Genomic DNA, 55354 nt, shown 5'->3' with positions numbered 1-55354 from the left:
TTCGTGCTCACCCAGGCGGGGGCTGAGGTAGCGGTTGCCGCCTCAGCCCTACAGGCTCTCGGCCAGCTCAATCAGTCTGTACCCGACCTGTTGCTGTGCGATATCGGCATGCCCGAGATGAATGGCTATGAACTGATTCAGCAGATTCGCCAACGGCGCCACGACCAGGGGGGCAATATTCCTGCAATCGCCCTGACAGCCTATGCGGGAGAGGTCAATCAGCAGCACGCCCTGGCCGCTGGTTTTCAGCTGCATCTGGCCAAACCCATTGACCCAGACCTACTGGTGAGCACGATCGCTACGCTAGTGAAGCCTCAATCGCAAGAAGGCTAGGGTGCGTTTTAGCGGTCTAGAGCTAGACCCGGACATCTCTGTCATTCATCAGGTGCAAATTCAGGAGGCATCAGAACGTTCCCAAGGTGGCTTTAGAACCAAAACCTCAGCTGCGCGGCGAGGGAAACGGCTTCCCTTTCTGTTCATGGTTGGCGAGCGCCATGAGGTGGTCGTGTTTGACCATTAATGGAGCAGAAGGTGGTTAATGGCCCTAACGCTGGACGACAAGATGACGCTCGAATGTGGGGTAAAAGTAGCTGGGGAAGCTCGGGTGCCCTACCTCACCAAGGGCACAGCTGATGCCAACCTCAAGATTACAGTGGAGTGTTCGTTCCTCAGGAAAGCTGAGGCCTCAGCGCTTGAGGGTAGCTCCTGTCAAACCGTATAGTTGCCCGCGCCACAAAGCAGCATCACAACCTCTCTTGGCAGCTCTTTCGTGAGTACAGGCGTGGGGTTAAGCCAGATTGGCTAATTGCAAGCGCAGGCAACTATGCATCGAGAAGGCAACTATGCCCAAATCGCAGCTTCGCTACATTGAGACCAGGTAGGAAAGAGTCGATCGCCTTTGCCCAGCACATAGTTACCGTTGCTAGTCCACACCGCACCTCATCCATAGTTACGAAGCACAATAGCCATGGACTAGAGATAAGCGATTGAAGCGGCTGTGGAGCCTTTAAGTTTTGAATCATCACCAGGGTTGATTCATTATTCAGCGACCCATGAAAGACCTGCGAGTGGGAGCGATCGCTCCAAGTTTGCTTATGTCCATCAACAGTTGTTCGCGTAGGAGAAGGACCAGGCTATCTTAGGAGAATTGCGATCGCTTCCACCAACGCTTCTGGCTCCACGGGTTTTGTGATGTGCGCTTGGAAACCTACCTGACGTGCCTTTTGCTGGTCAAAGTCTCTAGCATAGGCAGTCAGGGCAATCGCCGGAACTTGTCCACCCTGGCTTGGAGGGCGAGAGCGAATCTGCTGCATCAGCATATAGCCATCCATGTCTGCCATACCAATATCACTGACAATCACATCGGGAGTGAACCGATCAAGCGCTTGCAATGCCTCTAAGCCAGACGTGACAGCTGTTACCCTGGCTCCACGTTGCTCCAACAAAAAAGCCTGCAATTCACGCGTATCATCATCGTCATCTACAACCAGGATTCGCAGGTCGCTTAAAGGAGTTTCCTGGTTTCCTACTTCAGCATGAGTCGGCTCAAACACAGCCGGAACCATTTTTTGAATGGTAGGTAACCGTACTGTAAATGTTGCGCCTTGATTGTTACCCAGGCTTTCTGCCTTAACGGTTCCTCCATGCATTTCTACGATTTGCCGTACGATCGCTAGCCCTAACCCCAAGCCACCAAACTTTCGGGTTGTAGTGCTATCTGCTTGCCGAAAGTATTCAAATACATGAGGCAAGAACTGCGGATCGATGCCTTTTCCGGTATCAATGACTCGAATTTGAGCCAGTTGATTCAATTGCCGCAGTTCAACCTCGACCTGCCCACCATTGGGAGTGAACTTGACGGCGTTGGTGAGCAGGTTCCACACCACTTGCTGCAAGCGGGCAGCATCGCCAGAAACAGGAGCAACCGCTGTATCAAGGTCGAGCAAAATTTGAATTTGCTTGGCTTCTGCTGCCAAACGCACGGTTTCCACTGCCGCAGAGATGACAAACGTTAGACTGACGGAAGCCGCTGTGAGTGTCAGCTTGCCCTGCATGATGCGGGAAATGTCTAAGAGATCTTCGATTAGTTGGGTCTGCAATTTGGCATTGCGCTCGATCGTGGCTAATGCTTCGGCTTGACGATCCGGGTTCAGTTTGCCATTTTGCAGCAGATGAGTCCAGCCAAGGATGGGGTTGAGGGGCGACCGTAGCTCATGAGACAACACTGCCAAAAACTCATCTTTGATTCGATTAGCCCGTTCAGCTTCTTTCCGTGCAGCTTGTTCTCGTGCTAAGAGCTGTTCGCGCTCGGCTTCAGCTTGTTTGCGATCGCTAATATCCACGTAGGCGCCGATTACCCCGCGAACGTTACCTGCCCCGTCCCGCAGCGGTACGGCTCGTCCATACATGTAATTCACGACGCCATCCTCAAACACGAGTTCGGCTTCCTGTACGACCTCCTGGCCTGTTCTCCCTGCCTTTTGCAAGGAAAGCTCTTCTGCTGGAACGTCTTGTCCCTTTATTTGCAGCTTGAATTTGAAGGGATAGATGCCGTTAGCAGGGGTAGCAGTCGTTGCATCACCCGGTTCTGCCCGCATCAAATTATAAGCCGCTCGATTTACCGTTACTTGGTGACAGTCAGGATCATGGGCTAGCCAAATTGCAGCTGGAACAACTTCCATCAGTGCTTCCAGTTCTTCGGCACGAGCCCGGGCAAGCGCTTCACTTTCGCGTAACGCCAGTTCTGCCTGTTTGCGATCGGTGATGTCTGTGGAAACTCCAATCAATCCAATGATATTGCCCTGTTCATCACGATACGGCGCTTTAGCTGAAAGAAATATTCGGTTTCCTTCTGGCACAACGACCAGTTCCTCAAAAATAATGACCTGCCCGCTTTCCATCACGCGACAATCGTTTTCTGCTATTTGCTCAGCCTCTTTTGGTCTGAGGTAATCTACTTCTGTTTTGCCGATCAGCTCTGCTTCCGATTTGCCGAGTAAGCGAGCCGTGGCTGGATTGACCATCTGTAAGCGTCTCTGACGATCCTTGATGTAAATCAGGGTGGGAGTTACTTCGTTCACGGTGTTCAGGATGGCAAGGCTTTCCTGTAAGGCTGCCTCCGTCTGTTTGCGATCGGTGATATCAAACACAACCCCCAGTGCTCGAATGGGCTGCCCGGTTTCGTCATAGGTGAAACTTCCCAGGGAAGCGACCCAGGCAATTTGCCCATTGTCAGCTCGAATGACTCGGTATTCTGCTCGATAAAGCTGCTGTTCTAGCCTTGACTGTTGCCATCTTTGCAGAACTAAGTCTCGATCATCGGGATGAACTCGACTACTCCACATCTCATAACTGACTTCCCCAGCCGCAACGGGTTCATACCCTAACACTTTGAAATATTGTTCTGACCAAAGCAGTTCTCCAGTCCTGATATCTAAATCCCAGCTTCCCATTTGGGCAGCTTCCATTGCCAATCTCAACCGTTCTTCACTTTCGCGCAAAGCTTCTTCAGTTTGCCTGCGATCAGTGATGTCAAAGCTGGTTCCCACGTAGCCTAGCAGGTCTCCAGAATCACTCAGTCGAGGCACAGCATAGCAGTCAAGCCAGCGATATTGTCCGTCTGCTCGTCTGATTCGAACCTTTCTTTGAAAGAGCTGGCGCTCCTGAAACGCCTTCACGTAAGCAGAAACATACTCGTCTGCGTCATCGGGATGCAGATCAACCTGCCATCCAAACCCCTGGATCTCTTCTAACGTTTTGCCGAAAAAGTCTAAGTAAGCTTGATTGACGAACTCGCAGCCTCCATCAGCGCCGTTCAGCCAAATCAGACAGGGGGCACAATCCGCCAGAACCCGAAAGCGTTCTTCACTTTCGCGTAAAGCGGCTTCAGCCCGTTTGCGATCGCTAACATTCTGCGCCGCACCCACATAGTAAACGGGACGACGTTCAGCATCAAAAAACGTTTGGCCACGACCCGAGATCCAGCGTTCGACTCCGTCTTCAATACCAATCACACGAAATTCAGCCTCAAAGATGCCATCACCATTGGGGTCAATGGCTTTTGCCGCCTGTTGTTCAACATACTCGCGGTCTTCGGGATGGAGCCCAGCATTATGGACAGCTAAATTTACCTCGGCATCTGGTGCTAGCCCCCACATCGCTTTCAAATTGGCATCCCAGATGAGTTCACCCGTTACCGGGTTCCATTCATATGGTGAAAATCGAGTGACTTCGATCGCGCTTCGCAATTGCTGTTCGCTCTTGCGTAATTCTTCTTCAGTTCGTTTGCGATCGGTGATGTCGAAGACAACCCCCCTACTAAAGATAGGTTTTCCAGCCGCGTCGTAGCTGGCGCTTCCTCTTCCCATTAACCAGCGCACGGTGCCATCAGACCAAAGCGCTCGGTACTCAATCTCATGATTTTCTAGTTGCCCATCCTCTAGTACAGGACGCATTTCCTGAAGGCGCTGACGATCGTCTGGATGTACGGCATTTAAGAAAACCTGATAAGACATTTCAGTATCAGCGGGCAACCCAAACAGCGCTTTACATTGATCGGTCCAGACCAACCTGTCAAGCGCTATGTCCCAATGCCATAAGCCTAGATTGGCTCCCTCTGTAGCTAATCGCAATTGCTCCTCACTCTGCCGCAGTGCTGCCTCAGCTTGTTTGCGTTTAGTGATGTCTTGAAAATAGATAGCAACTCCTTCTAGTGAAGGGTAAGCTCTCACCTCTAGCCACCGTTGCACAGGTTCACCAAACTCTTCCCAAGATGCAGGAACCTGTTCCTCTAAAGCTCGGTGCAGTTGCCGATAGGTAAATCCTCCCTTCTCGCTAGGGAATACCTCCTCCCAAACATTTTTGCCAATTAGCTCTTCGAGAGACTTTTGCAGCATTTGTAGAGCCGCAGGGTTGGCATAGGTATAACGCCAATGGCGATCGAACGCCACAAACGCATCTGTCATGTGTTCCAGTAAATGAGCCGTTTGACGCTGGGCAGCTTCTGCCTCAGCCCGAAGCTGCTGTTCTTGTCGCAGGGCAACTTGGCGGGATTGATTCAACCTGCTAATCAGTAAGGCAATGATGATAAACACTCCCAAGCGGAGCAGATCTCCGGGATCGACAATACCCAGGGCACTGTGTGGTGGAATGAAGTAATTAATGGCTAGTGCAGACAGTACGGTTGCCACTAAACCTGGTTTCAGTCCGCCATACCAGGCACTGACCATCACTGCCACGTAAAACAAAGCCAGGGGAGTGGGTTTTATCCAGGAGCCAAGCCACAGACTGATTACCGATGTTAGAGTCACATTGAGCAACACCAAACCATAAGAGAGCAATGGTGAATCCCTGGTCATCATTCTCTGCACGCTTAGCCCAATGCTCCTGCCGATCATTACGTTGCTCCGCTAAATTGGCAATTGAACCGCGCTAAAGAATTCAGCCGAGTCGGTTGCCACGGTTTGCAAGGTTCATGAGAGGTTCCAACCCAAGGCAATTGTACAGTGCTAAATTAAACGACATTGAGACAAATTCGTGTCGTGGAACAGAACCTTCTCTACGGCAGGACTACAGAGAGTTTGCTCAGCCGTTCCTCGTCTAACCATTGGCATTACCAAACTGGCTTAAGGCGGAAAAAGCAAACCAAATCTAGCTTTGCTTCTTTGACGACACTAATGTGTCTCCACGACAAATGAAGAGTCACTGTACAAAAGATGAGCCAATGCTAGGGCCCCTTGTTAAAGGGGGCAAGCGCGGCGGTAAGCTGTTGAGCGTAAATAGAATTTCACCTTAGCCCCTGGCCCAGCGCTGGGGGTTTTGCTGTCTATGCCCGCTGTCTCAGGTTCATCGCTACCAGCACGGCAGCGCCCATCAACCAACTCAGGGCAAAGCCCAGCATGGTATACATTGGCCAATCAGATGGCCATACCCCAGAATCCACAGCAGCACCGACTCAATCCACCTAAGGTGCCCAAACCCGAGCTTCGCAATAATGGGCAAGTGGCACCATCACAAATCGTCACCATGATTCAGTCCTACGGCTTGAGCGGGCTAGATAGCTAATCGCGCCAAAACAAAACCCCCACAGACCAGCGGTTGTCTGTGGGGGTTTATTGCATCTAGATATGGCACGCGCCCGCTGTGGGCCTATGGTGCCCCTGCTGGTGAGGTGCGATCGCACTCTACCCTGCAATCGGCCATGTGGCTTAGTCGGTGGAGCTGACGCGCTTGCAGGCGTACTCTGCCCCGGTAGCGTTTACAGCTTTGCAATGAACGTTCTCCCACTTGGTCACGGTCAGCACGTCGCCCGATGAGGGCTCTAGGGGAACGGTGCCACGCCCCAGTCGCTCGACCAGCTCCGAAGCAGACAGATCCATGCTCGCGGCTAGGGCTTTGAAACCCTCCCACCCCTCGTCGGTGGCCATCAGCTGGCGACGCTTTTTTGCTTCCCAATACATCGTTTCTCGGGGCTGCAAGTTCGATTTTTGGCGGATTTCTGCACCTCCGACCAGCCTAGATCAGGTGGCAGCATAAAGTTAACTGCTACCGTCACCACACACTGCTGAGCGTGGCTTTGGCCGTGGTACCACCGCACCCAGAAAAATTACCGCAATGCAAGACAACACCGCCGACCTAGCCCGCGCACTGAAGCAGATTGAAGTCGCTACCATGGCGATCGCCGCAGCCAACCCGCCCAACTGGAAGCGCCCGCTCGATGCCTATAAGAATGGCTGGGTAGCTGCGATCGGGGCGATCGAGGTAGCCCACGACGACCACGGGCCCACCGTCATCTGGTGGATGGGGCACCATTACACCCGTCGCAGTGGCAGTAACCCCAAGTTTGGGGCGGCGATTTGGTTCAGCCGCAGCGCGGGAAAGGGTGAGGATGGCGAAGCCGCGTATTTGAGGTTGATTACCTTTGCTGATGGCCCTGCCCTCACAGCAGAGCCGTTGCCTGACTACGTGGTGAAGGCGCTCGATCGCAGTAACCAGAAGCGGTAACAATGGCCGGCCACACTTACCCCAGGGCATCAATGCAAAAACCCCTGCCATGTTTCAAGGTCATGGCAGGGGATTACCCAAAGTGATAGGTAATTACATGGTACTTGCAACCGTTCAAAATCCAACCCGGCCCACCGCTAACCGCAGCTCTGGCCGTCGCACTCGCACCCGCTGGTATCGCGTCATCACTGCCCACAAAGCAGGAGGTCAAACCTTGATCAATGGCTTCAACCTGGAGGTGGCCAGCGGTGGCTACTACGGCTGGGGTGAGCAGGCCGCGATCGCTGCCCATGTAGCCGAGCACTGCCCCGGCCATGAGGTGGTAGATACCTGGCCGGTCGCCCGACCGATCGCAGCATAGACCGCTTACTATTACAGCTAATGAGCACACAGCCCTGGCCCCGCGCCGGGGCATTTTGTTGATTGCGATTGCTGTGGGTGCTGCTGCACTGGTTGAGGCAGCGTATAGGCGGTTTGGGGTGTAGCTACGGCAGCTGACACTTATGCTTGTCAGCTGCCGTAGCTAAGGGGGCAGGTGGTGCTGCAGATTGGCATGAGCTGTTGCTCAGCTCATGCCAATCTGCAACGGCGTTTTGAGTAGTTGCTCGTTGACTGGATAGCTCGGACACTTTACCCGCACTAATCCCGAGGGTCTTCATCCCCCTCAACCATCCAATGAATCATGGCCCATTGCAGTAGCACCAGCAATGCCGCCATACCAACCAGCACAGACGCCGCGATTACGGCCCCTATAACTACCGCCATTACTGCCCTTCTTGCGCTTCGTAAATACTTGCTAGTCTTCCCGCCGTCAAAGCCCGCTGGAACATGGTTACTAATGCCCCATCCACCAGGTTGGGGTAGGTGCGATCGAGCCCGGGCTCAGAGTAGTGGCGTGGTGAGGCAACGGGTGAGCTAGTCAATCGCTACGGCATCATTCAGCCGTCGCCTCTGGCAGGCGTGGGGTGGAGTTTTAGGCTCCGCCAAAATAAATCCCACCAGCCTGTGCAGCCAGTGGGAAAATATCAGGATGAATCTACAAATATGCTGAGCCTAGGTTGCCCAATTGGCCAATGGCCTCGCGGGTTTATGTCGAACAGATTAAGGCTTGTTAACCCTAACTGTCATATGCCCAACGACGGACTACGAAAAAGGCTGAAACCCCCATTCTTTCGTTGACTGGTTGCGGAGACAGCAGATAGGCTAGCTGCGCGCGCAGGCAACTATTCAAAACCGTTTTTGAGAATTTGCCCCAAAAAATTGCCAGAGGGCAGGGGGAAAAAGGGTAAAGGGCTACCTCGCGCCGCCGCACACCACCCGAAAACCACCAAAGTTGCCGAAGTTGTCGGGCGCGCCCCTGTTACGGCCCGCCGACCGGCAGTCCCCAGGACTGTAGTTCCAGGAACCGCCCCGCAGCACGCGGTTCTCTTCAGCAGCATCATCATGGGCTAACCAGGCACTGCCGTCTGCAGGGGCTCCTTCATAGCCCTCATGCCACCAGTCTTGGCACCATTCAAAAACGTTGCCGTGCATGTCGTACAAGCCAAAGGTGTTGGCCACCTTAAAGCTACCCACATCCGTCGTCTCTTCCCGATACTCACCGTGGGGGCCATCGCCATAGGCTCCCGAGTAGATGTCACCTTGGTATTCCCGATCGGTGCCTCGGTAGTTAGCTAGGTCAGTAGTGATCGAGTCGCCAAAGTGGAACGGGGTGGTAGTGCCCGCTCGACAGGCATATTCCCATTCAGCCTCGCTGGGCAGGCGGTAGGGGCGGCCTGTGTGGGCCAAGAGGCGGGCACAAAACTCCACTGCGTCGTACCAAGTCACGCACTCTACAGGACGGTTGACGCCTTTGAACCGTGAGGGATCAGCCTTTAGCTCTCGCTCGACCTGGGGCAGGGCAGCCACCGCTTGCCATTGGGCCTGAGTCACCGGGTAGCGGCCCATAAAGAAGGACGGCACTGTAACCTCATGCGGGCCTTCACTTTCCTCTCGCTCTGGCTCGTCGTCTGGGGAGCCCATCAAAAAGGTGCCGCCGGGCACTAGCACCATGTGCAGGGGCAGGGCATCGCCCACCGCCAGCAGGGGCTCTACAAAGCCCTGGGCGGTGCGGGGGGTGCGACGAAGGGTAAGCGCCATAGGAAAAAGGTGGGGTGGGTCAGCTAGGTCTTCGGTTGCCCTACCAAAATAGCTGACCCGGTTTATTTTTGGATGCCTTGGGGCATCACCGGAGTAGGTCTGGACTCTTCTGAGGCACGCCTGACAGATTCACACCTGCCAATTCTGACCGGCTACAACGACGATAGCAGAGCCCTAGGGCCCGAACAAACAACTCGAAACCCGAGGTCATAGTAGTCGTAGCTAGGCTGATTGATGTAGCGGTACGCGGAGCGGCAGTACCTCGGACTGAGGAGCCAAGATCCGCCGCGTCTGACTCGTAGCTCTGAGTTTCCGCCTTCTGTCCAGGCACTGCCGTCGGTGGGCGCACCCTCATAGCTGTCATGCCAATGGTCTTGGCACCACTCAAATATATTGCCGTGCATGTCGCAGAGGCCAAAGGCATTCGCCCCCTCAAACTGATTTACTGAGGTAGTCTCTTCGCGGTATTCGCCTTTGGGAGCATCGCCATAGGAACCCGACCACTTGCGTTCCTCGTTGTCGGTGCCTCGGTAGTTAGCAAGGTCAGTGGTGATGGTTTCGCCAAAGTGGAAGGGAGTTATAGTACCAGCTCGGCAGGCATATTCCCATTCGGCCTCGGTAGGCAGACGGTATTGACGGTTGGTCAGAATCGTGAGTCTGTCACAAAACTCCATCGCATCGTACCAAGACACCTGCTCCACAGGACGTAGGTCGCTATGGAAGCTTGATGGGTCAAACTTGAGCTCACGCTCGACCTGGGGCAGGGTGGCCACCGCCCGCCATTGAGCTTGGGTAATGGGGTATTTGCCCATGAAGAACTGGGAGAGGGTGACCTCATGCTGGGGGCCTTCGCTCGTCTGGCGTTCTAGTTCGTCCTTTGGGGAGCCCATGAGAAAGGTGCCCGCGGGGATCTGCATCATCCGTAGGGGTAGCACGCCTTCAGCCAGGGCTTCGTCGTAGCACTGGTTGCGGCCCTGGCGTTTGTTCAGGGTGAGTTGGGGTGAGGCCATAGGAGCATCGAGAATTTGAGGGACGAAACCGGATTCTTACTCAACACTAAGAGCGATCGCTAAGACCGGCACAGCATCCCACTTTTTGGCTGCCGGAGACTTTCGAGGCGCTAACGCGCCAGGGGAAGCACGCCATATTTTTATTTTTTGTGGGCAAAAGTGCAAAAGGGTAAAGGGCAAGGGTTAGCTGGTGGGTAGCTGAAGAGCCTTGGGGGCCGAACAACACACCCGAAAACCGATGTAGTTGTCGTCGTCGCCGGGCCCGTAGCCGTCGCGGTAGGCGGAGCGGCAGTTCCACGGAAGGTTGAACCAAGAGCCGCCGCGTAGAACTCTCCTACTAGCATTTCCACCTGCTATCCAGGCACTGCCGTCGATGGGGGCACCCTCATAGTTGTCATGCAAATAGTCTTGGCACCACTCAAAAACATTGCCATGCATATCACTGAGGCCAAAGGCATTGGCAATACCGAAGTGGTATATGGGGGTGGTCTTTTGTTGAGACTTCCCTATTGGCCCATCGGCATAGGTTGATTTGGCATCGTAGTTGGCTAGTTCTGGGCTGATGGTCTTACCAAAGTGGAAGGGGGTTGTGGTACCGGCCCGGCAAGCATACTCCCACTCAGCTTCGGTGGGCAGGCGATATTGACGGCCTGTGTGGGCCGAGAGACGGGCACAAAACTCTACCGCGTCATACCAAGTCACGCACTCTACGGGGCGGTTGTTGCCTTTGAATTGCGAGGGGTCAGTCATTAGCTCTCGCTCGACCTGGGGCATGGCAGCCACAACTCGCCATTGCGCCTGGGTCACTAGGTAGCGGCCCATAAAAAAGGAGGGCACTATAACCTCATGCTGAGGGCCTTCACGCTCTATACGCTCTGGTTCCTTATCTGGGGAGCCCATGAGGAAAGTACCTCGGGGAATAGACACCATTTCGAGAGGGGCGATGCCCGGCAAGGGTTCTTGAAGGCGATAGGCTTGTTGCTCTTGGCGTAAAATTTCCCACTCAGATGAGTTAGAACGGTCGCCGAACAGGCCACCAAACAGGCTGCGTTGCTCCTGCTGTGGGCTAGGGCGACGCTGAATGGTAGCAACGATGAAATTGAAAGGTTCGAGATCCTGAGGGGTTCCACGATCTGGCTGAACCTCTAGAGCGATGACGGTGAATTCGTCGGGTTGGAGAGGGGGCGGGAAGGGGTTGGGGTCATCGTCGAGATCAAAGTGGGCTTCGATAAACTCAAAGGGTTCGAGGGGAGGAAAAGAAACTGAGGATTCCGCTGAGCTTTCTTCTGCCTGTACCTGTTCCAAAACTGCTTGCAGTGTGTCCAACCCTGGCCCGGTTGGTCCCTCTATCCACTGCAGCAAAGCTGATGCGCGCAGTCCTTGGGCTGCACTGCGAGGCGGCATCACACCCATTGGAAGATTGAGCGCAAAGAGTAAGGCTTCAAATTGATGGTCAGGTAAGCTGTTCAGCTCGTTGATTGACTCGAACCGACTTTTTATTGAGCTTGAGTCTTGAGTCCCATTAGTTACCCCGGCCGCAGGCAACTCACTCAAAAACACCTGTTGGGTGACGTTCTTACCCACTTGAATGCGCCCCTTGGCTACCAACTCCGTCTGTAGAGCAGCAGGCAATCGTAAGAATTGTCCAGGGGCGACTACATAGGTTTTCTCCACACGGGCTCGCTTTAGGGCGATATTGCGCAGTTGCACGTCGCTCACCAAAGCGGCATATTCAATCAACTCGGGGTAATCGGCCAGCTGCGGCTTGAGGGTTTCAGTGAGTTGAGCGAGGTGGGCAATTTCAGCATTGTCGAGTAGGTCGGCCCCTACGATAGCTACCCCGATTTCGGCAGACTGAAACCGTTCGACCAGTTTAGAAACAACGGTTTGGCGTTCGGCTTCGCCCAGGCACAGCATGGCCGCCCACTGCTGGGCCTCTAGTTCGCGATCGCTCAGGTAGGACTGATGCTCCGCCAGATAACGGACATAGCTAATCAGCAAATTAGCCACCTCCCGCCTGCGCTCAGCGGTGAAGGTGGGAGATTGCTCAGCCAATGCGTAGGCCCGCACATCGGCATCCATCGTATAAAGTTCGTACCCGACTGGAGAGCACAGGTCTGAGAGCAGCAGGTCCACCTCGGCCATCCAGGGTACCTCCCGCAAAAACTCATTGCGCAGGTAACTCACCAACTCTGGGGTGAGAATTAGGGGCAGGGCTGCATGGCACACCAGGTCGTAATAAGCGGGCTCGAACCGATCTACAAAGCGGTTGACCCGGCGCTCGGCCCGCTCATGGCGTTGCTCTAGGGTTAGCAGCTCGGTCATGGTTGAGTGGGCTGAACCAGCAGCCCCCGCACGACATCAATGGCATTGCTCAGACCATCATTATCCATCTGAAACATGGGCACCAGGTTAGCGATCATTTCCGCCGAGTTACCTGGCCATCGTTCTACGGGAATAGGATTGAGCCAAGCAAAGAGCTGGGTGGTGCGGCGCAGTTGGGTGAGAAACCGTACCGTGGCTCGAATTCGGTCTAGTCGCCGATAGCCTCGGGCCGCCCCGGCATCGCTGACAACCAACACACTGGTGTCGCCATCACAGGTGGCCAATACAGCCTTGAGCTCCACCGATTGGGTTAAGAACACATCGTGATAGATATAGTCTGCCGGAACGTTTTGAAAGTAATACACGGCCACCTGTCCGGCGGGCAAACCACTGGCCTGAAGGGCTGTGTCGGCCACTTCGCGGGTAAATTGATGCAGTGGCATCATCGACCCATTCTGATCAATCAGCAGCACCAGTTGGGCCTGGTTATGATCGCGCTGCCGCAGCACCGGCTCCAGATAAAACCCCCGCTGGGCAGTCTGCTGGACGGTGGCCTCGACGTCTAGCAGATCCGCTGGCCCTGCTTCTACTGTGCGTCTGAGGTAGCGCCAGCTATAGCTCATAAACCGCCGTGATACGGGCCAGTAGCTCTGTAGTTCTACGGGGCGCTCAATCTCTGCTGGGGTAAAGGGGGCACGCACAGGTTGAGCGGCGGCATCCAAGGCTGGGGTAGTGGTTTCGGCAATGGCTTTTGGAGGGGGTTGATCAAATCTTGTCGGCGGTGGCGAAGGTGGCTCAAGGGGTAGCTGCGGGGGTAGGGGTAGGCTTTCCTTCGTTTCGACGGTAGCCGGGCCAGCCATTTGCACAATGGCCAGAGCTTTATCCCAATCAGGGTCAAACTGCTTTTGCTCCGACGGCGAGGTACACCAGAGCGACTTTAGCGATCGCTTTAAGGCGTTCAGGTTGTGGGCAAAGGGCAATGCCTGATCTGAAACTAGGGCTAACCCAGCCAGGTACTCATCCATACCCAGGTTGAAGCCGCTCTTGCGCAACCGCAAGAACGTTTCTAGCACCAACCTTTGACCATCAGTCCTATTCACCCTCATGACGATGCGCTAAACCCGGCCTGTCGCCAATCGCTACGAAGCTTAAAGAGCAGTTCCCGGTAAGGTAGCGGCCCAGTTTCGGGCAAGGCCTCAGCCGGGTAGGGGGCCTGTGATCCAAACTGGGCCAGCACCCGCAGCCAGTCTAAAAATTCGCTGGTACCGGGCAGTTTGGCCAGCCCCTTTTGTTGCCGAATCGCTAAAAAACGGGCGATCGCGGTATCCACCAAATCCTCCGGTGGCGGGCTGGGCTGCCCCTCTACCGTGGTGTCCTCAGCAGGTAGGAAATGAATCTCGACAATTTGCTTCAATTGCTCCGGTTGGTTCGGAAATTCAATGTAGTGATAAACACAGCGCCGCAAAAAGGGGGCAGGCAGATTGCCCTTCTCCTTATTACTGGTAATGATCACAATGGGCGGATGATGAGCCCTCACGGCTCTGCCGGTTTCTCGAATGGTAAATTCGTAAGGCTCTTCTAAGACGGTGAGCAAATCATTAGGAAAGTCCAGGTCTGCCTTGTCAATTTCGTCAATGAGCACCACTGCCGGGTGGTCTTCCAATTCAAAGGCTTTGCCCAATTCTTTGAGATCTAAGTAGTCCTCCGCCTTCCTAGGGTCTACCAGGCGTTCTCCCTCGACAATAGCTCCGTCTAACTTTTGGCTCAGGTTAACGTCGTGGAGCCTTAGCAAGGCATCGTACTCGTACAATCCTTCTTGGTATCGAGTTTTAGAGCGAATGTTCCAGCGATAGAGCGGATAGCCCAATTCATAGGCGATCGCCGAGGCAAGGCGGGTTTTACCACAGCCTGCTTCCCCTTCCAGTAGGAGGGGTCGCTTGAGGAAAATCGCCAGATTTACCGCGTTCACCAGATCCTCCGTCGCCAGGTAGGGCTCTCGACTAGGGGAGTCAGGGTGAGGGTTGGCAGGACGGTTATTGGGGTTACCCGTAAAGAGTTTCATAATTTTGCCATCAATAATCAAAAAAACGATTGAGCATGAGCTTTTTCTAATTCAATCCGAACCTTAAGCGGCAACTCCTCGTCTTTACCCCCAAATATATAATTTACTAAATGGTTACGCTCTGATTTATTGAGCTTTGAGGAATAGTTACCTAGCCAGCGCTGCACATCAGTTTTTGTCCAACATCTTAGGGGAAGCATCAATAGCCTTCCGCAATCAAATATTTCAAAATCACAAAAATATTCAAATTTTCTACAGGTATCTGCTATCAATTCATCTACCATGATCACGCAGAAAACTCTTGGCGAATGGTCTTGCATTGCCTCTGTAACAGCATTGGTTAATGACCCCCAGAACTGATTGAGAAACCACTCCAGAAAAGTGACCTGCCCGCTCAAGCTCAGACTTTTCCAATTGGCTAGTGGGATAAGTATAGTAGTTCCGGAACGTAAGAGTGTCGTTATTTTTTTAATGATTGCTTCAGTGGCTTGAGCCAGTTTTTTGGGTTCATCTCCGGCGGCCTCCTCAATGGTAATCCCCAAATGGCTGCCCAAAATTTTGAGGAAGGCGATTTCGTTAGCTGGCAGGGTGGGTACAAATTGGACAGGATATTCAAAAAACTGACTGGTATTGGATTTGAGAAGATCTCTAACTCTTCTTAGTAGTAGACTTCCCTCCATTTCTAAACAATTCTCCATCATAAATAGAGCTGCCCCTCCTTCATTATCATTCAAGTATCTCAAGACATCCTGAACAATTGTTTGGGGCTCATCAAAGTCAAGGCTACAAAGTCCTTCTTCTAGATTGAGAACGCTACGGTTCTTGTCCAAGGGTGTATCCGAAAGTTGAGCTAGCTCCTGTTCTTTTTGCTTGATGTCAGCATCAAGTTTATCTTCTAGTTCTTCCAGCTTAACTTCCGTCTCTGGATCATTGGTCGACAGTCGCTTCTCGAAACATCTATCGAGCCTTGCCTTGAGGGCCGCAATTTCTTTCTCTAGTCGTTCTCTTTTATCCACAGTTGTTAGCTAAAAACCTTTAAGAACCGATGCTAGTTTTGTGAGATTTAGCAATTTTAATTTAGTGATTCTAGCTCGCTTTTCTTTAGGGCTATATTTTGCTCTAGTTTATTCTCCAGATTCTCAAATTTAACCTCAGCATCAGGATCGTTTGTTAACAGGCGCTTCGAAAAACATCGCTCAAGCTGAGCTTCTAACATTTGAATCTCTTTCTGAAGGCGATCTTTTTTGGATGAACTTGAAATATTGTTAGTGCTTGGCTTGGCAGAATCATTTAGCTTCTGGGCAGCTGAAGCCCCCACCATCACCTGTCCCAGCACCGCCTGTAACTCATTCAGGCCTGGCCCCGTTGGCCCCTCGATCCACTGCAACAGTGCCGAGGAACGTATCCCCTGTGCAGCGCTACTGGGTGGTACAAGACCACCGGGCGGGTTCAAGGTGTTGACTAGTATCTCGAACTCCACAATGGGAAGGTCATTGAGTGTTTTGATTAATTGAAACCGTTCTGATCCAGACATAGCGATCGCTGGCGCAGGCATAATCGTTATTCTTTGGCTAATGGTATCAGTCACCTCGCGATCGCCACTACCCAGCGAAACCGACCAAAACACTGGCTCCAGGTGCTGCTGATCGCGAAAGTTGGCTTTAATCTTGCTGGTTAGTTCCGGCATGTTGGGCCAAAGGGGCTGGGCTTGCAACTCCTCCAACACCGCCCGAGAAAATCGCCCCGTTCCTGCCTGGGTCAAGTTGGTCGCTACGGCATACTCCGCCGCCGCGAAGAGGGCAAACTGCTCAGCCTGGCCTTGGGTGCCACTGGTCACAAACCCCTCCCCTGCCGCCGCCGCCTGGAGGGTGGGGTAAAAGTCTTGAAACATTGGGTTGGCACAGGCATCAATGAGAAAAATCTGCCGAGGAAAAACGGCCCCATGCTTAGCAGTCTGAAACGCCTGAAGCAACGTATCAAAATCCAGATTCCATTTGTTTCTGGTGTTGGTGTCGGCAAATAACAGCCGTCGGGTGGTGGTGTCAAGCTTAGTGATAAACCCGTGCCCCGCCCAAAATACATAGAGTCTTCTCTCCCGCCCGCCCCGATCAACAAAGCGATCCGTAATGGTGCGGCTGATCCGATCCCGAGTGGCCTCCTGCGGGCTTAAGCCTTGGGTCTCTGCTTCGGCTAGTACCTCGCGATTTTGATCCAACGGTGACAGAAAAAGCTGAATATTCGCGGGCTGTACCCCATGGGCTAATAACCAATGGGCAAAACCCAATGCATCTCGGGCAGGGCCATTGAGGTCGTAGGCGGGGCCTGCTTGGTACTGCTCGATGCCCACCACTAGGGCGTGAACATGACTGGGGTCAACAGTAGGTTCGGTCATGGCAAAAACCCTGCGATCGCCTGCCAGGTTTCATCGTTGGCCCAATAGGCCCCGTGAGCTTCAGGAAAGGGCTGTTTATTGTTAACAGGTACATCTACAACCTGACCGGGGAAAACTCCCGGCTGATCGCCCACATAGCTTAAGAAGTCTCGCAAATCGTAGATGTTCAGCCATTGGGTGGGAAAGTGAGCAGGTAGGGGGTGGCCATAGGGGAGGGTTTGCAAAGCTCCAATCTCGTAGAAGAAAGGAGCTTGGGAACCTACCGTAATCAGCCCCGCCACCTTGTGGGTCAAGTCTTCTTCAATCAGCAAATCCACACAGGCTATGCCACCCAAGCTATGGGCTAGGAGCACCACCGGGGGCTTTACTTTTTCACTTAAGACCTGGTCACGAATAAAGCGACGAATGGCAGCGCCCTTGGCCTGATAAATCAAAATATCCCCCGCAAAGGGATAAGCCCCATCCATGATCGCCCCCCGCTGGCGCTGAATTTTGTTGGTGCCAAGTCCCATGGCCACATCAGTAACCAGACCCTTGACCCAATCCCCTACACCCATGGCGGCTTCCCCCGCACTAAGGGTCTGCTGAATGGCATCAACCGCCTGATCACGCAGGGCATCATTCACTAGCAGCCAGGGATAAACATCCTGGTTCTTGCAGAGAATGCGAGAGACCGATACAATGGCGCGGGCGATCGTCGCGTAGTCTTCGCTTAAATTGCTAGGGGCGGTTTCCAATAGTCGTTGGTAGAGCTTGGACTCAGGCCCTGTGATGATGTCACAGGCCTGGTAAAACACCTGACCAATGCCCAGTTTGTCTAGCTGAGCACGGAGGTCATCTGCCTCCGCTAAAGCTTCTACCCGACGCTGTAGCTGTTGGCTAGGGGTCAGTTGACCCGGCACTATTACGTCGTCCTGGATTGGTCTTAACCCTAGCAATCGCATTTCATAAAATGGATCTCGGTACAGAGCCTCCCAAAATCGGATGCTCTCTTCTTCAGGAGAGATACTCTGCCCTCCCTTAGCCTCGCTATAGCTGGGAATCGATGCCCCACCAGCACTGAGCTTGGCCCCCAAGGCGTTGCCCCACAGGCATGGTACCAATGCCGTTTTTGGCATCCACTGCTGAAGAGCCTTCTCCATGTGTTGCAGGGTCTCAGCATAGGCCTCTTGCCTACCCCCAGTACCGTGAATAAAAACTAGACTGGTCATTCCCTTAGCCCCTGCACGACATTCAATTATTGGCCACGCAGGAATAAGCTAATCCAGTTCAAAGTAAAATCTTTAGGTTTTTCGGGCATAAGGGCTTGAAGCACACCAATCTTAAAAGTGATGGTCTAAGGGACGCACATCTGTCAATGTCTGCCTCTAAGCACAGGGTTAATAACCGTATGTCCGCACTGGTATGGGCAGCGGAAGGATGAGAAGAAGGAGTAGCAATGACTAGCTGCCCCGCGCCGCAGAGCAGTATCACAGCTTCTCTTGACAGCTTTTTCGTGAAACGTTCCGAAATTTGTCCTACGCCTTGTAGGACAATTACGATCCGGCTGCATGGGCATAGATCAGCAATCGCGCGCGCAGACAACTACTCAATCCGCCAACCTCCGGCAAGTTAAGGCCATTGACCATTGAGCATTAGGCTTATCAACAACCACCTCAGATACCTCCCAGCAGGTCATCTGCCCGTTCGAAGCAGATATTTAAGAAAATAGGTTGATTTCAAGCGGTTTAACTCCCTCGCATACCGGACACAAATAGCTCTGGAATCCCATTGATGGACTAAATTCGTTTCAGCGAGGCAGTTAGACTTGCTTACTCAAATTCCATAAATTCAACGCGCTCTAAAAGAATTTATCAATGGAGTAATTAAAAGTTGTAGTGAGAAACGACCTTAGAGAAGGTTTGAAGAGTCCTATTTCTCGTAGTCACAGTAGGAAACCCCTCAATCCTCTTACCTTCTGGGAAGCCGCAAGCGTCTATAAAAATGCGGACTTAAGCCCCCTTAAGAAGGGGGCTGGGGGAATCAGCAGGTCATCAAAGTACAGCAAACCGCTTTTCGGACGCCCTCTTACAAGGTCGGCAATCGCACTTCTAGTAAACCAAAAGATTCACTCACTGTACAGCTCGTAAAAACCTCCCACTTCTTCTATGATGCTGTAGCTTCCGTTATTATCAAGATCATACGAGACATAAGAATTCTCGTATCCTTCTACATCAGGAGCATTGTACATCTTAAAGTCATTAGAACCGTAACTTACTATATCCATGTAGTACCCTGGAGATAAACTGTAGGATTCTAGTCCAATGCTAAATTGCATTTCTCTCCCAGAGTCATTTTGAACTCTAAAGGTATACGTTACCGAGTCTTGAACGGCTTCAACCGCATCTCTGATATTTCCACCAGGATCGACAACATCCTCAACAGTATCTTGAATTCGATCCCATATTCCAGCATGAGCAGGAGTAACAGAACTAAAAAACGATAGAGCAGGCAAAATTAGTAGCGAGAAAAAGACTTGTAGCTTCATTTTACTATCCAATACCTAAAGAGCAGTAGGAGATGAACTTTCACGAATCTCGATGGGATTGTGGTTCTTCCCTACTGACAAGCTATCTTTAGCTCTACTACTTAGTCATTGACTTGGGTTAAGAAACTCTTCTTTGGTAAATGCGCCGCTTCAAACGACTGAGGGATTCTGGCTGAATGCCAAGATATGATGCTAAATGATAATTAGAAACTCGATCAATAATTTCAGGTTCATTGTCCAGGAGTTTACAGTAACGCTCTTCAGGAGTATCCATATAAAGGGAAGTTAGTTTATCGCGCATCTTAGATGCAAATGCTTCAGCGTGGAGCCTCAAAAACTTCTGTCCGTCTGGAAGCTTCTCAATAAGCTGCATAGCACGGTGATCAAACAGGATAATTCTAGAACGCTCAATTACCTCACACGAGAATTCGGAAGGCTCTTGATTTAGAAAACTTCTGAAATCGCCAAAGCTTTGGTTTTCAGCATGAAAAGACAAAGTACGTTCTTTTTCGTCTTTGATAAGGAAGACTCTAACGCAACCTTTCAAAGTAAACCCAATAAAATTGCAGATATCCCCTTGCTGAAATAAAAAATCACCCTTCTTCACCTCAACATCTTTCAGAAAAGGATCCAGGAGAGTGGGATCAATACCAAATTCAGGAAAGATCTTCAGAATAAATGTATAAAACGGTTCGTACATCTACCTGTCCATTTAAAACTTTGACGATTTGTGAATAACCTTACGCTAACTTATACTGAGATCAACAAATGATGCTTCTAAACCGTCCTGATTAGGGATTAAAGCAGTCTAACGTCCCAGTTTAACCGCCAGCCGCGCCGGAGCAAAGCGGAGGAGTGGATGGTTGGCTGGCGCACCTTGTTGGACCAGCAATATCACCGCTTACTCCGAACCTGTAATTTCATGCTGAGCCTTACAGCAATTGGCAAGGCATCACCGCAATCCCAATCTATACGAATGACGGCAGCATCTAAACGTCGAGTGGAGTAACGTTTAGGCTTGATTGCGCGTCCGCATGCCCCACCCTCAGCACATGAGCGCCTAGTTGAAGGCCCGTGACGCCGGGTTCGACGGGCTCTTGCAAGGAATCCTCTCGATGCTAGCTGTATGCGCCACCGTGCCTTTTGTATTGTCCGCAACTCCACCTTCATCAGCTGACCCTCAACCGCGGCAAGCGCCAGCACCCCCACCGTTCGTGAAGCGTCGACTTGGAAAGGAACATGATTCAGTTCATAATTAACGCGGAAGGGCGAATCGCCTAGGTCTGGTAGCGGGATTACCTCTTGCTCCTGGACCGGTTCCAAAAGCTGTGATTGGTCCATCTCCAACCGAAGCGTTAGGCAATAGTGCGTGGCTTGAGAGCCGGATGAAGCTCCGATCGAGGTGACATCAGCTTCGTCGAGCGCTCGTCTACCCTTGATTGCTGAGGGACGACGTTCCGTACCACATCGAAGAGCGTGATATCGAGCGGCAGATCTGAGAGGCTAACTCGCACCATCAAAGAAACTCTGATCTTTCTCTACTACCATCAGTAGCAAGTGCCGAACCAGCTGCTCGATGCCACCTATCAGGAAGGGGCTAGCTAGCGGTACCTAATTCAGCACAGTGCCGAGTTGGGCAAGTTTAACTCCAGCGCTCGGAAATAATCCCCAATTGAACCAAGCAGAGGCCCAGGCTAGTTGTCCCGCGCCGCAACCCATCAACGACAAAATGGGCAGTTCAGCGATTTCTGCTCAATGCAAACTCGTTGAGTTTGGCAACTGGCACAAAAGACTTTAGTCCCAATTTAAGCCAGAATTTTGGCTTACTGGCACACGAGCATTTTTACTCAGCCTCTCGACTATCTTTTAGACTCAGCCTGGGACGGGTAACGAGGTGCCATTGGGATGGCCACGTAGGGATCGCGCTGCTGCCATGAGGAATAGGATATCGGTTGTCAGTGGTGAATGGGTTAGACCTTATGCTGATGTTCTACGCCTAAAGCCCAACCCTAATGTCACGATCGCCAGCAGTCAACACCGCAGCGATCGAGGGTCGCCATCATTTGATCGAGGATTTGGGCATCCAGGCTGTTGCGGCCCAAGTGCGCATGTTCCAGAGCCTCGATTTGGGCCTGGTAGAGGTTGCGAGCCTGGGTGAGATGCCGTTTGGCGGCGGCGATGTCGCCCAAGTAGGCGTAGGACAACCCCAGGTTGAGGTGTGAGTCAGCGTGGTCGGGCTGAAGGGCAATCGCCTGCTGGAGGCTGTTAATTTCCCCTCTGCGATCACCACTGCGACCCAGGGAAATGCCCAAATCGTAGTAGCCCAGCACCGTGGGTGCGATCGCCACTGACTGCTGCAACAGCGCAATGCCGTCATCGATCTGGCCCAGGGTGACCAGCATGCTGCCCAGTTCGTAGGCCGAGGGGGCGTGGTCGGCGTCTTGGGCCAAGGCCGCCCGGTAGGCAGCGATCGCCGCCTCAAGGTTGCCTAGCTGAAACTCTGCCCGGCCCAATTGGTAGAGCACGGGTACGGCCATCGGATCGGCGATCGCCGCCTGCTGTAGCTTTTGGCGCGCTCCAATCAGATCGCCAGTTTGCCGCAACTGCATTCCCTGGGTATAGGCGACAGGCAGAGCAGGGGCGGTGGCCCCAGAGAGAAATGTCAGATCGGGCAGCGGTAGAGAGAGCGGCGAAAGCCACAGGGCGATCGCCAGTAGCACCCCAGTTAGACCAACCGTCACCGCCAGAAAGGGCGATCGCAGATTGGGAAATAGACCAGTCGTCGCGGGCGTCGCGTAGGGAAAAGAAGCCTTCATACAATATCTCCTCAGTGTTAGTCAGGGCCTTAATCAAGGCCGGCAAGTACTTCAAGGCGAAACCAGTGCGCCCTTTAAAATCTGAACCCAACGGCCCCGGGGCCAAACCATGCGACCCAGGCGCGAAGGACCTCTGCTCCCACCGTCAAGGGAGCAGAGCCCAGCTGAGTCCGGCAGTCAACGGCAGCCAGCTAGAGCGCAGGCCGATCGGTTTGAATCTGGCCCTTGAGATCAGCCACAGGGGTATAGGCCGTGAAAATCGACTTGGGCACCAGCGCATGGACACCGCGATTGATGTCGACTACCTGGGTAATGTTCAAGTCCATGGCCAGACTGGCTAGGGAATAGGCCTGCAAGCGGCTCAGGCCGGTGGTTTTGGTCAGCAAGTCAAGCATGTCACGGGTGGCGGTTTTCATCGCCTTGTCCACATCGGGGTCAAAGCCCATGGTCATAAAGTGAGTTGGCGTCTCTACAATCGGGCGAATCAGATCCATATCTTTGTGGACCACAAATTCAACGGTCACGCTGCGCATAGCGGTTTCAGAGGCCGTTAGCCCGACCTCGCCGTTGGCTTGGTTGACGTGGCCATCACCCGTGGAAAATAGCGCCCCCGAATTGAACACCGGCACAAACAGCGAACTACCCGCCGTCAGCTCTTTGTTATCCATATTGCCGCCCCACAGATCAGGGGGCACACTCGATACCCGACGAATGCCGCCATAGTCGTCAATGCGCTCGGGCCGAGCCGTCCAGGCCCCACCGGCTTCGGTATCGGTGGACTCAAAATCCTTTGGCGGCGCTACCCCCATGATGCCCATGAAGGGTTTAACCGGCAGGGTCACGTTACTAGCAAACTGGGTGGTTTCGTTGGCGATATCCACATAGAGGTGGCTAATGGTGCCGGTGGGAAATTCGCCCGGCAGCAGCCCCAACCCGCTTTCGCCGGGGAAGACAATTTGCCCGGCATAGATCGACGGCACCACTTCTTTGACTTTGATTTCTAAGACATCGCCCGGCTCTGCACCCTCTACATAGACCGGCCCGGTTAAGGAGTGGGGGCCGATCAGGTTGCGCTCTTTGGCTAGAGCATTGGCCGACGCTACCAACTCTTCGATCGAACGGCCCGGACGCGCTTCTTCACCGACGTTGGGAAAGGTGGAAAAGGTGACTGAATCGCCTGATTGCACCCGCAGTACCGGGGGCAACTCGGCGCTAAAGAACCCTAAGTGGGTCGTTTCAGGAGTGGCTAGCAGCACGTAGGCAGAACCGCCGCTGGAACTTGGCACCGGCCCTTGAGCCTGCGATCGCACCCCCCAGGTGCCGACCAACAGCAGTGCTCCCATCGCGGCTAGCATCACCTGCTTCAAGCCAAATCCTGGCTTTCGTCGCCAAAGTTTTCGTCGTAACTCAAGCATCCTTTTACCTACTAATCTCTTGGGAACGACAGAAATTTGCCGCAATGGAAGTCCACGCAAAATGACCTTCCATTGCGTAGACCCGAGGGTAATTAAACTGTGAAAAATTTCACCCCAAATTCAGACCCTCCGACCATAGAGGAGTCCGAGTGCAGACTTAAAAATCGCCACAGTATGGTGAATTTCAGCCTCTTAGGGATAATAAAAGCCCGGAAACAGGTCCTTTGAAATCCTGAAACAAGGTTACGGATACCTCTCCGCGAATTCTGTATTCAGAACCACAAAGCTTTGCCCTGCCTGGTTATGACTGCGATGGGAGCTGATATCGGCTACATCAAGGCTCAATGCTTCAGGGATTCTGGAGCCCGTAAAGTAAGCGATCTCAGCAGTCAAGCTTGGCCATTAGTTCCCGCAGGCTTCAGCCCCATAGGACTTGGTGATGAGCGTGGCACACCAGATGCCCCTAGCCCGCCAGAGCCGATACTGATAGCAGCCTTTGGATGGGGAAGGTAGCTACAAAAATCAGAACGGCACTAGCTGCGATCGAACCCAGCGCCTGCAAATCTCAATCGGCATTAGGTTTGACGTGGCATAGCCCCTCTTCCAGCTTTTCAAAGCGTGCTTGCAAGGCCTCAACTTTTCGAGATCGCCCAAGTCTTCAGACCAGGTCTGGGTCGCTTGCTGATGCGAAATCGCCCGGATACGGAAAGCGGTCCTCCCACAGCTCTGCAACCGCCGTCAGGTGCCGCTCTACCACATCTGACATGGAAGGCCTAACCGCAGGGTCTGCCGCCAACTGTGCTAACCGCTTTAGATATCGCTTGGTGGCAGGTGTAACCAGCAGGTTAACCGGCCTCTTCCGCTCACCGTGGTAAATCGGCTGACCCCGCATCGCCTTTTGCCCCGCCCGCCGGTTGCCCCGCCCCAACGGAGCTAACGAGAGGCCCCGCTCCATCTTCACGGCGACAAACTCTTCAACTATCCCCGACATCGACATCTTGAGTCGGCCGGCCATGACTTGGAGATAGAAATAAGCCCGAGGTGTGAGCGTTAGATTCAAGGGCACCTTGGCCCCCTTCCTGCTCGGCTTCCGTACCCGGCGACCCGCCTGGTCCTGCGGTGAGGGCGAGCCTGTTTGAGAATGCACCATGACACCGTCCCCAATACCTTTCATCAATAATACCTCCTCAATTCTAAACAGCGCACAAGCTAAAGATCGCGCAAGCAAAATACACGTTTTCCATCACATTAATGTCCTGAAAGCATTGACATGCCTGTGATCTGCGCTATTCATAAACTTAGCTTATGCGCACTTCTAGAAGCCTCAGAGGTAATATTCAGCTTCGCACCGCTTGTAATACCGTTTAACCCATTCTCAAATATTTTTCTCAGGGCGTAGTTTGAGTACAGCAAGCAAAAATAATTCAATATGAAGATTCAAATTTGAGATTAATATGACTTAAGGCGCTGTCACAAAAGACTTTAACGGTTATTTAGAAGTTTTTAGAATATTGCGTTTTCTATTAAAAAATAATGGAATTAATGTTTTTTACAAAACTCGTTATTCTTCAATTACTTAGCTTATGCGCACTCTATTTGTCCTACAATGAAGGCATGCAAAATGAGTTATGTTTAGGGTATTATGTCCTGGTAAATCAAGGGTACGCCTGACATAAGCCAAGCTAATCAATTAGCTTGTGCGCATCTATGCACATTAGCTAAAAAAGAAGGATTGACGCATGGAAGATGTATATTACTCCCGTCAAATCAAGACTGTCGGCGCTGCATTTCGCGCCTACAGTGTGATGCTCAGTGGCCAGTGCGCTACTGGAGCCAGTCCGCGCAATACGGTCTCCCTGGCACGCACGGCTGTCATCGGCTACACCGTGCCGGGTTGGGGTGGCCCAAGTCGTCAGGGAGACCGCATTACTCCTTCCGAAGTCGAAGCGGCCCAGCGCTTCCTCGACACCCTGCCCCTTGACCAGCTCAACCAAGCGCTAAAGGCCCAGAGCACTCACTTTGAGGCCAAGGACATTGATTCCAAAATTCAAAAGGCCAATCGCTATCAGCTGTCTAAGTTCATCGCCTGGGCTCAAGACCAGGGGTGGCTCGATGCGGGGCAGGTCCCTTCAGGTGATGAGGTCTCTCAGCCAGCGGCTCAGGTCTATCGTCACTCTTTCAACATTGCCAAGGAGAGGGGAAAACAGCCGCTCAAAAACCTGGGGCTCACTAAGCGAGTGCGACGCCCCGATTTTGGCCTTAAGCCCGATGAGGTCAATGACAGGCTGAGAGTGCAAATCGATGCTATAAAGCAGTTCGAGGTGCAGTCCCTCAATCATCGACCTGCCACCATCAACAGCAATGTCTCATTTCTCATGCGCCTGCTGGGTTGGCAGCATCGCTACGGTCTGGTACCGCTGGAGGACTTATCCCTCACAGGGTTGGTGCCCTACACCCCGCTCAATGTTTCGCTGGAGTCCATTCAGGCGGAGGGAATGAATGAAGAGGAGGCTTGGCAAAAGTTGCTGATGCGGCGGGAGCAACGCAAGGAGTTGGCCGAGCAGCAGGCGCGGGTGGCGGAGCGGGTGTGGGATGACTACTTTGTGTTCTACAGGGATGCGCCAGATAGTCAGGTGGCGACTCTACAGGCGCTGATTATTGTGGCGAAGTATTTTTATCGACAGGAGACGGAGAACACGGCCTCTAAGTCGGGGTACACGGATATTCCAGTGGTACGGCGACTGCGGCAGAAGCTCTCGGTAGCCAACAAGTTGCGCAAGAGTAAGCCGCCAGAAATCGCCTACAAGGAACGCAGCGTCTCTTGGGAAACGGTGCTCGATGTGCTTGACGCCCAACAGGCCAAGTACGAAGAGCGGTTTTACTACTCGGTGAGTCAGCGTAATGGCAAGCCCCACCGTCAGCGTAAGCTTCGAGAGCCGACGGCGATCGCCTGCGACCTACAGCTGGTGTTGGTGCTCTGTATACTTTCGGTGATGGCACCCGAGAGGAATCGCACCATCTGTGAGCTAGAAATGGGCCGCACGCTGATGCAGGGATCGATTGAGGATGGGGTGTTGGTGCCAATTGAAAATATGGCTCGCCCTGAGTTGGCTCAGTGGCACCTCTACCTTGGGCCCAAGGATTACAAGACGGGTGAGATCTATGGGAAGTACCTGACGCCGATTGACAATATGCAGCTGGCCCGGGGGCAGACGTTCTATGGTCTCTTGCAGACCTGGATTGACACCTATCGTCCGTTATTTAACCCCGCTCATAATCAGTTGTTCGTCAAGGTGAAGACGACGATGGGGGCCACACCCGGTGAACCGATCACCCACCAAAATTTGACGTCTTGGGTGAAGTACCTATTCTATCGGCATGTGGGGGTGCCGGTGGTGCCTCAGTCGCTGCGCAAGATGTATGTCACCTATCTGAAAAGATCGAGGGCTTCAGAGGCGGAGCTAGAGGCAGCGGCGCGGGCGATGCATCACAGCCGAGCAATGCAAAGCCGCCAGTACGATGAGCAGGATCTGCAAGATAAAATCGCCCCGATCTCGGCGTTTAATCAGCAGCTCTTCAAACAAGTGTTCAGTGCTCAGGATGCCGCTGAGCTACCACTGACGGCGGATGGACAGCTACGGCTGAGGGATTTATCCGAGGCTCAGATTAAGGCCCTCAGTCAGCAGCTGCGGCAGGAGCAAAAGCGCCGACAGCAGGATCATTCGGCAGCTTGATGCTTTGCTGTCGATGGGAAGACCCTAATCTAGCTGCTGACAAGTAGCTTCCTGAGACCATAAAGGTTCAACAAACTTACCCCAGGTTCGCCACAGTTGCGAACCTGGGGTAACTGTTTGTACAAGGAAATAACCTATGAGAGACGCGTTGCTGACAACTGTGCCGACAAAAAAGCCCAAGGTCTCTGTGGTCATGGATGAAGAACTCAAGGCGGCTTTAGAGGCATGGGCTGCCCAGGAGAGTCGTACGGTTTCTAACCTCTGTGAGCTAATCCTGAGGGATGCGGCTAGAGAAAACGGCTACCTCAAATAAGCTTGCAAAGCTGCCAAATGACCTATTTTCAATAGTTGACATATTCACTATGACCTGTAGATATATCTACAGCAATTTCCTCTTTAAACGGTGTTGTACCGGCTCATTTTTCTGTATTCATTTCATATGATTCCGTTAGCCTTACCTTGTGAATGCTCTTAAGCACATGCATTTATGGGGATATGTGATAACTTTGGCAAAAATCCTCACGCCTAATTGAGATATTTTTAGTGTCAGTATCAACAAACCAGTCATATTGGAATTTTTTCTTGACTGTTCTCGCGGCGTTGCCGATAATACATAACTATAGATACAAGCAAGCTGTTTGTTAAGTGATATTTAGGTAATAGGAATCTGGTAGTAGATTGAGGAGAATTACGGCTGTGCCCAGTGTTCCGAGAGCGATCGCAATGCTCTCCTGACCCGGCGACTACAGACGGACCTTATTGGCAGCGATTGACGCGCCCTAGCACAACCAGGCCTCAGAACGGAGCGAGAGGCCTGGCTGGAGCAGCAGCAGTTACTTGGGGAAAGAAACTAACAGGCGTTCCATCCCCAAGCAGATTAGATAAATTAGCCCCACAACCAGGAGGTGATTTTTATGTGAACGTGTTCACGCGAACCCTTTAAAGAGCAAAAACGATAGCCTTCCCGCCAAGAAAGTAACTATCGCCTTGCCCCGCTCGAAAACGCGCCACGGGGACGTGACGGGATTCGTTTGTCTAAATTCAATCCCCTACAGGATAGCTGATGCAGATCGGCGGCGCAATAGTGCGCCTGTTTTGTCATGCCCGGCAACGATACAGCCGGGGTAATCCGTAGGTTTCCCATGCTTTCATGCGCGATCGTACCCACAACATCTCCCACCTCAATGAGCCACGCTAAGCTCTGGCTTAGTGTTGAGTCGCCATATTTTTCTGAAGGCTTTGTCGCCGCCGCCCAATCGGGAGGTGGCGCTGTAAGTAGCCTTACGTTCAAGCAACGGATTGAGCAAGAATGCATCATCGAATCTGCGATTGCACCCACCCTTTACAAGGCTGCCGTCTCCTTTGTCGAGGATTCTGGCCAATGGGAGCCTAACTATGAGCTGGGCTATACCGTCAGCCGATTCTGGGAGACGCGGCGGCCTCACTCGTTCCGCGAGCTAGCGTGCTTCCGGCAAGAGTCGGGCGAACTGTGGCAGGCCAAAGCTGAGAACCCACAGGTTAACCGCCAAAAATCGGCGCAGCGCCTCAGCTATGCCCTAGGGCGACCAGTCGAAAAATGTGAAGTCAGCGGGCTGTTGCGGCTCTACCCTGAGCACACGGTCTTGCGGAAGTACGAGACCCCGCTCGGCGCTGGTAGTAAGCCTTACCTACCGCCGGTGACTGCTGGGGTATGGCGGCAAGTCGCCATACGTTACGGGGTGGAATGCCCTGCTGAAGTTAGCCTAGCCGCACTGGTTGGGCTTGGTGGAGAGGATACTGTAGTCTTTGGTTTTTGGGATTGGGTCGCCGTAAACCCCGCGATCAACATCTTATTTACCGAAGGCGGGAAGAAGGTTCTAGCAGCCCTCTCCCAGGGGTACGCGGCGATTGGTTTCTACGGGTTTCGAGCTTATCTGGCTCACGACCCTATTCTAAAAACCAAAGTCGCCCCTCGCTTAATGCCCGAGGTGCAGCGATTCATCCAGCCAGGCCGACGCGCCTATATAGCCTTTGACCAGGACGAAAAAGCAGAGACGCGGCACGACGTTGAACAAGGTCGTGCCGTTTTCGCTGGCCTGCTCACAGCGGCGGGTTGTGATGTCCGACTGGTGCTATGGGACGGCTCTCTAGGTAAAGGAATTGACGATTTTATCGCGGCTCAAGGGGCAGACGCTTTTGCGCAGCTCATAGACCAAGCAAAGCCTTCAGCCCGGCATGAGCGGGCGCGGCAGCAAGCCTGGGCGAAACAAAAGCGGGAGAAAGAGCGCCAAGCTTGGCTGGGCCAAGTAGCTGCCCTAGTGGGCCTGCCCGAGGACACTGATCGAATGGCGATCGCCAAAGCTTTTAGGGACAGGGCACGGCTCTCGGGCACGGTGGAGGTGGGCCACTTCCCACGACTCACCCTTCCCGCTGATGGCGATCGCCGGTTGATTGTCCTCGACGGCTCCAAGATGACCCGCAAAACATCGGTAGGGCTGCGGTCAGTTGTTGGAGAGGGGCAGCAGCGGGGGTGGTGTGGCGTTATTTTTGCCCCTACTCGACAACTGGCCACCAACCTAGCTCATGAACTCGATGTCCTCACTATCGACCAGTATCTAGCCCTTCCACCGGAAAATAGACCCGCCGTTGCCTGGGTGACGGCCTGCCCCGAGTCAGCCCATAAACTTCGGTCAATATTAGCCAACGTTGTCGCCTTCGACGAAGCAAACGAGTGTATTCCTCGCCTTCAGTCCGGTGAGTTGGGGAATCACCCTGAGTTAGCTCGGCAGGCCGTTAAGGATCTGCTAAGCCATGCGAATGTCGTCGTTTTAGCCCAGGACGGTCTCTACCGCTCAACCGTCGCAGCTGCGCAACGTTGGGGGAACTTTGACCCCACCCAAGTAGAGGTACTGCGGCGGCAAAGACCTCAGACTGAGATGGAGATTGCCCTCTACCTTGACCAAGCGGGCGATGGGGAATCCTGGGACGGCACTGCTTGGGAATCAACCCCAAAGGCCAACAGGGCCTTCTATACGTGGTTTGCGGGCATAGAAAATGCCGTTAGCAAAGGGCAAAAGGTTGCTATTCCCTCTGGCAGTGAGGGTAAAGCCAGAGCTATTCACCGGGTACTGCGCGGCCTCCATCCTGATCTGAAGGGGCAACCCATCGATGGTAAATACACTCCCCACCGGATTAGGTCAGAGTTTGCCAAAAACCCTACAAGCTTTGCGCCAAATCGTGGATTAAATTGGCTGTCATTCTCCCCAGCGTTCAACTCTGGTCTCTCAAGCGAGGGCACGTACTTTGATCAGCAGTTCGAATACGCACGGGCTTTTGAGGCAGCCTCCAGCATCAGCCAGAGGGGGGAGCGCCACCGAGACGCAATTCGCGGCGAAAAGATTAAGCGGCGCAATATGTACATTGCCTCTCGTGGGCTGGCAACAATGCCTGACCCAGCCGTATTCACCCCCGACTACTGGCGATCGCTGCTGGCTGGTGACCCAAACACGGGTGCCATCAACCTGGCTCAACAAATGGGCTGCGCAGAGATTGCCTCTCGGCTGGGCCAGGCCTCGGCAGATGATTGGCTAGAGCTGCCAGAGTTTCTAGCCATCCAAGCTCAAGAGACTTATTTCAAGGTTGAGTTTCTGCGCATGGAGTGGGAGACCAACGGCTGGGCGGTCAACGAAATGGTTTGCGACCCAAAAGCGGCTGAAACCTGGTCACAACCCTTTTATGAGGCGACTCAGAATTTAATTGCTCAAAAGGGGCGCACTCTCGCTAGGGCCAAGGGCAAAAAGCAAGCCGGTGACGAACCTGCTGGGGCCATTGAAGCTACCAAGCACCATAAGTGGGAGCTTCAGCAGAAGCTGGGCGACTATCCTGGGCTCAACAATCCTGAATGGATAGAGGCTTGGGTCATCGACTCCGGCACCAATGGGCTATTTGAGCTACGGGTGCGATCGCTGGTTTGCATCGCCTATGAGCAACCCGAACTGTGGGCTGAGATTGCCCGCCAACATGCCCTCAACGCGATCGCACGGGCAGGGCAGCACGACACAGCCGATCTTCCCTGCACCGCTCGGGAGTTTGCCATAGCCAAACTGCTAAAGGATGCTCCAGGGCTCTACAGCGTCATCAAGGGCCGCCTCACAGCTTGGACAAACAAAGACTTCATCGTTGCCCAAGCGGCGGCGTGGGCTAGAGAGAAGGCTGTTTCTCTAGCTTCTGCATCTTCTACCCATCAACGAATTCACGGGCTACAGTTCACCAGTAAAACACCTCTAGTGAAGTGCCTTCACAGACTTTTACAAATGGTGGGCCTTGAAGGCCATTACAACGGGAAGGTATCAACTGGCGATGGTAATCGTGCCTATCAATACCGCCTCGTCAAGTTGAGCGACATTGAGGCCAAAATCGCGGCCAAGCTGGCTGACAACTGCGATCGCGTTCACTCCCTCCAACGTCATCGCAAACGGATTGAGACTGACTCTGAGGTGTTTAACGTTCTCGACCAGGTGCTACAGCAGCGGGTGGGGGATTTGACCCCTGCCTGGGATGCGATCGCGGCCAAAGTCCTTGAGAAATATGGCCTGTCCAGAACTTCAGTAAGGATCGGATCTCTTACTGAAGTTCTGGACGCCCCTAAGATACAAGCCTCAATTCAAGACATTATCGCCCTGATTCACGTGGCCCAAGAGTCAGGGGCCGAAGCACTTCACCAGCTGCGGCAGACAATCAAGCCCCTTTACCCCGGCCTCTGGCGGGCAGCGTTGGCAGCCGCCTAACCACCCAGCAGCTCTGGTGCGGGCGGGCTTTACTAGGGCAATGGCTCAGATCAGTTAGCGCAACCACCTACTCCACGCAAAGCAAGATGCCCTACAACCCTTGCTGATTCTCTGTTTTGGGCTTAAAATGTAAAAAACGTAAGACACTATTGACAGTTTCAAAATGTTTTGCCATTATCAGGTGTAGGGAAGGGCAAGTAAACATGAACAAAAGTTTCAAGCAAATCCCGATGTCGGAATTAAGAGTCAAGTTACCAAAACTTAGACGGCAAGTTCAGTCTGGTAACCTACGGATTGTATGTACTCACTATGGTGAAGTTGCAGCCTTTTTACTTCCGCTTCAAGATGTTGATGCTCTCAATTCAGAAGAGGGAGAGCCTAGTATTCAGAACAGTGAAGAGATTCCTCTCACTGAGTTTCGTGATCGGCTAACCGAATCCTGGGAGAAGCTTTTGGGTGGAATAGATTGTATCTATCTGACATTTCACAAAAGACGGGTTGTGGCATTTGTATCGCCTCGCTTTACGCATTACCTTTCATTACCGCTGATTGGCGACGCAGATAAAGTTTTGTTTGTTTCTTCTGAGATCCAGGTTTAGTTATTGCAGCATGAGGAGCTAATTGAAGTGTTCAAGTTTACGTATTTTGATTCTCAAACCAGGGCAATACTTTCTGACAGAAGTACATTCTGTGATTTGGCAGTAGAGCAGGAACTTGCGCCCGTTCTAGAACTTCTCAAGCAGACTGGCGAAGTTGAAGGGGCTTGTTTTGGTATCAAGCCTGGTGTTTCAGGATTAGTTTATGAACTCAGAGGAAGAACTTTCCAGCTCACCTATACTGTTGACGTTCCAAGAAAAGAAATCAGATTTTATGAGTTTCAACAGATCTCTCATTTAATTGATTGGCAAACTGCTCTAGATCAAGATCTGCGTAAAGGTGAGCAACAGCCCATTTACATCCCTCAAATCGGTGATCCACAGAAATACATTAAAACGGTTGAGCTAATTCATGGTGGAACCAACACATCTAAATCTTTAGGCGTTGCTTTTGGTAGTGGTGCTAAAAAAGAAAAAGATTTGGCTAGGAGAGGAGATTATCTTGGCCGACCTGTGATGGAAATAGGTCTTGCTAGTCGAGGTTCAGCCGAGAATAAATCTTCAAGCATCTACATTTTAACAGATCGAGGTAAAAGGATTGCCCAGAGCGATGATCAGGAAACTCGCGAACGTCTTCTCGCAGAAGCATTGCTAGGATTCTATCCGATTCAAATGATTATTGAGAAAACGACTCGTGACGATCAAGAACTCACTAAAGAATTAATTCAAGAGGTGATTTCTTTGGTGAGTTTTGGTGATTGTGGAGGAACCACCAACCCTCGCAGAGCCAGTTCTTTGCGGGCATTGGTGAATTGGGTGTCACGATGGGCTGGCATTCCAATACGACGAGAAGGCAATGATGGAGTCCAACTCTATATCCCTCAAATCTATGCAAACTAAACCATACGATTTTGAAACTCAGCGCAAAGTTGGCCAAGCAGGAGAAACTTTCTTAGACCAATGGTTACATCCTGTCTACAAAGTAACTGATGTCTCTGGAGAGATAAAGTATCAGCAAGCAGGGATAGACAGAATTGTCACTCGGGCAGATGGATCAGTTATCACAATTGAGTATAAATTTGACCTTGCCGCTAAACGGACAGGTAATCTCTTTTTTGAAACTATCTCGAACGACAAAGAAATGATTCCAGGGTGGGGGTGGAGCTCTCAAGCCGATTATTGGATCGTCCTGATACCAGAACAAGAAATTCTTATTTTCAAGCCAGGAAAGCTGAGAGCGCTAGTTTGGGAGCTACAGAAAACTCTTCAGAAGAGAAGCGTTCCCAATAGAGGGTACAACACAGTTGGCTATCCCATACCACTTACCCAAGCTAGAAAAGTCGCTTTTCAAGTGAAGACTCTTTACCTAGAGAGCCTTTGAACTGTTGATAGGTTTTGAAGATTTATTCGCTCATTGAATTTGGCTCAATCTTCGTTCATTCTTCCGCTCCCAATAATAGATTTCGGTAAGTTGGGAGTATCTTCGATAAGGAAGCATTGTTTTTAATCACGAAGTTATGCAGGGGTGAACGGGAAGTAGCTATTTCTCGATATGATAATTTTCGGGAACGTAACTGCTAACAAGCCTGTTGCACATCGATCGTGTAAAGTTTTGGGGGATACGAGAGGTTACTAGTGGCAGGCGAACGGGGGTGTTAAGTCGCTCAAGATAGTAGCAATGGTAGCGGTATATAAGTAATCGGTTGAATGGGCCGCAAGCAGCTGCTCAATTGAGAGCGCCACGGCCAACAAGTCAACGGGATTTGATGACACAACCCAACGCGATGGCATCAATTGAGAGTGGCAGGCAAAAGCGTGTCATCTTGGTACGTGGAGACTGGCATCCTCTAATCAAAATTTAGGATCCAAAATCCTATTAGAATTTTATTCTCAACAACAAGGGTTCATTTTCAACAAGCTTCGCCATGTTGCTCTCTTTTCGCTCTAAATTGCTGGAACCCTTGCCATCTCGATAAACTAGACTTGCTGAAATCGCAAAAAGAGCAAGTTAGAGTTTTCAAGGGTGGTTTGGATCCAATTATGAGGTGAACTGGTGCCGAAGCAAAATCGCCATGACCAAGCGGAAATTTGGTCGGCGGATCAGTTTGAGCAGGTGATGGGGGAACTCAGTCCGAAGATGCGATCGCTCTTCTCGATCTGCTACTAGGCCCCAAACCGCCGCTTCGCTACTTTATGGCCCTCTTGCGCTGCACCCAGATTGAAGCCCTGATATAGTCTTCCTCATGCCGAAGCAGTCCCCCCTCTCCCTAGACAGCAACTACACCGCTTTCCTAGATGGGCTCAAGCAGCGTATCCGGACAGCCCAGGTCAAGGCGGCCCTGGCCGTCAATCATGAACTTATCCTGCTCTACTGGCATGTTGGGCGAGAGATCATCGCCAAGCAGAAACAGGCGAGCTGGGGCAGTAAGGTAATCGACCATTTAGCTCGGGATCTGAAGCGCGAATTCCCTGATATCAAGGGTTTTTCCCGCTCAAACCTCAAAGCTATGCGGGTATTTGCAGAGGCCTATACCGAGGAGCAAATTGGCCAACAGGCTGTTGGCCAAATACCGTGGAGCCACAATATCCGCATCATTGAGAAGGTAAAGGATCCACAAGCGCGACTCTGGTACGTTCAGCAAACGGTTGAAAACGGCTGGAGTAGGAACATCCTTGAGATGCAGATCGAAAGTGGTCTCTTTGAGCGAACGGGTGGTGCTGTTACTAATTTCAAACACGTGCTCCCGGCTCCCCAGTCTGACCTAGCCCAGCAGCTGATCAAGGATCCATACAATTTCGACTTCCTGACCCTGGCCAAGGAAGCTCAGGAGCGTGATCTGGAACGGGGGCTGGTCGATCACATTCGCGATTTCCTCCTTGAACTCGGCATGGGCTTCTCATTTTTGGGCAGTCAATATCCCCTCGTCGTCAGCGGCAAGGAGTATCGCCTTGACCTCCTCTTCTACCATGTCAAGCTCCACTGCTATATTGTCCTGGATCTGAAAATGGGTGAGTTTGAGCCTCAACACTCTGGCCAAATGAGTTTCTACGTTGCGGCCGTTGATAACCTCCTCCGTAGCGGCCAGGATGCCCCTACCATTGGCATTATCCTTTGTAAGACTAAAGACAAGACAACTGTCGAGTATGCCCTCCAAGGGAGCCGCCAGCCAATCGGAGTCTCTACTTATCAGCTCCAAGACCAACTTCCTCCAGATATTCAAAATCGACTGCCCACGGTAGAGCAATTTGAAATGGAACTCAGTACCGCGATCGAGGAAATCGAAGAGGACTCCAATTTAGGTGATGAAGACTCGTCACTGGATTAGCGGCTCAAACAAATTCACGGTTCAAGGCCAGGCTAGATCGGGTCTTATACACCCTAAGTAAATGTGTTCTGTGACAGTGGCCACACTGAGTGGCCTAAACGCGGCCTATGTTGGCTTGTGCCAGTTCCCCAAAGTCCTTATAGCTTCGTTCAGTTTTCTCTCTACCTTGAGCCCTAGTTAAGGGAGCTGGATTCAGGATTGGATAAGAGTTTGAGCCTTAATTCCAACAGTGGAGTAGTTGCGGCGCGGGGCAACTAGGCGTCCTATTCCTTTGCAGATGCTGAGCCATAATCATTACTATACTAAGGTCTTCCCTGGGCCACCTGTACCGCTAGCTAAAGTTCCTCATTCTGGACTTCTGAATCCGTTAAGACCCTAGTAGGGCTTGAGGGGCAGTTCAATCTGAAACTTTGAGCCTTTACTCACTTCACTTGTGACATAGATGCGCCCGCTATGAGCATGGACAATCTGCCGGGCGATCGCCAACCCTAGCCCAAAACCACCGCTGTCCTGAGAACGTTGAGTGTCTACCCGGTAGAAGCGATCGAAGATATAAGGTAGGTCGGTTTCTGGAATTCCAACGCCTGTGTCAATCACCTGAATCACGGCCCAACCAGGGTGAGGCACTAAGCGCACTAGGATCACGCCACCAGAAGGGGTATATTTACAGGCATTGTTGAGCAAATTCTCGATCGCCTGTCGTAGCAAGTCGGGGTCAGCCCACAGTTCGATCAATTGCTCAGGCGGCTCATAGGTCAAGTTGAGAGATTGCTGTTTTGCCAAGGTTACAAAATGAGCCACCAGATTGCTGAGCAAATCGTCGAGATTAATTATTTTGAGTGATTCTGATGCAAGTTGCCCCTGATGACGAGCGAGCAATAACAGATTATTGACGAGAGCACCCATTGATCCTGCGCTATCCACGATATTTTCCAAGGGAGGGTGATAGCGGGAATCATTATCGGCGATCAGTAATCCCAATTGCGCATTGGTCAAAATCGCAGAAATGGGCGATCGCAACTCATGGGAAGCATCTGCTGTAAACCGTTGAAGCTGTTGATAGGCTTGCCGAATGGGTTGCATGGCGAACCCACTAAGAACCCAACCGGTGAAGGCAATGAGTCCGAGTGCGATCGGTACTGCTAGGGCCAGTGCCATCTGAAGCTGCTGAAGTTCTTGTTGAGTCTCTGAGAGGGGAGTGGCAACCTGAAAATACCCCAGAGTTCCAGTTCTGCCCTCAACCGCTAGCGTTGCCTGACGGAGCCAAACTTCTTCTTCCAAAAGTGGATCGGTTGATTGAACTGTGAGATACCCGAGGGACGTATTTAACGGGTCTGGGGGAGACGCTCCGAAAAAGCGAACGAGCCGTCCTTGCTCGTTATACCAGCGCACATAAATCAGATCCTCTGCAAGCGGATGGGAGCCACTGCCCAACAACGGAACATGGCTCAGATCGACCTGGCTCTGGTCTTGGCGCACTTCATAATGCACACTGGCAGCCATCACTCTGGTCTTGTCGTAGAGCAGGCGATCGAGTGCTTCCAGTTTTTCCGTAATTTCGATCTGATAAATCACTCCAGCAAACAGCACTAGAATGCTTCCCATCGAAAGGGTGAACCAACGAGCCAGGTTGCGACGACTTCGGTTAAACACGTCTTGCCTTCAAGCTTCATGTGTTTCAGGAGGCGTTAGGCGATAGCCCATGCCATAGATGCTCTCAATCCAATCAGCCGCTCCTACAGCCTGCAAGCGTTGACGGAGTTTGCGAACCAGGACAGTGATTGCATTGCTTTCGGGTTCGGTTCCCCACTCCCATACAGCCTGCTCGATCTGGTTGCGGGTCAATACCTGTCGGGGATGGCGCATGAAATACTCCAGCAGTTGAAACTCCCGGCTGGAGAGAGCAACAGTGGCACCTTGCCGTTCGACAGTCAGGGTATCGAGGTGAAGGTGGAGGTCCTCAAGACTCAATGTATCTCCTTGCCACAGGGGCGATCGCCGTCTTAACGCCCGGACTCGTGCCATGAACTCCACCAGGTCGATCGGTTTGACCAGATAATCATCTGCACCTGCATCTAATCCAGTTACTTTTTCAGGCGTGGCGTCTCTTGCCGTGATCATCAGAACTGGAGCGGTTTTCCCGGCTGCTCGATATTGGCGACAGAGGGTTACGCCGCTGACATGCGGTAACATCCAGTCTAGAACCAGCAGATCATAGTCTTTCTCGGATAAGAGCCACTGAGCCGTCTCTCCATCTTTGACGCCATCGACGCTGTGTCCTGCTTGGGAGAGTACCATTTGCAGCGGCATGAGTTGTTTTGGGTCATCTTCCACCAGCAGAACTCTCATGTGTTTGCTACTCCCCTTGGGCTTGCAAGACTGAGAATAGGTGTTTAGCGTAATGTAAACATCTCCTTTGAGCCAGATTAGGCTGTTGAAGTGCAGACAGCGGAACATAGAAGCTGATGAGAAATGGTAGTGGGTGGCGTGCGATAAAATATTGGTTCCAAGCATCAGGAGCAGAGTTCTGGCTGCCACTGCCGTTTGTGGCGATCGCCTTTTGGTTTGGCACGAATATGCTGATGGCTCAAGAACTGCGGCAACCCCAATCAACCGACACTAAACTTCAGGCAGACACTCAGCTTAAAGCGACTGTCTCCATCAACATTTTGCTAATCAATGCAATCATTAATCGACAGCAGGGGATCACGCAAGTTGAGGTAGAGACAACGGAACCCATCTTGAAACGGTTGGAACTGGAATTGCCCATGACCGATACCAATCAAATCGAAGCGGCGATCGCGCAAGAACTTCAGCTATCTCTTCAAGATGTGCGGCAACTCGTTCGCTATGAAATTGTTGAGTGAGGCCCCTGTGTCAATAGGCTGCGTCGTGACTTGCAGTATTTACACTATTTTTGATCCGGTTTATGCGACGTAGACCATTCAAATCTAAATAGCTAAAACCAACTTTGGAGAAGAAGGGCAGCACACAAAATAATAGTGTCTCAATCGTTTGGTTGACCCAACCCAAACCAGAAGGACCAATCAACCAGGTGATTGGGTAGCTAATCCATAGCACCGTAAAGTAGCTCAGAAGTCTGTCATACAGCCTAGATAGCTCTACCCCCTGCCCACGAGTTTTAGCCCGCAAAGGCACCCAAATTCCCCAAAGGATAACCAGAAACGCAACAACACCGCAGGTGTACCAAAGAAATCTGGCTTCATCGGTTGTGGACAGGTCAGCGATCAGTCCTGATACCACGACGATCGCTTGAGTCCCCATGAGTGAAGCAATTAATATCCAATCTTTGGCAATGAAATACATTGCTGTTAAGGAAAGTGATAGCAGGAGTAAAGGGGTTGTGACAATCCAGTCGATGTAGCGAGCATAGTGAGTAATTTGACCTGTAATTTCTATCTTTCCTTGTCCGAGTGCCATTGCCATGTAAGCCAAACCCGACCAGATGGGAATAAAGGTGGCAATTAAATATTCATATTTGGGAACGCCACGCGGATTGGTGCCAAGTGAAATGAAGTATAGTGCGCCGATCGCCATTGCAATCACATAAGCCCAGTGAAATAGAGCTTGCAGATCCATAAGCTACCTCTGTTTCTTTCCAGTCTTACATTACAAATGTGATCCAAAAGTGAGCAGTAGAAAGTTGGCGCTCACTTTTCACTCATTTTCTTGAAGGACGCTGAAGAAGTAGTGAAGCAGGCAACGCTGGCTCATGGCCGCTGTGCCGCTCCAGATGGTATGGGGTCGGGAGAAAATGAGATGGCAGTATTGGACGGCGTCAAATCTACAGAACAGCAATGGCATCACCTTTCTCAGGAGCAAGTTGTCCAGTTACTTAAAACCGATCCTGAGCAGGGTTTGTCCTTTCCAGAAGCAGCAGAGCGGCACGATCGCTTTGGTCACAATGAATTAACCGCTCAGAAAAAACAGAGTGCCTGGGTACGTTTTCTCCAGCAGTTCAATCAGCCGTTGCTCTATATCTTGCTGGTTGCGGGGCTGGTGACAGCGTTTCTGCAAGAGTGGATCGATTCGGGCGTGATTTTTGGGGTGACGCTGCTCAATGCCATCATTGGCTTTGTGCAAGAGTCTAAGGCAGAGGATGCGATCGCCGCCTTATCCGAAGCGGTTACAACCGATGCAACCATTCATCGCAACGGCCAGAAGCAAGTTGTTTCATCCGGCGAACTGGTTCCTGGCGATCTTGTCTTGTTGTCCTCTGGCGATAAAGTGCCTGCAGATTTGCGGCTGCTTGAGATTCGCGACTTACAGGTAGACGAATCAGCCCTTACAGGAGAATCGGTTCCAGTCGAAAAAAACCTTCATCCCCTAGAAGCGGACACTCCGCTCGCAGAGCGCACCAACATGGTGTACACGGGCAGCCTTGTCACCTTTGGGCAGGCCCGTGGAGTTGTTGTAGGCATTGGTGAGATGACCGAAACCGGACACCTCTCTCAACTAATGCAGCGGAGTACAGCCATAGACACTCCTCTAACTCGCAAAATCGATAAATTCAGCAGAACCTTGCTGTACGTCATTTTGGGCTTGGCGGCACTCACCTTTGCCGTTGGCGTTGCTCAAGGGTTCTCCTGGATTGAGGTGTTCAAAGCGGCGGTTGCGCTGGCGGTTAGTGCGATTCCCGAAGGGTTGCCTGCCATTCTCACAGTGACACTGGCGATCGGCGTATCTCAGATGGCAAAGCACCACGCCATCATTCGTAAACTACCGGCGATCGAGACCCTGGGCAGTACCACCGTAATTTGTTCTGACAAAACCGGAACCCTGACCGAGAATCAAATGACGGTTCAGGAAATTGATGCTGGTGGCAGGCGTTATCGGGTCAGTGGCGGAGGCTATGCGCCGGATGGAGAGATTTTTCTGAATAGACACGCAATTGACCTGGCAAAGGCACCCGCCTTGTATGAATGCCTGCAAGCCGGACTGTTGTGCAACGACTCCCATCTGGAAGTGCAAGACGGAAATTGGACAGTGGTCGGTAGCCCCACAGAAGGAGCGCTGGTTGCTGCTGCCCACAAAGCTGGACTCAGTGCAGACAAGCTGGAGCAGGCGCTCCCTCGGCTTGATACCCTGCCGTTTGAATCTCAATTTCAATACATGGCAACACTGCATCGCAACCGCCCAGAACGGTTGGTTTACCTCAAAGGTTCGGCTGAAGCCACCCTCAAGCGATGTCGTCAGATGCTGGGTGAAGATGGAGAGGCAATCGCCCTAAACCCAACACAGGTCGAGCAAACTGTAGAGAGCATGGCAAAAAAAGGGCTGCGGGTTCTGGCACTTGCTAGAAAAGTGGTCCCTGATTCTCAAAGCTCGATCGAGCATTCTGATCTGGAGCAAGGTTTAGTATTTCTGGGGCTGCAAGGCATGATCGATCCGCCTCGCCCTGAAGCAATTCAAGCCATTGAGTCCTGTAAGTCTGCCGGAATTCAGGTCAAGATGATCACGGGCGACCATGCCAAAACAGCCGCCGCGATCGCTCAACAAATGGGGCTAAATCAAACTGAGAATGCGCCTGTTCTCACCGGTCAAGAACTTGCTCAACTGGATGAGCAAGGACTAACCAATGCTGTTGCACAGAGCCATATATTTGCGCGAGTTGCACCCGAACAAAAACTGCGGATTGTAGAAGCCCTCCAATCCAAAGGTGAAATTGTGGCCATGACCGGAGATGGAGTCAACGATGCACCTGCGTTGAAGCAAGCTGACATCGGGGTAGCAATGGGCATCACTGGCACCGAAGTTACGAAAGAAGCGGCAGATATGATTCTGACAGACGACAACTTTGCCTCGATCGAGAAAGCTGTTGAGGAAGGACGCACTGTTTATAAGAATTTATTGCGGGCGATCGCGTTCATCTTACCCGTGAACGGTGGTGAGTCTATGACCATCTTGATCGCTGTAATGCTAGCAACGCCACTGCCGATTTTGCCCGTGCAGATTCTTTGGCTGAATATGGTTAGTTCTGTGGTCTTGAGCTTACCGCTGGCGTTTGAACCACCTTCTCCCGATGTGATGCAGCACCCACCTCGCTCCGTTAATGAACCGCTGCTATCACGTAGGTTAATCAGCCGAATTCTGACCGTTTCACTATTTAACTGGATTGTGATCTTCGGAACATTTAATTGGTTTATTCGGACCACTGGAAACGAAGACCTAGCGCGAACGATGGCAATTCAAGCATTGGTTGCCGCAGAAGCATTCTACTTATTAGGGATCAGTCGCTTTATTCCCGCGATCGTTGCGAGGCTACGTGGTAAAGATGAATCGCTCAGTTACGCTGTGGCGATCGGTATTGCAGGGGTTTTCATCCTCCAACTTTTATTTAGCCAATGGAGCCTCATGAACAGGCTCTTTGCAACTGAAGTATTAACTCTGACTCAAGGCTTGATCTGCCTTGGTCTTGGGTTGCCCATGATTGCTTTAGCGGCGTTGCTGAAGCGTTTTGCTCCGCTGACATAAATGACATCAATAAAGCCGCTCTCCTGCTCGTGCTTATCGCGTAAATCTTGTAGTGTTGATATTCATTCTTGTCTTATGGCTTCTCATAATCTCAAACGTGCGATCGGCATATTCTCCAACCGCCGAGACGCAGAACAGGCAATAGCTGAGCTAAAAAACAAGGGGTTTCCCATGCACAAGCTCTCAGTGATCACCAAGTCTTCTGGTGATGACAATGGTTTAGATAGTCAAAATCTAGGGCAGCTTTCGATGACAAGAGTGCAAGGTGCAAAAGCGGGCGCGATCACGGGAAGTATAGGAGTAGGTTCACTTGCCCTGATTGTGGGACTCGCTAGTCTGCTACTTCCCGGCATTGGTCAGATATTAGCGGTAGAAAGCCTTTTGACAACCTTTCTTGGAAGTGGAATTGCTGCAACTGCTGGTGGTCTGTATGGTGCTATTCAAGGATGGCTGGTGCCAGAGGAACAAGCAAAAATTTACAGCGGCAGATTCAACCGAGGGGATTATTTGATCATCATGGAGGTAGTAGAGAATGAGATCCTGCTTGCTGAATCTGTCCTTAAGCATTGGGGGATTCGGACATGGCGTGTCTATGATGCCTCTTGAACCGAAGTAGAATTGAATACTCTGTCCATACAAATATCCCTACTATTCTTCTGGTGACTTCAATAGCAGTATAGCTCCATCAAAAGGTCACATAGATCAAAAAATTCTCGTAATAAAAAAAGGTGTTGTAGTCAGTCTAGCTACAATAAATATCACTTGATTCAACTCAGAAAATGAATTAGGCCACTCGGTCTTAAAATGACGAAGCTGTGATTTGAGGCAACCTACGGGTCAATTTCTTAACAGCAGAGGGTTCAGATAATACACTACTTGAACTGACCATGAACTAATTTTCTTCAAAATTGAGCAGTACACTGCCCATATTTATCTTCTTTAAAGGCTAAAACTCACATTCCTCCGTTGAAGGATTACCTACAGTATAGCTAATTAGATAATACAAAAGAACTAAACTGATCTAGATAGCGGCTTCGCTACTTTAGGGCGTAGATGCTAAATGCACTAAAAATGTCAGCTGCCGTCACCGCCAACTCTGGTAATGTCATCGGGATTAATTTCTAGCGGGGCCGTTGTTCTTGCAACACTCCGGACAGTTTTTGATGTCCAACAGTAGAATGCGAATTTCAGGCATCCCCTGCGGTGGCATAGTCACGAGAAAGCAAGGGTTTCAAGTGCTTGCTCAGAAAGTGTCTGGACCATTGGTCTTGGCAGGCCATCTTTAAAGAAAATAAGAACAAAAAACCAAACATAATTGATCGTCAGGCAATTTACATCTAGGCTTAGACTGTTTTCGAATTCATTCAACTGCGTGTACCTGGCGATTATGCTACCAGTAAGGTAAGATGCTCTGTGAACTTGGGGGATGGTGGCTATTTTCTTTTCTTTTGTTTGATGAAAGTGTTTTTTGGGAGCAGGATTTAAGATGGAATTGATCATGGCGCAGCAACCACCGATAGATATCAATTCTGCTGCGGAAGCTCCAGCTGTAGCGACCATTCCCGAGCTGGTCATTATCCTAATTATTTTGCTTCTGATCGCAACGGTTGTCGCGCTGATCAGTCAGCGACTACGCATTTCTTACGTGACAGGCCTAGTACTAGCAGGGCTACCCATCACAGAGGTTTTTTCTCGTCGTGTTGGGCTAGATCCATCATTAGTCTTAAATCTCTTTCTGCCAATTTTGATTTTTGAAGCATCAATCAATACAGATATCAGTCGCCTTCGCAGCACGTTTAAACCAATTGCGCTGTTGGCTGGCCCAGGCTCTATTCTTTCTTCGGCAATTATTGCGACTTTAGTGAGATTTGGATTGGGGCTAGACTGGATTCCGGCTTTACTGATTGGAGTCATTTTAGCAAACACAGATACTATCTCAATGATTGCGGTCTTTAAAGAGGTTCGCGCACCTTCTCGACTGAGTACTATCGTGGAGGGAGAAACGCTGTTTAACGACGCAGCCGCTTTAATCTCATTTAATTTACTTTTGGTCATCTATGCGACGGGTTCTCTTTCTCCCGTGCAAGGCATCCGAGAGGTGCTTGTCGTTACCTTGGGTGGAGCATTAGTCGGAGGCGTCTTAGGCTATTTGAGCCTGCCAATATTTACCCGCTTAAATGATCCCTTAAGCAGCCTACTATTAACCGTTGCATTAGCCTTGGGCACGTTCCAGATTGGTCAATCTTTGGGAGTGTCAGGCGCAGTAGCTGTAGTTATTACAGGGCTTGTTTTTGGCAATCTTGGCTTACCACGCAGTTCGTCAGCCTCGGATCGCATCACGTTGCTGAGCTTTTGGGAATACGCTGGCTTTAGTGTTAACACATTCATTTTTCTGCTCATCGGTATTGAAATTAACCCGTTGATGCTATGGAAAATTTTGCCCTCTATCTTGTTCGTCATTTTGGCCTATCAGCTAGGGCGAATTGTTTCAGTTTACTTATTGTTGGCGGGCCTGCGCTGGTTCGATCGCCCTATTCCTATGCGCTGGCAACATGTATTAGTTTTAGGGAATATTAAAGGCTCACTCTCAATGGCGCTAGCCGTTGCAGTTCCCTTAACCCTCACTGGTCGAGACACAATCATTGAGGTTGTATTTGGTGCTGTTCTATTTTCTCTGGTGATTCAGGGGTTGGCGTTGCCTTGGCTGGTTAAGAAGCTCAAGATTAGCCATGTTTCTGAGCTGATGCAGGAGACGGGGCAGTTACAAATTCAGTTGATTGCTGCTAAAGCAGCGCAATCGGAACTAGGAAGTTTATTGAAGTCAGGTGTGCTAACCAAAGCTGTTTATGAAGAGCTTTGGGCTTCATATCAAACACGAGTTGCAGAGGCTGAGAGGCAGCTGCGTGCGCTGTCTAGTCAACGGCGATCGGGTGAATTAGGCGGCGATCGCAGCGGGTTAGATGCCATTCGACGACGACTGTTTTTGGCAGAAAAAGGAGCGGTTAGCGATGCGCTTCGCAAAAGAATCGTTCCAGACGATTTAGTGCAGCCATATATCAAAAATCTGGATGAAAAACTTCTGGCTTTAGAAGACGATTAGCAGCGAGAAACCTGCGAGATCGCTAGCTGAAGTCGAATGTTAGATATAGAAAACCCTAATAATGCTATGAGCACAGGAACAGCAGCATGTATGTAATTATTGGTGGAGCTGGGCTGATTGGCTCAACTTTGGCCCAACGTTTGGTCAAGCTGGGCCATACCGTTGCCATAGTCGACATTAATCCAATTGCCTGCACCTATGCTAGAGAGCAACTAGGGGTTATGGCTTTTGAAGGTAGTGCAGTTAGCACAGAAGTTCTAACCGAAGCTGGAATTCACCAAGCGGATATTGTCTGTGCGGCCTTACGTCATGATGCGCTCAACCTGGCTATTGTTTCCCTAGCTAGGCATTACCGAGTTCCCCATATTATCTCTCGCCTGCGACACCGTGACTTTGAACATCCCCTACGCCATGCCGGTGCCAATCGAATCATTAGCACTGTAGATCTAGCTGTATCGACAATGGTCAATGCAGCTGAATATCCACAGATAGAATCGATGATGCACTTTGAACAAGGGCAAATAGAGGTATTGAAGTTGACTATTTCTGAGAACTGTAGCGTGGTCAATCACAGCATTGCCGAAATCGCTCAAGATGAACGGTTCCCTAAGAGTTCGCTAATCATTGGTTATCAGCCTCATACTCATATGGATCTAGTCGTGCCAAATGGTACGACAGTGCTAGAGCCAAATTCTAAGATTTTGGTTGTCACAAAGCCAGATAACTTGCACGCATTAATTGACTTTATCCAACCCTTTTTGGAACTACCCGACTTTTCAACCTAATTAGACTCAGTAGATCACAAGACAACGGAATTATAAGGATTTGAGCCCTACCTTGATGCCTTTGCTCGACATGCGACAGAATTGGTGACGTTATTCAACGCTTGCAATTCTTGTACATCGCGGCTCTCGGGATAGAAGGTTAATCAGCAATCCGAGTGCTCAATGGCATTGACCTGCTGAGGGCTTGTGGGTTGAGTAGTTGCCTGCGCGCACAGCTATCCTATCTGTCTCGCGGCGCAGCTATTTAGACAACATAAAGGAACTAAATTTCCGCAAATCACAGCTTCACTACTTTAGAGCCTAATACTGTAGGCAATGAGAAACACCTCTGGCTGCATCTAGCCAGCTGCACCCCTAGGAGCTACGGCTTTGGGGTCAGCACCCCGGCTCAAAAAATAAACGCTAGTGAGAAGCTCCCTTGCCTGAGGAAATGGGCAGAGCAAAACCCCCGGTTTTTAATCGGGGGTTTTTGCTGGATGGCTAGACCCACAGAAAGGGTCTTACAAGTTAGCTAGCCAGCTCTACATGGATGTCCCAGAGGTAACCTCTTCGGTCTTCTGGGTTGACCCCAGCCCAAGTCGCCACCAGAGTACCCCCGTGAAAGCCCTCAGACCTGTGGACAACACCGGGCCTCAAACTCCGCGCCTTCTTCTGCATAAACTCAGCAGCTGAGCGAGTAGATACTCTGTGAATGGGCAATGAATGGGCTTTGGAGGTGAACTGGTAGGTGTAGATAACTTCTGGCTTCTTATGCTTTGTCTTTACCGTGGGCTTAGGTTTTCTCGATGTTTTCTTTCTGAAGGGAATGGACTCAGCCGGGAAATTAAAGAAGCTGAGCTGTTGTATTTTTTGCCCTTCAGGCATATTCTCTTGAGGCATGGTGTAACTCCTTTGAGTTTGCTGTGAACCAATACGCAAAGCCGCTATCACTCCCTCGCCAAAGTTTGCGGTAGGGGCTTTGCGTAATCACAATAACCTGATTCCCCAGATGCAACTGACAAATTACTCTATATGCATTGATTAAGTGCATATGTACTAAGAATGTCTTTGAACACTTGCCAGGCTTGCGATTGAAGAAAGGTATCACGTTTTCGACAGATACACCGCCTTGACAGATAAAAACAGAATCTGCCAGCCAGGTTCACCCCCGTTAGGTCAGCGCTGGAGGATGGTGAGGAGGTGCTACTCGATATAGTGGCTAGTCTGGAGTGGTCTAGCAGTCGGGAAGTCTTGGCTAGGCTGTATCCCTGCCTGTGGAGGTTGCAAAGAACCTATGAATGCTCACACCGTCAAGCCGCAGGCTCAGATGTAGACTCAATGTATTCCATCGATGCATCCGGAAGTAGATTCAATGTATTGTCGTCTAAAACGCTGAACCCCTTTACCAGTGAGGGTTATCAACTTTACAAAGACTGAGATTGTTCTTTGATCAAAAAACAAACCCTTGCTATAATAGCTATAACTGATTTGCCCCAAAGGCGGTTTGTCTATGGCTATAGACCCGTAAACAAAAAGCCTGAAGAGCAAAAAAAAGCCACTATCTATCGATAGTGGCCTCTGCGGTTAGAAGATGGCGAAGAGCCACTCACTTAGGTATTCCCAAATAGCTTGAAAGGCTCCTGGCAGAGCTTTCCAAACTTGCGGCCCTAAAAGGCCGATGAGAACCCTAAGGAGCAACTTACGCCAGCGCCGATCTTTCGGTGCAGACATAGTACCTCCGTATTGGGGTTTACAGTCGGCCGCTTGAGTCCCAAGGTAAGAAATTGGGTAAGACTCAAGCGGCTTCTGTCTAATATAGCTGGAAAATTTTCGAAATATCGCCTAGTAGCCATTTAGCGGCGGCGGCTAATCTACTGGCTTAAGAATCTTCGATGGGTAGAGCCACTTTAGTAAGCCAGCGCTGCAATCGCTGCCTTCTTTTGCTCTGGACTCACCTCCAGATACCGCTGCAAACTGGCCAGGCTCCGGTGACCGCTAATCTCCTGGATCACCCGCAGGGGCACTCCCGCATTACTCAAGTTGGTGAGGGCCGTGCGCCGGAAGCTGTGAGTGCTAATTCCCAGCCCGTCCAGCCCGGCATAGGCCAGCCCCTGGTCCAACAGCCAGTCTGCCGACGACCGAGCCAACCGGCCCCGACCATGCCGACCTGGAAACAAGTACTCAGCGCCGCCGTTGTCATAGGCCGCCAGCAGCACCGCCAACCTAGGGTGGAGGTCGATCTGCCGAGTGGCCAGCTTGCCTTTCGTCGCCTTCGCCGGCAGCACCAGCACGTCGCCCTTGATGTCACCGGGCCGGAGTGAGATCGCCTCACTCACCCGCAGTCCGCAGTAGAGCATGATGCCAAACAGCGCCCGATCGCGGGGAGAGTCCATCGCCGTAAACAACTGGGCAATTTCGTCGTGGGTTAAAACCTTGGCCTGGCCGTTGGTGCTCATGGATGCGCGGTGTGCCTACGTTGCTTTACTAGACAGTATTATCATTTCGTACAGTAGAATTCACGAGTTTATAGGGCTTTCCGGGTGTTGGCTCGTGGAACAGGTTGGCGTCTCACTTGAGACAGCCGGAAAACCTTGATTTTTCGTCGTGTTGTCTCAGGGCTGGAATGGTGAGACGGAATCTGAGTTATTGAACTCCAATAGCGCTGAGTCATTTCTATGCGCGCCGCCATCCCACGTCCGGCTAGCTAAATTCAATATTTATACAAATGACTAATTACACAATTATATAATTGTGTAATTAGTCTATTTACCCTCTGAGCTTTTGCATTTGGCTATAGATCCGGCGCAGCTTGCCCGCTTCTTTACGTTCAGCTAACCTTTCTGAAGCTTGGGAGACAACCCGAGTTTTCAGTTCAGAATCCTCTTGCAGGATGATGTAACAAGCCTCTAGCAACGTCTCTATCGTCAAATCTTGGTCTTGGACAAAGCGCTCAATTTCCTTATCCAGGTTTTCTTCTAGGCGGATATTGCGCCGGGGTGCGACCTGAATTAACTGTGTTAGCTGGTCTTCCAGGGAAGGTGTTTCAACCCCTGAAAGACCAGCAGTCGCTTTGGGGGGCTTCTGGAGATGCACTAGTTCAGCTGCTACCGCTGGGGAAGGCTCCATCTCCACTGAGTCAACAGCCTGAGAGCCTTGGGCCAGCGACGTTAGGGATGTGTCTCGCGCTACCTTAGGCCGCTGACTGCGAGACTTAATACGAGCCAACATGTCTTGTCCATCGCTCACTTCAGCACCTCTCGAATACGATCAATCAACGATTCAAAGGGATAGGCCAGATCTGGATAGCCCAAATCTTCTAGGAGAACACCTTGGCTGATGGCCTGCTTATATTTCTCTGACTCTCGAATTGAAGGCAGCATCACGTTCTCTCCAATCTCTCCTGCCATTTCCTTAATGACCATGTCACTCTCTTTGGTGCGAGAACGGCCTACCCAGCGATCTCGAAAGGGAATCACGCCTAAAACTTTTGCCTCAGAAGCACCATCTTCGGTTAATTCGCGCACAGCCTCCACTGTACGAATCAGTGAACCATATCCCTTGACCGTAGCTTCACAGGGAATCACGATCTGGTCCGCAGCCCCAATAATGCTTTTGCAAATCTGGCTACGTTGAGGTGGGGAGTCAATTACTACAACATCAAACGAGCCCTTGGCGGGTTCTAACCGTTTACCCAAAGCTAGAGCCCCGACCCCAGAGCTGGCTAAATACTCCTGAACTTGATCTAGCCCATCATCGGATGGAATGAGGAAGAGGTTTTTGGTTGCCGTCGGATAGGTTGCATCTTCCAGGCTTACCTGTTTGCGATAAAGCTCTAGCAGGGTTGGCTGATCGGCTGCAACCTCATGCTGTAAAAACGTGGTCATGTTGCTCTGGGGGTCTGCATCTACTACAAGCACGGTATAGCCAGCACGAGCAAGGTACTTGCTTAGTAAGACAGCCACCGTGGTCTTACCCTGCCCCCCTGATAGCGAAAGAGACGCGAGTGTCAGCATGAATTCATCACCTAATTACACAATTACACAATTAGCTAAGGATATAACAGATAAATTAGCCATGAGTATAGCGAGCCTCAACAGGGCTCAAGCCCTTATAGAATAGGAATTAACAGGTGAAGCTCGTTCAAGTCGAAATTGAAGCAGTTGTCAAACTATATCTTTACTTAATTGTATAATTACACAATGGCTATTTTATGTGTAGGCGGAGTATGGCACCGATTCGTATAAAAATAGGCCGTATCTCCTGAAACCTCTATAGAACAGTGGTCGCAAGACTTAGAAGTCCTGAATTTCTGTGCTAGTTACGTCTCTTTATTACCACTGATCACCAAATGACTACTGCTTTATGCCTCAACCTCCTGCCCTGTTTCCTGAAGACGAAAATTACTTTGCCCTGCTTAATGGACTGAAGAAGCGGATCCGGTCAGCGCAGGTTAAGGCAGTCCTGGCAGTTAATAGAGAACTAATCCTCCTCTATTGGCAGATAGGTCGTGAAGTTCTCGCACGGCAGCAGGCAGAAGGTTGGGGCGGTAAGGTTATTGAGCGCCTGGCTCAAGACCTAAAGCGAGAGTTTCCCGACATGAAGGGTTTCTCGCGCTCAAACCTCATGTATATGAGGGCTTTCGCGGAAGCATGGCCTAACGAGCAATTTGTCCACCAGGCTGGTGGACAAATTCCGTGGAAGCATAATTGCGTCATTCTCGAAAAGGTTAAAACTCCTACCGAGCGTCTTTGGTACATCCAGCAAACCGTTGAAAACGGCTGGAGTCGCAACGTGCTGATACTACAAATCGAGAGCGGCCTGTTTCAACGCCAGGGTGGTGCGATCACGAACTTTGAGCGCACCTTACCCTCGCCTCAGTCCGATCTAATGCAACAGCTAATTAAGGATCCCTATCATCTGGAGTTTCTGCCTCTGGGCAAGAAGTTTCAGGAACGGGAACTGGAGAACGCTCTGGTCGCCCATATTCGGGACTTCCTCATGGAGTTGGGAGTTGGCTTCGCGTTTGTTGGCAGCCAATACTATCTCAACATCGGTGGCGAAGACTTTTATCTCGACCTGCTGTTCTACCATTTAGAGCTGCGCTGCTTCATCATCATCGACCTCAAGATGGGTGAGTTCAAAGCCGAGTATTCCGGCAAAATGAACCTGTACGTCTCGGCAGTCGATGACCAACTGCGCAAGGAACACGATAACCCGACGATCGGCATCATCCTGTGCAAGTCGAAGAACAAAACGATCGCTGAATATGCCTTGCGTAATGTCAACACGCCGATCGCCGTCTCAACCCACAAGCTACCCAAACAACTACAGGAAAACTTGCCGACTGCCGAGCAGCTGGAAATGGAGTTGGAAGCGGCTGTAAAAGAACTGGGAGATGATCAACCGGATGAATCGTGAATCCTATGGCTCTACCTATACCCCTCCTTGCTAAAGCCAAATCCGGGCTTCTTGTTGTGAGCAAATAGTACTACGGGCCATAGCACTTCCTTGGGAGCATAACCAGTCGCTGCTCAACAAGCTCAACAGCCCAGAACACTGATTCGGGTCACCCTGAAAAGACTTACAGGTAAGGGGTTAAGGTACCTAGACCCTCTAATTTGAATCACCCTATTTATCAATCAACCACTCGCAAACGATAGAGCAGCAGGAACCGCTCATCATCCGTCAGCTCAAACCAGCGCTTACCCTCAAACTGGTCTGCAATGAACTGGCGAATCACCTCACCAGACCAACCCAAGCTCCTAATCTGGTTTTGAATCTGCTCATGCAGGTCTAGGTTGTAAGCCCTGTGCTCGGCATCCTGTGGAAAAAAGGTTTCATCCCCCCGCACCCCCCTTGCCGGAGAAAAAGAGTTTGTATCCGAGCCCAACTCACCGGCGCAAAGCGCCTCACCCTTCATATCTCCCTCTAAGGGGTGTAATTCCTTAATTTCAAAGGGTCCTAGCGATCCTGTTGTGGCTTCAGAACTCGGCTCTTCAGGGGCTAGAAGGCTTGCTATCTGGGCTATTACACCCTCTTGGTGCTCAGGGTGCCAGAGGGTGAGGTGCTTGTAGAGGGTCTGCTGGCTGACTTTGGCTGCCAGGGCGATCGCCTTGGCTCTTGCTGTAATCTGCTCAGGCAGCTCTCCGGCCTGCTCTAAGGTGGTGTAGGCAGCACGGATGCGGTGCTGGGCGTCTTCGGTCTGCCGCTGGTTGAAGGGCACCAAGTTGTTCTTCGGGTGACTAGTATCGCGGGTGGGGGTGGTTCCCAATGGCCAGTAATAGCCTTCTACGGCCCTAGCCCAGGCGATGACCTTGCGCTCGATGTCGTGCTGGTGGCGGCAGTACTGCTCGTAGCCAGGGCAATGGAGGGCGATGCGCAGGGTGTAGTCGATCAGGGCTTGGCCCTGGAGGCCCTCAAAGACGCGGCCGTAGCAGGCAATGGTTTTGAGCAGGTGGTTGGTCTGTCCGTAGGCGGTCCAGCCTTCGGTGATTTCGAGATCTAGATCCTGTCGCCAGCTCTCGACGGGGTGGCTGCGGCGCTTGGGCCGCTTGCGGTGGTTATCCCGACCAATTTTCATCGCATGGCGCAGGGTGTCCATGTCTTGGTGGCCAGCGGCACCATCCCAGAGCCAGAAGAACCGGGCCAGGCTGTCGCCGATGGGGTTGAGGTCATCGTCAAGCAGGCTGGAGCCACTGCCAGGCTGGAGGGGCAGCCGGTGCCCCATATATTCAATGAAGGTTTGAACGCCGTAGGCTTTGACGTTGGGAAAGATCTCAAGCTGCCCGGCCTGGAGTCGGAACCCTTGAGCTTTGAAGCATTCTTTGAGGGCAACGGCCAGGTTAAAGGTGTTGACGAGTTCGGCAAAGGGGATGTAGAGGTGCAGGCCGCCGCTCCAGCTGGAGCGCAGCAGTAGGGTGCGGGTGATGCCGAGGGTCTCTAAGGCGGCGCGGAGCTGAGCGACGCCTTCGGGGGTGCAGTAGTCGCCGCCGGCGTCGAGGTCGAGCAGGGCGTAGCGGGTGTCGTGAGTGAAGCGGACGCCGATCAGCTGATTGGCGTCTTGCCAGTGGTTCCACAGCACCCGAGGCCGCAGGGGGTAGGTGGTAACGGTCGTCCAGGCGGCTTTGGCAGTGGCGTCATCCGGCAAGTCGGCGCGGATGAAGTTCCAGGGGTAGTGGCCAAAAATTTCACACAGCCGCTGGCCGGTGGGGTCAGCGGGGAGGGGTTCGGAGCGGGGAGGTCTACGCGACTCCTCGCCCCATCCTGTAGATGCGGTCATGGGGGCTTTTCTCTCCTAAAAAAGAGCAATGAGTATTGCCCCGAGAGAGATCCGTGTTACCATAGCCGCATAGAAATTCTGGCGCGACTCGGGACTGGTCCTCTCGGGTTTTCGCTTTTTAAAGAGCCGGTGGCATTCGCTGCCGGTTCTTTTTGCCTATTAAGGGTCTGGTCAGGACGCTTAATACTGATGGACGCGATCGCCAGGGGGTCAACCCAGCGGGGCGTCAATCATGGCCAGGATCATAGTACAGGTGTCTGAGCCGGGCAAGGCAAACGCTGAAAATTTGATTTCATGGGTGTTTTTGGGGTGGTATCAGCCTCCTAACGTGCAACAAAAGACTGTAGTTACCGCTCGCTTGGCGGTAATTGCTAGGGCTCTGAACCAGCGTCGTGGAGCTGCTGGATCTGATTACGCCCTTGTTCTGGCAAATCTCCTTCAATACCGTCCGGCGTATAAGCCTCGCCCCATAGGGCTGTGATGTCCCTAAACTCTAAAAACCGTCGGGCGTTAATTCCAGGCTTACCTAAGCTTCCAGCCGCCTGGGTTGGGCTCATTCGGTAGCTACCGTTGGGAATCTGAAACTCATCGGCCGACAGCGAGCCGATCGCAACCGTGGCGCGTTTAGCTTTGTCACCAGTGGTCATCCTGCCACCCGTTGCCACAGCCGAGCAATCTCCGCTAGCAGCACCTGAATGTTTTGGGTGAATGCCCGGTGCTCTGTGGCATTGGCCTGGGTCTCTAGCTGCCATTGCTCACGCGCTGCCCGCATCTCTGCCCGGTCGGCTCTGGCCTCAGCTAGGAAAACCTCAAAGCGTTGGTCAGCCTCGGCCTTATGCTGCTGGGCCCTCTGCGTGGCTTCCTGTTGCTGCTGGCCCATGTCGGCAATCATGGCTACGGTGTCGGCAATGGCTGACTCTAGCTGGGTCTGGTTATGCTGCTCGCCTTCCTCAATGCGCCCGCCCCACGCCTCAATAGCGCGGGCGTTGGATTCGGTGATTTTCTCGGTTCTGGCCAGCCCTTCAATGGTGGTAGCCAAAAGGGCTTCCATTCGGTCAAGGCGATCGCTGCTCTGGGTCATTTTTTATCGTCCTCCTCGGCGGTTGATGATATTTCCCCACTGGCGATCGCAGCTTCAACCGCCTCAATAATCAACGTCTCAACATAGTTGCTCATGCTGCGATTCTGAGCTGCCGCAAGCTTGGCCAGCCCCTCTTTGTAGGGCTGGTCCATATAGACCATCAATTTCGCCTTGTCTGTTGCCATGGGCAAATCATAGGCGCTTTCGCTGGGCATGGGCACACCTAAGTAGTAAAAAACAACGAGATACAGCTTTAGTATACACAAAGTATTAACACTATGATATTACTGTACCAAGACGCGAAACGGCATAGGTACAGAGCTGGGCCTAGTTGGCTCACTGTTTGCCGTGCCATGACGCGCCCAACCCGTACCCACAACGGTTCAGAGGATTTTTTAGCGATGACCGAACTCGTCAGCCTGCATTCGTTCTGTAAAGAGAACGGCAACCTACCTAAAACCAGCGTGCGCCGGTGGCTCAATGACCACGGCTACAGCACAAGTGACGGACTCAGCCCCGCGGCTG

Annotated in this window: 47 protein-coding genes; 18 read left to right on the top strand and 29 right to left on the bottom strand. The window is 51.6% G+C overall.

The window, feature by feature from the left end:
• A partial coding sequence (locus H6F59_RS25030; RefSeq protein WP_190707497.1) for a response regulator occupies positions 1 to 333 on the top strand: 333 nt, incomplete at its 5' end.
• 205 nt (positions 334 to 538) lie between these two features.
• The gene (locus tag H6F59_RS25025) at positions 539 to 721 is read left to right on the top strand and encodes a CU044_2847 family protein (protein WP_190707502.1); all 183 of its coding nucleotides are present in this window, start codon (positions 539 to 541) and stop codon (positions 719 to 721) included.
• 412 nt (positions 722 to 1133) lie between these two features.
• On the opposite strand, the gene H6F59_RS25020 is transcribed toward H6F59_RS25025, so the two are convergent.
• Complete coding sequence (locus H6F59_RS25020; protein WP_190707494.1) at positions 1134 to 5360, bottom strand: PAS domain S-box protein; 4227 nt, start codon at positions 5358 to 5360, stop codon at positions 1134 to 1136.
• 559 nt (positions 5361 to 5919) lie between these two features.
• On the opposite strand from H6F59_RS25020, the gene H6F59_RS25015 reads away from it, so the two are divergent.
• Complete coding sequence (locus tag H6F59_RS25015; RefSeq protein WP_190707491.1) at positions 5920 to 6063, top strand: hypothetical protein; 144 nt, start codon at positions 5920 to 5922, stop codon at positions 6061 to 6063.
• 143 nt (positions 6064 to 6206) lie between these two features.
• Here H6F59_RS25015 and H6F59_RS25010 read toward each other — a convergent pair whose 3' ends face one another.
• A complete protein-coding gene (locus H6F59_RS25010; protein ID WP_190707489.1) occupies positions 6207 to 6458 on the bottom strand; it encodes a hypothetical protein in 252 nt (83 codons plus the stop codon).
• 154 nt (positions 6459 to 6612) lie between these two features.
• Here H6F59_RS25010 and H6F59_RS25005 point away from each other — a divergent pair, with 154 nt between their 5' ends.
• Both H6F59_RS25005 and H6F59_RS25000 read left to right on the top strand, forming a co-directional pair.
• The gene (locus tag H6F59_RS25005) at positions 6613 to 7002 is read left to right on the top strand and encodes a single-stranded DNA-binding protein (RefSeq protein ID WP_190707487.1); all 390 of its coding nucleotides are present in this window, start codon (positions 6613 to 6615) and stop codon (positions 7000 to 7002) included.
• Positions 7003 to 7099: 97 nt separating this feature from the next.
• Positions 7100 to 7363, top strand: coding sequence for a hypothetical protein (locus tag H6F59_RS25000; RefSeq protein ID WP_190707484.1), 264 nt, complete (start codon positions 7100 to 7102; stop codon positions 7361 to 7363).
• Between the two features lie 278 nt (positions 7364 to 7641).
• On the opposite strand, the gene H6F59_RS26885 is transcribed toward H6F59_RS25000, so the two are convergent.
• The 15 genes from H6F59_RS26885 to H6F59_RS24930 form a co-directional block, all read right to left on the bottom strand.
• Complete coding sequence (locus H6F59_RS26885; protein WP_277882463.1) at positions 7642 to 7767, bottom strand: hypothetical protein; 126 nt, start codon at positions 7765 to 7767, stop codon at positions 7642 to 7644.
• The gene (locus H6F59_RS24995) at positions 7767 to 7925 is read right to left on the bottom strand and encodes a hypothetical protein (RefSeq protein ID WP_190707476.1); all 159 of its coding nucleotides are present in this window, start codon (positions 7923 to 7925) and stop codon (positions 7767 to 7769) included. Before H6F59_RS24995 ends, H6F59_RS26885 begins: the two co-directional genes overlap by 1 nt.
• A gap of 370 nt (positions 7926 to 8295) precedes the next feature.
• Positions 8296 to 9141 (bottom strand): formylglycine-generating enzyme family protein, encoded by an 846-nt coding sequence (locus tag H6F59_RS24990; RefSeq protein ID WP_190707473.1) that lies wholly within the window; start codon positions 9139 to 9141, stop codon positions 8296 to 8298.
• Between the two features lie 152 nt (positions 9142 to 9293).
• The gene (locus tag H6F59_RS24985; protein WP_190707470.1) at positions 9294 to 10151 is read right to left on the bottom strand and encodes a formylglycine-generating enzyme family protein; all 858 of its coding nucleotides are present in this window, start codon (positions 10149 to 10151) and stop codon (positions 9294 to 9296) included.
• A 183-nt stretch (positions 10152 to 10334) separates the two neighbouring features.
• Positions 10335 to 12476 (bottom strand): formylglycine-generating enzyme family protein, encoded by a 2142-nt coding sequence (locus tag H6F59_RS26600; RefSeq protein WP_242021673.1) that lies wholly within the window; start codon positions 12474 to 12476, stop codon positions 10335 to 10337.
• The gene (locus tag H6F59_RS24975; protein WP_313887313.1) at positions 12473 to 13576 is read right to left on the bottom strand and encodes a hypothetical protein; all 1104 of its coding nucleotides are present in this window, start codon (positions 13574 to 13576) and stop codon (positions 12473 to 12475) included. Before H6F59_RS24975 ends, H6F59_RS26600 begins: the two co-directional genes overlap by 4 nt.
• 2 nt (positions 13577 to 13578) lie before the next feature.
• Positions 13579 to 14538, bottom strand: coding sequence for a MoxR family ATPase (locus tag H6F59_RS24970; RefSeq protein WP_190707464.1), 960 nt, complete (start codon positions 14536 to 14538; stop codon positions 13579 to 13581).
• A 17-nt stretch (positions 14539 to 14555) separates the two neighbouring features.
• On the bottom strand, positions 14556 to 15554 hold the full coding sequence (locus tag H6F59_RS24965) for a hypothetical protein (protein ID WP_190707461.1): 999 nt from the start codon (positions 15552 to 15554) through the stop codon (positions 14556 to 14558).
• A gap of 56 nt (positions 15555 to 15610) precedes the next feature.
• Entirely contained in the window at positions 15611 to 16930 is a 1320-nt protein-coding gene (locus H6F59_RS24960) for a caspase family protein (RefSeq protein WP_190707457.1), read from the bottom strand.
• A complete protein-coding gene (locus H6F59_RS24955) occupies positions 16927 to 18141 on the bottom strand; it encodes a hypothetical protein (protein ID WP_190707453.1) in 1215 nt (404 codons plus the stop codon). Before H6F59_RS24955 ends, H6F59_RS24960 begins: the two co-directional genes overlap by 4 nt.
• Positions 18142 to 19037: 896 nt before the next feature.
• Positions 19038 to 19457, bottom strand: a complete 420-nt coding sequence (locus H6F59_RS24950; protein ID WP_190707450.1) for a hypothetical protein — start codon at positions 19455 to 19457, stop codon at positions 19038 to 19040.
• Positions 19458 to 19575: 118 nt separating this feature from the next.
• Positions 19576 to 20157 (bottom strand): Crp/Fnr family transcriptional regulator, encoded by a 582-nt coding sequence (locus H6F59_RS24945; protein WP_190707446.1) that lies wholly within the window; start codon positions 20155 to 20157, stop codon positions 19576 to 19578.
• Positions 20158 to 21472: 1315 nt separating this feature from the next.
• Positions 21473 to 22273 carry a tetratricopeptide repeat protein gene (locus tag H6F59_RS24940; RefSeq protein ID WP_190707442.1) on the bottom strand — a complete coding sequence of 267 codons (801 nt, stop codon included), beginning with the start codon at positions 22271 to 22273 and terminating at the stop codon, positions 21473 to 21475.
• A 191-nt stretch (positions 22274 to 22464) separates the two neighbouring features.
• Positions 22465 to 23631, bottom strand: a complete 1167-nt coding sequence (locus H6F59_RS24935) for an acetamidase/formamidase family protein (RefSeq protein WP_313887314.1) — start codon at positions 23629 to 23631, stop codon at positions 22465 to 22467.
• 715 nt (positions 23632 to 24346) lie between these two features.
• Positions 24347 to 24703, bottom strand: coding sequence for a hypothetical protein (locus tag H6F59_RS24930; protein ID WP_190707436.1), 357 nt, complete (start codon positions 24701 to 24703; stop codon positions 24347 to 24349).
• 724 nt (positions 24704 to 25427) lie between these two features.
• On the opposite strand from H6F59_RS24930, the gene H6F59_RS24925 reads away from it, so the two are divergent.
• From H6F59_RS24925 to H6F59_RS24895, 7 genes are all read left to right on the top strand, one after another.
• Positions 25428 to 27422: a hypothetical protein gene (locus H6F59_RS24925; RefSeq protein ID WP_190707432.1), complete on the top strand. Its 1995-nt coding sequence runs from the start codon at positions 25428 to 25430 to the stop codon at positions 27420 to 27422.
• Between the two features lie 136 nt (positions 27423 to 27558).
• Complete coding sequence (locus H6F59_RS24920) at positions 27559 to 27735, top strand: ribbon-helix-helix domain-containing protein (RefSeq protein WP_190707429.1); 177 nt, start codon at positions 27559 to 27561, stop codon at positions 27733 to 27735.
• An 871-nt stretch (positions 27736 to 28606) separates the two neighbouring features.
• Complete coding sequence (locus tag H6F59_RS24915; protein ID WP_190707426.1) at positions 28607 to 32188, top strand: DUF3854 domain-containing protein; 3582 nt, start codon at positions 28607 to 28609, stop codon at positions 32186 to 32188.
• A gap of 203 nt (positions 32189 to 32391) precedes the next feature.
• The gene (locus tag H6F59_RS24910; RefSeq protein WP_190707422.1) at positions 32392 to 32787 is read left to right on the top strand and encodes a type II toxin-antitoxin system Phd/YefM family antitoxin; all 396 of its coding nucleotides are present in this window, start codon (positions 32392 to 32394) and stop codon (positions 32785 to 32787) included.
• A gap of 27 nt (positions 32788 to 32814) precedes the next feature.
• A complete protein-coding gene (locus H6F59_RS24905; RefSeq protein ID WP_190707419.1) occupies positions 32815 to 33684 on the top strand; it encodes a hypothetical protein in 870 nt (289 codons plus the stop codon).
• The gene (locus H6F59_RS24900) at positions 33674 to 34165 is read left to right on the top strand and encodes a hypothetical protein (RefSeq protein WP_190707416.1); all 492 of its coding nucleotides are present in this window, start codon (positions 33674 to 33676) and stop codon (positions 34163 to 34165) included. The genes H6F59_RS24905 and H6F59_RS24900 overlap by 11 nt, the downstream gene beginning before the upstream one ends.
• 862 nt (positions 34166 to 35027) lie before the next feature.
• Complete coding sequence (locus tag H6F59_RS24895; RefSeq protein ID WP_190707412.1) at positions 35028 to 36110, top strand: YhcG family protein; 1083 nt, start codon at positions 35028 to 35030, stop codon at positions 36108 to 36110.
• 375 nt (positions 36111 to 36485) lie between these two features.
• On the opposite strand, the gene H6F59_RS24890 is transcribed toward H6F59_RS24895, so the two are convergent.
• Positions 36486 to 37763 (bottom strand): ATP-binding protein, encoded by a 1278-nt coding sequence (locus H6F59_RS24890; RefSeq protein ID WP_190707408.1) that lies wholly within the window; start codon positions 37761 to 37763, stop codon positions 36486 to 36488.
• A gap of 9 nt (positions 37764 to 37772) precedes the next feature.
• Positions 37773 to 38459, bottom strand: coding sequence for a two-component system response regulator RppA (gene rppA / locus H6F59_RS24885; RefSeq protein ID WP_190707405.1), 687 nt, complete (start codon positions 38457 to 38459; stop codon positions 37773 to 37775).
• Positions 38460 to 38575: 116 nt separating this feature from the next.
• Here rppA and H6F59_RS24880 point away from each other — a divergent pair, with 116 nt between their 5' ends.
• Entirely contained in the window at positions 38576 to 38977 is a 402-nt protein-coding gene (locus tag H6F59_RS24880; protein WP_190707401.1) for a hypothetical protein, read from the top strand.
• A gap of 10 nt (positions 38978 to 38987) precedes the next feature.
• Here H6F59_RS24880 and H6F59_RS24875 read toward each other — a convergent pair whose 3' ends face one another.
• Positions 38988 to 39710 carry a bacteriorhodopsin gene (locus tag H6F59_RS24875; RefSeq protein WP_190707398.1) on the bottom strand — a complete coding sequence of 241 codons (723 nt, stop codon included), beginning with the start codon at positions 39708 to 39710 and terminating at the stop codon, positions 38988 to 38990.
• A gap of 180 nt (positions 39711 to 39890) precedes the next feature.
• Between H6F59_RS24875 and H6F59_RS24870 the strand changes: the two genes are divergently transcribed.
• Together H6F59_RS24870 and H6F59_RS24865 are read left to right on the top strand one after the other, a co-directional pair.
• Positions 39891 to 42605 carry a cation-transporting P-type ATPase gene (locus H6F59_RS24870; protein ID WP_190707394.1) on the top strand — a complete coding sequence of 905 codons (2715 nt, stop codon included), beginning with the start codon at positions 39891 to 39893 and terminating at the stop codon, positions 42603 to 42605.
• A gap of 75 nt (positions 42606 to 42680) precedes the next feature.
• Complete coding sequence (locus H6F59_RS24865) at positions 42681 to 43211, top strand: hypothetical protein (RefSeq protein ID WP_190707391.1); 531 nt, start codon at positions 42681 to 42683, stop codon at positions 43209 to 43211.
• Between the two features lie 606 nt (positions 43212 to 43817).
• Here the strand turns inward: H6F59_RS24865 and H6F59_RS24860 are convergent.
• Entirely contained in the window at positions 43818 to 44105 is a 288-nt protein-coding gene (locus H6F59_RS24860; RefSeq protein WP_190707388.1) for a hypothetical protein, read from the bottom strand.
• Between H6F59_RS24860 and H6F59_RS24855 the strand changes: the two genes are divergently transcribed.
• On the top strand, positions 44104 to 45705 hold the full coding sequence (locus H6F59_RS24855; protein WP_348251382.1) for a sodium:proton antiporter: 1602 nt from the start codon (positions 44104 to 44106) through the stop codon (positions 45703 to 45705). The genes H6F59_RS24860 and H6F59_RS24855 overlap by 2 nt on opposite strands.
• 86 nt (positions 45706 to 45791) lie before the next feature.
• A complete protein-coding gene (locus tag H6F59_RS24850) occupies positions 45792 to 46490 on the top strand; it encodes a TrkA family potassium uptake protein (protein ID WP_190707383.1) in 699 nt (232 codons plus the stop codon).
• A 507-nt stretch (positions 46491 to 46997) separates the two neighbouring features.
• Here the strand turns inward: H6F59_RS24850 and H6F59_RS24845 are convergent.
• The 4 genes from H6F59_RS24845 to H6F59_RS24830 form a co-directional block, all read right to left on the bottom strand.
• Positions 46998 to 47369, bottom strand: a complete 372-nt coding sequence (locus tag H6F59_RS24845) for a hypothetical protein (protein WP_190707380.1) — start codon at positions 47367 to 47369, stop codon at positions 46998 to 47000.
• Between the two features lie 1007 nt (positions 47370 to 48376).
• Positions 48377 to 48925, bottom strand: a complete 549-nt coding sequence (locus tag H6F59_RS24840) for a tyrosine-type recombinase/integrase (RefSeq protein WP_190707377.1) — start codon at positions 48923 to 48925, stop codon at positions 48377 to 48379.
• 310 nt (positions 48926 to 49235) lie between these two features.
• Positions 49236 to 49715, bottom strand: a complete 480-nt coding sequence (locus H6F59_RS24835) for a hypothetical protein (RefSeq protein ID WP_206755227.1) — start codon at positions 49713 to 49715, stop codon at positions 49236 to 49238.
• Positions 49712 to 50482 (bottom strand): ParA family protein, encoded by a 771-nt coding sequence (locus H6F59_RS24830; RefSeq protein WP_190707365.1) that lies wholly within the window; start codon positions 50480 to 50482, stop codon positions 49712 to 49714. The genes H6F59_RS24835 and H6F59_RS24830 overlap by 4 nt, the downstream gene beginning before the upstream one ends.
• A 349-nt stretch (positions 50483 to 50831) precedes the next feature.
• Between H6F59_RS24830 and H6F59_RS24825 the strand changes: the two genes are divergently transcribed.
• Positions 50832 to 51887: a YhcG family protein gene (locus tag H6F59_RS24825; RefSeq protein WP_190707362.1), complete on the top strand. Its 1056-nt coding sequence runs from the start codon at positions 50832 to 50834 to the stop codon at positions 51885 to 51887.
• Between the two features lie 217 nt (positions 51888 to 52104).
• Here the strand turns inward: H6F59_RS24825 and H6F59_RS24820 are convergent, their stop codons facing one another.
• The 4 genes from H6F59_RS24820 to H6F59_RS24805 all read right to left on the bottom strand — a co-directional run bounded on the left by H6F59_RS24820 (position 52105) and on the right by H6F59_RS24805 (position 55044).
• Complete coding sequence (locus tag H6F59_RS24820; protein ID WP_190707357.1) at positions 52105 to 53748, bottom strand: hypothetical protein; 1644 nt, start codon at positions 53746 to 53748, stop codon at positions 52105 to 52107.
• A gap of 371 nt (positions 53749 to 54119) precedes the next feature.
• Positions 54120 to 54395, bottom strand: a complete 276-nt coding sequence (locus H6F59_RS24815) for a hypothetical protein (protein ID WP_190707354.1) — start codon at positions 54393 to 54395, stop codon at positions 54120 to 54122.
• The gene (locus H6F59_RS24810; RefSeq protein WP_190707352.1) at positions 54392 to 54829 is read right to left on the bottom strand and encodes a hypothetical protein; all 438 of its coding nucleotides are present in this window, start codon (positions 54827 to 54829) and stop codon (positions 54392 to 54394) included. The genes H6F59_RS24815 and H6F59_RS24810 overlap by 4 nt, the downstream gene beginning before the upstream one ends.
• Positions 54826 to 55044 (bottom strand): hypothetical protein, encoded by a 219-nt coding sequence (locus tag H6F59_RS24805; protein ID WP_190707348.1) that lies wholly within the window; start codon positions 55042 to 55044, stop codon positions 54826 to 54828. Before H6F59_RS24805 ends, H6F59_RS24810 begins: the two co-directional genes overlap by 4 nt.
• Positions 55045 to 55354: the final 310 nt, after the last annotated feature.

This window comes from Nodosilinea sp. FACHB-141 (assembly GCF_014696135.1).
GTDB lineage: Bacteria > Cyanobacteriota > Cyanobacteriia > Phormidesmidales > Phormidesmidaceae > Nodosilinea.
Note: the sequence above shows the minus strand (reverse complement) of the source record. Positions and strands in the feature narration are given on the sequence as shown.

Excerpts from the sequence above, each read along its gene's own strand:
- H6F59_RS25025 (WP_190707502.1), top strand. The coding sequence starts at position 539 with ATGGCCCTAACGCTGGACGACAAGATGACGCTCGAATGTGGGGTAAAA.
- H6F59_RS25020 (WP_190707494.1), bottom strand. The coding sequence starts at position 5,360 with ATGATGACCAGGGATTCACCATTGCTCTCTTATGGTTTGGTGTTGCTC.
- H6F59_RS25015 (WP_190707491.1), top strand. The coding sequence starts at position 5,920 with ATGGCCATACCCCAGAATCCACAGCAGCACCGACTCAATCCACCTAAG.
- H6F59_RS25010 (WP_190707489.1), bottom strand. The coding sequence starts at position 6,458 with ATGTATTGGGAAGCAAAAAAGCGTCGCCAGCTGATGGCCACCGACGAG.
- H6F59_RS25005 (WP_190707487.1), top strand. The coding sequence starts at position 6,613 with ATGCAAGACAACACCGCCGACCTAGCCCGCGCACTGAAGCAGATTGAA.
- H6F59_RS25000 (WP_190707484.1), top strand. The coding sequence starts at position 7,100 with ATGGTACTTGCAACCGTTCAAAATCCAACCCGGCCCACCGCTAACCGC.
- H6F59_RS26885 (WP_277882463.1), bottom strand. The coding sequence starts at position 7,767 with ATGGCGGTAGTTATAGGGGCCGTAATCGCGGCGTCTGTGCTGGTTGGT.
- H6F59_RS24990 (WP_190707473.1), bottom strand. The coding sequence starts at position 9,141 with ATGGCGCTTACCCTTCGTCGCACCCCCCGCACCGCCCAGGGCTTTGTA.
- H6F59_RS24985 (WP_190707470.1), bottom strand. The coding sequence starts at position 10,151 with ATGGCCTCACCCCAACTCACCCTGAACAAACGCCAGGGCCGCAACCAG.
- H6F59_RS26600 (WP_242021673.1), bottom strand. The coding sequence starts at position 12,476 with ATGACCGAGCTGCTAACCCTAGAGCAACGCCATGAGCGGGCCGAGCGC.
- H6F59_RS24970 (WP_190707464.1), bottom strand. The coding sequence starts at position 14,538 with ATGAAACTCTTTACGGGTAACCCCAATAACCGTCCTGCCAACCCTCAC.
- H6F59_RS24960 (WP_190707457.1), bottom strand. The coding sequence starts at position 16,930 with ATGACCGAACCTACTGTTGACCCCAGTCATGTTCACGCCCTAGTGGTG.
- H6F59_RS24955 (WP_190707453.1), bottom strand. The coding sequence starts at position 18,141 with ATGACCAGTCTAGTTTTTATTCACGGTACTGGGGGTAGGCAAGAGGCC.
- H6F59_RS24950 (WP_190707450.1), bottom strand. The coding sequence starts at position 19,457 with ATGAAGCTACAAGTCTTTTTCTCGCTACTAATTTTGCCTGCTCTATCG.
- H6F59_RS24945 (WP_190707446.1), bottom strand. The coding sequence starts at position 20,157 with ATGTACGAACCGTTTTATACATTTATTCTGAAGATCTTTCCTGAATTT.
- H6F59_RS24940 (WP_190707442.1), bottom strand. The coding sequence starts at position 22,273 with ATGAAGGCTTCTTTTCCCTACGCGACGCCCGCGACGACTGGTCTATTT.
- H6F59_RS24930 (WP_190707436.1), bottom strand. The coding sequence starts at position 24,703 with ATGGCCGGCCGACTCAAGATGTCGATGTCGGGGATAGTTGAAGAGTTT.
- H6F59_RS24925 (WP_190707432.1), top strand. The coding sequence starts at position 25,428 with ATGGAAGATGTATATTACTCCCGTCAAATCAAGACTGTCGGCGCTGCA.
- H6F59_RS24920 (WP_190707429.1), top strand. The coding sequence starts at position 27,559 with ATGAGAGACGCGTTGCTGACAACTGTGCCGACAAAAAAGCCCAAGGTC.
- H6F59_RS24915 (WP_190707426.1), top strand. The coding sequence starts at position 28,607 with ATGAGCCACGCTAAGCTCTGGCTTAGTGTTGAGTCGCCATATTTTTCT.
- H6F59_RS24910 (WP_190707422.1), top strand. The coding sequence starts at position 32,392 with ATGAACAAAAGTTTCAAGCAAATCCCGATGTCGGAATTAAGAGTCAAG.
- H6F59_RS24900 (WP_190707416.1), top strand. The coding sequence starts at position 33,674 with ATGCAAACTAAACCATACGATTTTGAAACTCAGCGCAAAGTTGGCCAA.
- H6F59_RS24895 (WP_190707412.1), top strand. The coding sequence starts at position 35,028 with ATGCCGAAGCAGTCCCCCCTCTCCCTAGACAGCAACTACACCGCTTTC.
- rppA (WP_190707405.1), bottom strand. The coding sequence starts at position 38,459 with ATGAGAGTTCTGCTGGTGGAAGATGACCCAAAACAACTCATGCCGCTG.
- H6F59_RS24880 (WP_190707401.1), top strand. The coding sequence starts at position 38,576 with ATGAGAAATGGTAGTGGGTGGCGTGCGATAAAATATTGGTTCCAAGCA.
- H6F59_RS24875 (WP_190707398.1), bottom strand. The coding sequence starts at position 39,710 with ATGGATCTGCAAGCTCTATTTCACTGGGCTTATGTGATTGCAATGGCG.
- H6F59_RS24870 (WP_190707394.1), top strand. The coding sequence starts at position 39,891 with ATGGCAGTATTGGACGGCGTCAAATCTACAGAACAGCAATGGCATCAC.
- H6F59_RS24865 (WP_190707391.1), top strand. The coding sequence starts at position 42,681 with ATGGCTTCTCATAATCTCAAACGTGCGATCGGCATATTCTCCAACCGC.
- H6F59_RS24855 (WP_348251382.1), top strand. The coding sequence starts at position 44,104 with ATGGCGCAGCAACCACCGATAGATATCAATTCTGCTGCGGAAGCTCCA.
- H6F59_RS24860 (WP_190707388.1), bottom strand. The coding sequence starts at position 44,105 with ATGATCAATTCCATCTTAAATCCTGCTCCCAAAAAACACTTTCATCAA.
- H6F59_RS24850 (WP_190707383.1), top strand. The coding sequence starts at position 45,792 with ATGTATGTAATTATTGGTGGAGCTGGGCTGATTGGCTCAACTTTGGCC.
- H6F59_RS24845 (WP_190707380.1), bottom strand. The coding sequence starts at position 47,369 with ATGCCTCAAGAGAATATGCCTGAAGGGCAAAAAATACAACAGCTCAGC.
- H6F59_RS24840 (WP_190707377.1), bottom strand. The coding sequence starts at position 48,925 with ATGAGCACCAACGGCCAGGCCAAGGTTTTAACCCACGACGAAATTGCC.
- H6F59_RS24830 (WP_190707365.1), bottom strand. The coding sequence starts at position 50,482 with ATGCTGACACTCGCGTCTCTTTCGCTATCAGGGGGGCAGGGTAAGACC.
- H6F59_RS24825 (WP_190707362.1), top strand. The coding sequence starts at position 50,832 with ATGCCTCAACCTCCTGCCCTGTTTCCTGAAGACGAAAATTACTTTGCC.
- H6F59_RS24820 (WP_190707357.1), bottom strand. The coding sequence starts at position 53,748 with ATGACCGCATCTACAGGATGGGGCGAGGAGTCGCGTAGACCTCCCCGC.
- H6F59_RS24815 (WP_190707354.1), bottom strand. The coding sequence starts at position 54,395 with ATGACCACTGGTGACAAAGCTAAACGCGCCACGGTTGCGATCGGCTCG.
- H6F59_RS24810 (WP_190707352.1), bottom strand. The coding sequence starts at position 54,829 with ATGACCCAGAGCAGCGATCGCCTTGACCGAATGGAAGCCCTTTTGGCT.
- H6F59_RS24805 (WP_190707348.1), bottom strand. The coding sequence starts at position 55,044 with ATGCCCAGCGAAAGCGCCTATGATTTGCCCATGGCAACAGACAAGGCG.